A 55,164-nucleotide genomic window follows, 5' to 3' on the forward strand; every position below is an offset into this window, starting at 1 on the left:
GCGCCGCACGGTGCTCGGGCAGGGCCTGCCGGCGGTCCGCCGGCAGCCCGGGCCGCGCCGCCGCGGCCCGGGCGCCACGACCGGCCGGCCGGGCGGAACCCGGCCCGTGCGAAGGACCGGGGGTCAGGCGTACGAGCGCAGCCAGCGCAGCTTGGCCGCCTCCTGGAACGGGCCGCCGCCCTCGTGGTCGTTGAAGTCGTAGACCTCGATCGCCTTGTCGTCGTGCGCCCAGGCGTTGAACGCCGCGAAGACGGTCGACGGCGGGCAGGTCTGGTCCTCCAGGGCCGCCGAGAACAGCGCCGGGGCCCGGCCGCGGGCGGCGAAGTGCACGCCGTCGAAGTAGGAGAGGGTGCGCAGGGCGTCGTCGGTGCGGCCGCGGTGGGTCTTGAGGTAGAGGCCGATCTCCCGGTAGGGGTGACGGTCCGTCAGCGTGGCCGCGCGCGGGAAGTCGCACAGGAACGGCACGTCCGGCGCGATCGCCGCGAGGTCCGGGACCAGGCCGCCCACCGCGATCGTGATCCCGCCGCCCTGGCTGCCGCCGACGGCGACGGTGCGGGCCGGGTCGGCCAGCGGGTGCGAGCGGGCCGCCTCGACGGCCCGCACCGCGTCCGTGAACACGCGGCGGTAGTAGTAGTTCTCGGGCGCGTCGATGCCGCGGGTCATGAATCCGGGGTAGGCGGGCGCGCCGCCCACGGGGTCCGCGGTCCCGCCTCCGGCGCCCCAGGCGCTGCCCTGTCCGCGGGTGTCCATGACGAAGTGCGCCCGGCCCGTGGACGCCCACAGCAGGTGCTCGTGGGGCAGGCCGCGGCCGCCGCCGTAGCCGATGAACTCGACCACCAGCGGCAGCGGCTCCTCGGCCCCGGCGGGCAGCGCCAGCCAGCCCTTGACGGGGTGACCGCCGAACCCGGCGAACGTCACGTCGTACACCCGCACCGTGGCCAGGCCCGTGTCGACCGGTTCGAAACGGGCGTCCAGGTCGTGCTCGCGGGCCTCCTGGAGGGTCTTGGACCAGAAGGCGTCGAAGTCCTCGGGCTCGGTGGAGGAACTGCGGTACGCGCGGAGTTCGTCGAGGGGAAGGTCGAACAGGGCCATGGGGAACCGCCTTCGTGAAGGGACAGTGCCGATGATCACACCGTACGCGGGTGGTCGGAGGACTCGCCAGGTCCGCACGGCGGTCCGGTCGCGCGGAAGGCCCCGTGGCCGGTGGTGAGCCGCTGGTCGGTGAGGTGGCAGCGTCACGAGGGGACGGCGGGCGGGAGGCGCCCGGCGGACGGTTCCCGGGGAGGTGGTCGGGTCACCGTGCGGGCGAGGCGGCCCCGTCCCCGGCGGCGCGTCGCCCACCGCGGCCCGGCACGGGCCCGCCCCCGCTCCGCCCGGCGAGCCGGCGCCGCGTGCGAGGAGCGCCACGACCGTCGCGCCGGAGCCGGGCGACCGGCCGCGCCGCCGCACGGGCGACCGGCCGCCGCGCCGGTCAGCCGAAGCGCTCGATGCGGATGCGGTCCACGGGCTGCCCGGCCGCCACCAGCAGCCGGGCGGCGTGTTCGGCGAAGGAGTTGGAGCCGCACACGTACGCCTCCCACCCGCCGGGCGGCGCCTCGGCCATGAGCGGCGCCACATGGGCGGCCGACAGCCGTCCCACCGGCACGCCCTCCGGCGCGCTCCGCGTGAACACCGGCGTCGTCTCCGCGCCCAGCTCCCGCGCGTAGAGGAGTTCTTCGGGACTGCGGGCGGACACCAGCAGCCGCAGCGGCACCGTGAGCCGCCGCGCCCGGTGGTACCGCACCATCGACATCAGCGGTACGACCCCGGAACCGGCGCCGATCAGCAGCGCGGGCCGGTCGCCCGGCCAGGCGAAGAAGCCGCTGAGCGGGCCCCGCACCTCGACCCGGTCGCCGGGCCGGGCCACCGTGTGGAACCAGCCGGAGACCTCGCCGTCCTCGACGTGGTCGAGGGTCAGCTCGAGGTGGCCGGAGTCGTCGGGCGCGGAGGCGATCGAGTAGTGCCGCTGGGCCACGTACCCGTCCTCGGCGGTCAGCCGCAGCAGCAGGTGCTGGCCGGGCAGGTGCCCCGGCCAGCCGGGCACGGCGAACCGGAAGGTGGCCGCGCGGGGGGTCTCACGGCGGATCCCGGTGAGGGTGGCGGTCCGCCACGTCCCGGCGGTCCCGCCGTTCACGGCGATGCGTCCGGGCACGGCGAACCGCGCCGGGGGAGGGGAGGCGTCAGTCACCGGAGTACCGCTGCTCCTCCCAGGGGTTGCCGCGGGCGTGGTAGCCGTTCCGCTCCCAGAAACCCGGCTCGTCGTGGTCGAGGAGGGTCAGGCCCGCGATCCACTTGGCGCTCTTCCAGAAGTACAGGTGCGGCACCAGCAGCCGCGCCGGGCCGCCGTGCTCGGGGGCGAGCGGCTCGCCGTCGTACTCCCAGGCGATCCAGGCGCGCCCGCCGGTCAGGTCGGCGAGCGGCAGGTTGGTGGTGTAGCCGGTGTGCGCGCGGGCGACGGCGTGGGTGGCGGACGGGTGCGGGCGGACCGCCTCCAGGAAGGCGTCCAGGGACACGCCCCCGAACCGCGTCCCGAACTTCGACCAGCCCGTCACGCAGTGGATGGCGCCCTCGTACGCCGTCGCCGGCAGCGCGTGGGCCTGCTCCCAGGTCCAGGTGCGGGCCTCCTCGACCAGGCCGTCGATGCGGAAGGTCCAGTCGGCGGGCGCCAGGTCGGGCGTGACCTCGGCGGACAGCACGGGCCAGTCGTCGCCCGCGTCGTACTGGCCGGGCGGCAGTCCGGGGTCGGGGGCACGGCGTCCGGTGAAACCTCGGGTGATGTTCATACGGGTGTTCGTTCTCCGGGTCGCGCGGCGAGCGGTGGTCCGCGGGACGGACGTGGACGATGCTTACGCATTCAACCGTACGTGCTCCGGGGCGGCCCCCTCCCGCCGGGTGGGAGCGTGATCGCCGGGGTGGACCGGGATCAGCGCGGTCTGCACCGGCCCCGCCTTCCGCGGCCGGGGCCCGGCCGCCCGGCTGATCGCCGCCGTCGCCCACGGCATCCGGGCCCGGGGCGAGACCCCGTTCCCGCACACCGGCGCCGACAGCACCGCGGCCATCCGCCGGTACGAGGCGCTCGGCTTCCGGCTGCGCCGCACCACGGCGTTCCTCACCGTCCGCGCCCCCGGGCGGCGCGGACGGGCGGGCCGCGCCGGCGCCGCACCGGGCGCGCTGACCGCGGGCGCCGCGGGCGGCCGTCCGCCGTCCGCCCTCAGCCGTCGACCGTCCCCGGCCACGCGTTGTACCGCCGCAGACAGGCGGCGAACCGCATCAGGTCCTCCTCCGGCCAGTCCGCCAGCCGCTCCCGGAAGGCCGCCCGGCGGCTCTCGGTGACCCGGGCCAGGACGCGGCGGCCGGAGTCCGTCAGGTCCAGGACCTGTACGCGGTGGTCGCCCGGGGCGAGGCGCCGTTCCACCAGGCCGGCGCGCTCCAGGGCGGCCACCTGGCGGCTGACGGTGGACTTGTCCAGGGCGTAGTGGGCGGCCAGGTCGGTGGCCCGGCAGCCGCCGCTCTCCTCCAGGTGCCCGAGCAGCGTGTACGACACCAGCGACAGTTCGGGGTGCATACGGCCCGCCGAGGCCCTGGCCCGCCGGGCGAAGACCGTCATCTCGCGCTGGATGGTCTCCACGGCCGAGTCCGCCGCGGAGCCGCCGGGGGCGGCAGGCGTCTCGCCGGACGCGTCGGCTGCTTCCACGGGACCTCCCTCGCACTTTCAGTTGCATACTACAACTGGATTCGGGGCGGGCCCGTCCCGGTCCGCGGCGCCGGGCGGGCGCGCGGGGGCGGGACCCGCCCGCGCGGGGGCGCCCGCCGCTGCCGGGGCGAAGGCGTCCGCGGGGACGGCCCGGGGCCGATCGTTTCGGATAGGGTGGCGGTCCGGCCGCGGACCGTCCCGGCCGTCGTACGGCGAGGAGGTGGGACCCATCACCGCTGTGTCGGCCCGGGTGCTCCCGTCCCAGGACCGCGCGGACCGCCGGTAGGCGACCGCGAGAGCGCCCTTCGTTCCCGAAAGGCCCCCGGCTCCATGCCACCTGCGTCTTCTCCGCCCCCGTCTCCCTCCGCGCCACCGCCGTCCGTGCCACCGCCGTCCCGCGCCCCGGTCGTCGCCGCGCTCCGCGCCGCCGGCTGCGTCTTCGCCGAGGACGAGGCGGAGTTGCTCCTGGCCGCCGCCCGCACCCCGGACGAGCTCACCGCCCTGGTGGACCGCCGCGTCACCGGCGAGCCCCTCGAACTCGTCCTCGGCTGGGCCGAGTTCCGGGGGCTGCGCATCGCCGTGGAACCCGGCGTCTTCGTACCCCGCCGCCGCACCGAGTTCCTCGTGGAACAGGCCCTCGCCCAGGCGCCCGGCGCGACCGTCGTCGTGGACCTGTGCTGCGGCTCGGGAGCCCTCGGCGCGGCCCTGGCCGACGCGCTCGGCCCGGTCGAGCTGCACGCCGCCGACATCGACCCGGCCGCGGTGCGCTGCGCCCGCCGCAACGTCGCCGCCGCCGGCGGCCGGGTGCACACGGGCGACCTGTTCGATGCGCTGCCCGGCGAGCTGCGCGGACGCGTCGGCGTCCTCGCGGCCAACGTGCCGTACGTCCCCACCGGCGAGGTCGGCCTGCTGCCCGCGGAGGCCCGGGAGCATGAGCCGCTGGTCGCCCTCGACGGCGGTGCGGACGGCCTCGACGTGCTGCGCCGGGTCGCCGCCGAGGCGCCCCGGTGGCTCGCGCCCGGCGGCTGCGTCCTGGTCGAGACGAGCGAACGCCAGGCGCCGGCGGCCGTCGACGCCTTCGCCCGCAGCGGCCTGACGACCCGTCTGGCCGTCTCCGAGGAGCTGTACGCCCACGTCGTGACCGGCGTCCGGCCGTAGCCCGGCGGCCCGGCCCGTCGACGCCGGTACGACGGGCCGGGGCGGCCCCCGCGCGCCCGGCCCGCCTACGCCGGTGCCGTCGCCCGCGCGATGAGCAGCGCCACGTCGTCGGCGTTGTCCGGCTCGTGCAGGGCGCGCAGCAGTGTGTCGCAGACCTCCTCCAGCGGGCGGTCCGGGCCGTCGAGCAGGGACAGCAGCCGGTCCAGCCGCTCGTCCAGCGAGTGCCGCCGCGTCTCGACCAGACCGTCGGTGTAGAACACCAGCCGGTCACCGGGCTCCAGGCCGACGGTGGTGGTGGAGAAGGAGACACCGCCCACGCCCAGCGGCACCCCCGTGGGCAGGTCGAGCAGTTCCGGGGGGTGCCCGGTGCGGACCCGCACCGGCGGCAGGTGCCCGGCGACGGCGATCCGGCACTGCCGCAGATGCGGGTCGTGGACGGCGTAGACGCAGGTGGCGATGGCCTGGTCCGGGCCCGTGGTGCCGCGGTCCAGATGCTCCAGCACCCGGGCCGGGTCCAGGTCCAGGGAGGCCAGGGTGTTCGTCGCCGTGCGCAGCCGGCCCATGGTCGCCGCCGCCGTGATGCCGCTGCCCATCACGTCGCCCACCACCAGCGCCGTCTTGCAGCCTTCCAGCGGGATCACGTCGAACCAGTCGCCGCCGATCTCGCTGGTGGCCTCCGCCGGCTGGTAGCGGGAGGCGACCTCCAGGCCGCCCGTCACCGACGGATGGCTGGGCAGCAGGCTGCGCTGCAGGGTGAGGGCGGTGTTGCGGGCGTTCTGGTACCAGCGGGCGTTGTCGATCTGCACGGCCGCGCGGGCGGCCAGCTCCCGGGCCAGCAGCAGGTCGTCCTCGCCGAACGGCAGCGGGTTGTGCGTCCGTTTCAGGTCGAGCGCGCCGAGCACCTCGCCGCGCGCGATCAGCGGTACGGCCAGGTAGGAGTGCAGGCCCGCCCGGCCCAGCAGCTCGGCCGCCAGCGGGGAGCGGGCGATGCGGAGCAGGTCGACGTCCTTCACCCGCGGCACCATCACCGGGCGGCCGGTGCGCACGCACTCGGTGACGAGACGGTCGGGCGCGTACCGGGCGACCTGGCCGGGCGGATCGGCCGCTCCCAGCGCCTCCGGGGAGTCGTACGCCCGGACGGCCAGGGAGCGGATCAGCGCGGGCTCGGCCGGGTCCAGACTGCTGCGGCGGCCCTTCACCACCGCGTCCAGCAGATCCACCGCCGCGACGTCGGCGAGCTCCGGCACCGCCACGTCGGTCAGCTCGCGGGCGGTGCGGTCCAGGTCCAGGGTGGTGCCGATGCGGGTCGAGGCGTCCGCGATGAGGGCCAGACGCCGGCGGGCGGTCTCCGCCTCGACGCCGGCCCGGTGCTGCTCGGTGACGTCCACGACCGACACGGCCACGCCCAGCACGTGGCCGAACGCGTCCTCCAGCCGGTAGAGCGAGACCGACCAGGTGTGGTCCTCCTGCGGATCGGCCGGTGTCCGGCCGGTCGTGGACCGGTCGACGAGCGGCCGGCCGGTCTCCAGGACCTGGCGCGCCGCGGACTCCAGCATGTCCGCGTCCAGCTGGGGCAGCACCTCGCGGACCGTGCGGCCGAGGTGCTCCTCGGCGGGGAGGCCGTCGATCCGCTCCAGCGCCGGGTTGACCGAGACGTACCGCAGCTCCGTGTCCAGGACGGCCAGCCCGATCGGCGACTGCGCGATGATCCGCGTCGACAGCGCCACGTCCCGCTCCACCCGGCGCACGGTCGACTGGTCCGCGCACAGGCCCAGCGCGTACACCTCGCCCCGGTCGTCCAGGAGCCGCATGTTGCGGAACTCCACCAGCCGCGTGGTGCCGTCCTTGCGCCGGACCGGGAAGGCCCCGGCCCAGCTCCGGCCGGTGTCCATGACCTCCGAGAACAGTTCGACGACCACGTCGAGGTGCTGTTCGTGGACCATGATCCGGGCGGCGTACTGCCCGAGCGCCTCCTGCGCGGTGTAGCCGAACAGCTCCTCGGCCTGCGGGCTCCACAGCACGATCCGCCCCCGGGTGTCCAGGACCACCGAGGCCACGCCCAGCACGTCGAGCAGCCCGCTCGGGCGCACCGGACCGCGGGGCGGCTCGTCGGCCCCGACCACGGGTGACCCGGCTGCACTCATCCCACGCCCTGCCTTCGCCGTCTCGCGCGGCACGCCCTTCCCGGTGCCGGCTCCCTGTCCCACCGCACACAGGGTCGATTCCCGGACGTCCCTGCTGATTCCTTCCATCTTCCTCCGTCCGCAGGACGCCCGCCGCCTCGCGGATGTTCACCGGGGCGGGGCGGAACGGACCCGGACCGTCCATGAATCTGATATGTACATGACTTCCTTGGCCCGTCACACTGTGCGCCGAGTGCGTCCCCCCACGAAGGAGCCGAACCATGCCCCTGCGCGCCCGGCGACGTCGTCACGCGGTCCTGGCCGGACTCGTCGCTCTCGCCACCGCCGCCGTCCTGTCGGCCGCCCCGCCGGCCTCGGTCGCCGACACCTGGACCGAGACGGGCTCCGACCGGGCCGACCCGCTGACCGAGGGCCAGGGACTGACCTCGGTCGAGGTCCCGGCCGGCAGCCCCAACCGGTACACCGGCATCGGCACCATCCCCATCGGCGTCAGCAGCCGCGGCTGGAACCACGTCGGTGACCCCGACGCCTCCTACGACGGCCACTACGTCGAGCCGTACCAGCGCGACGACGGCGCCGCCAAGATGTTCCGGGTGCAGGCGCCGGGCGGCGGCTGGTCGGAGTACGTCCACGCCCTCGGCGCAGGGGAGGCCCCGAACAACTCCTGGGTCGCGATCTCGCCGAACGGCCAGTGGATGCTGGCGGGCGAGTGGGGCACCATGAGCCGGCTGCTGGTCTTCCCCACCCCCGGCGTCAATCCGGGCACCTCGCCCGCGGCGAACCTCCCGCAGGTGTCCACGGTCGCCCTCGACCACCCCGTGCGCGACGTGCAGGGCTGCGACTTCACCGGCCCCACCCGGCTGCTGTGCTCCTCCGACGACCCGGCGGGCACCCTGTTCGGCGTCACCAAGCCGCTGCTCCAGATCGACCTGTCGGCCGAACCGGGCACGGCGGACGTGACCGGTCACGTCACCGCGCTGCGCCGGCTCCCGCTGCGCAGCGGCTGCTCGGGCACCTTCGAGACCGAGGGCGTCGACTACGACCGCCGCACCGGCACCCTGCGCGTGATCGTGCTGTCGCCCGGCTTCTGCCTGCTGACCGACAGCAAGACCTACCGCTTCACCCGGGGCTGAGCCACGGACCGCGCCACCCGCGCCGGCCGTGCGCCGGCGCGGGTGGTGCTTTTCCCGCGGCGGGGGTTTTCTTGGGGGTGGGGGTGCGGTTCGCGGACCTCGTCCGCGGCGCCGCAACGCGGCCACGAGAGGAGCGATCACGATGGACGGCGAGCGAACGCACCCGGAATCCGTCTCGGTCGAGATCAGCGGATGCGACAAGGACGACGCCCAGGTCGTGTTCGACACCCTGTGCGCGTGCTTCGCGTCCGACCGGTGCGCCGACGACGTGCCCCGGGAGTACCACGAGGCGCGTCCGACCGTGTGGCTCGGCACCTTCGACGTCGCCGACGCCCACCGGGGCGACTGCGGCCCCGCCCGGCTGAAGGGGTCCGTCACCGCCGACGCGCAGGGCGGCTACTGGGCGATCGAACGGCTCCGCGCCACGCTGGACGACCTGTTCACCGTGCGGGACCTGTCCGCCGCGTCCGGCGACCAGGAGCGGGACCTGCACGTACGGCTGGAGAGCCGGTGAGGTCTCCGGCGCCGGAGAGGACGGCCACGACCCGCCGGTAGGAGGTACGGGGCGGTGCGGGCGGGCCCCGCCCGCACCGCCCCGTACCTCCGGGCCGCGCTCGCGTCCCGCCGTGCCGCGCCCGGGGCCTCCGCGTGCCCCTGTGCCCTCCGCCACCTCTTTATGCAACTAGTTGCATAATTGGTCGGGGGTCCTCTACAACGGAGGACACCACCCCGCGCACGGAGGGCCCGATGAGCCGTTACCCCCACCTGCTGAGCCCGCTCGACCTGGGCTTCACCACCCTGCCCAACCGCGTCCTCATGGGCTCCATGCACGTCGGCCTGGAGGAGGCGGAGCGCGGCTTCGAGCGCATGGCCGCGTTCTACGCCGCCCGGGCCCGCGGGGGAGCGGGCCTGATCGTCACCGGCGGCATCGCGCCCAACGAGGAGGGGCGGCCCCACGAGGGCGGCGCCAAGCTCACCACCGAGGCGGAGGCCGAGCGGCACCGGACCGTCACCGGGGCCGTGCACCGCGAGGGCGGCCGGATCGCGCTGCAGATCCTGCACTTCGGCCGCTACGCCTCCCACCGGGACGTGGTGGCGCCCAGCCCGCTCCAGGCGCCGATCAGCCCCCACCCGCCCCGCGAGCTCACCGACGCCGAGGTCGAGCGGACCGTCGACGACTACGCCCGGACCGCCCGGCTCGCCCGGCGGGCCGGCTACGACGGCGTGGAGATCATGGGCTCCGAGGGCTACCTGATCAACGAGTTCACCGCCGCCCGCACCAACCACCGCACCGACCGCTGGGGCGGCTCGTACGAGAACCGCATGCGCTTCCCCGTCGAGATCGTCCGCCGGGTGCGCGAGGCGGTCGGCGAGGACTTCATCGTCGTCTACCGGCTGTCCATGCTGGACCTCGTGCCCGGCGGCTCCTCGCTGGACGAGGTGATCACGCTCGCCCGGGCGGTCGAGGCCGCCGGCGCGACGATCATCAACACCGGCATCGGCTGGCACGAGGCCCGCATCCCCACCGTCGCCACGTCCGTGCCGCGCGGCGCGTACACCTGGGTGACGAAGCGGCTGATGGGCGAGGTGACGGTGCCGCTCGTCACCACCAACCGCATCAACACCCCCGAACTCGCCGAGCGGTTGCTCGCCGAGGGCCACGCCGACCTGGTGTCCATGGCCCGGCCCCTGCTCGCCGACCCCGACTTCGTCGCCAAGGCCGCCGCCGGGCGCCCCGAGGCCATCAACACCTGCATCGGCTGCAACCAGGCCTGCCTGGACCACACCTTCAGCGGGCGGATCACCTCCTGCCTGGTCAACCCGCGCGCCTGCCACGAGACCGAGCTCGTGCTGTCCCCGGCCCGCACCCGCAAGCGGGTCGCCGTCGTCGGCGCGGGCCCGGCCGGGCTCGCCTGCGCGGTCACCGCGGCCGAACGCGGCCACGCGGTCACGCTGTTCGACGCCGCGCCCGAGATCGGCGGCCAGCTCAACGTCGCCCGCAGGATCCCCGGCAAGCAGGAGTTCGACGAGACGCTGCGCTACTTCCGCACCCGGCTCGACGAGCAGGGCGTGGACGTACGGCTGGGCGCCCCGGTCACCGCCGCGGACCTGGACGGCTACGACGAGGTCGTCGTGGCCACCGGCGTCACCCCGCGCGTCCCCGACATCCCCGGCGTCGACCACCCGAGCGTCCTCGGCTACCTCGACGTCCTGCGCGACGGCGCCCCCGTCGGCGACCGCGTCGCGATCCTCGGCGCGGGCGGCATCGGCTTCGACGTCGCCGCGTACCTCACCGACACCGGCGACAAGGCGCACGAGAACCCCGGGACGTACTTCCGGCGCTGGGGCGTCGACACCCGCTACCGCACCCCCGGCGGCCTCACCGCGCCCGAACGGCCCGCCCCGCCGCGCACCGTCCACCTGCTCCAGCGCAAGACGTCCAAGGTCGGTGCCGGCCTCGGCAGGACCACCGGCTGGATCCACCGCACCGAGCTCAGGCACCGCGGCGTGACCATGGTCCCGGGCGTGCGCTACGACCGGATCGACGACGCGGGGCTGCACCTCACGATCGGTGAGGAGAGCACGGTGCTGGAGGTCGACACGATCGTGCTGTGCACCGGGCAGGAGCCGCGCCGCGGCCTGTACGAGGACCTGGCCGCCGCCGGACGCGCCGCGCACCTGATCGGCGGCGCCGACGTGGCGGCCGAACTGGACGCCGAGCGGGCCGTCAGACAGGGCACGGAGCTGGCGGCGGCACTGTAGACCGGCCCGGGCGCGTCCTTAGGATGACCCCATGTCACTCCCGCACGCGATCCTCACCGCCCTGCTCGAGAAGCCGTCGTCGGGGCTGGAGCTGACCCGCCGGTTCGACCGGTCGATCGGCTACTTCTGGTCGGCGACGCACCAGCAGATCTATCGCGAGCTGGGAAAACTGGAGGCCGAGGGGTACATCCGCGCCCTGCCCGCCGAGCAGCCGGCCCGTGGGCAGAAGAAGAGCTACGAGGTCCTGCCGGCGGGCCGCGCCGAACTGGCCCGCTGGAGCGCCGAGTCCCAGGACCCCAAGCCCCTGCGGGACGCGCTGCTGCTGCGGCTGCGCGCCGCGGCCGTGGTCGGCACCGCGGGGCTGGAAGCCGATCTGCGGCGCCATCTGGAGCTGCACCAGCGGCAGTTGGCGGAGTACGAGGAGATCGAGAGGCGCGACTTCCCGCCCGGCAGGGACAGCCCCCAGGACCGGCTGAGGCACCTCGTCCTGCGGGCCGGCATCGATCTGGAGACCTTCTGGACGCAGTGGCTGCGGCACGCGCTCGCGGAGTTCGCCGAGCTGCCCGGCCGCGAGCCGGCCTGACACCGGCCGCCCGTCCGCGGCGCGGGGGCACCGGGACGGGCGGCGCCTGCCGGAGGCCGCCGCGGCCACGCACGGGCGCCGGAACCGGCGGGCCCGCGGCACGGTTCCGGAACCGGGTACGGCCGCGGAACCGGGGCGACGGCCCTCAGCACCGGTACGGCTTCGACCGGCGGCGCAGGAACCACGCCGCGGCGATGACGCCCGTCCCGACCAGGGCTCCGCCCGCCACGAGCGTGACGGTGCCGTAGTCCTCGACGGACCCGCCCGTTCCGCCCATGACACCGCGCGACGGCGACGCCGTGGCGGAGACCGTCGGCCTGGCCGTGGGGGTCGCCGTGGAGACGATGACGGTCTGGGTGCCCGCGGTGTTGCCGTTCGAGCACATGACGATGACCGTGTAGGTGCCCGGGCTGACGTTCGACCAGGCGGCGGACTGGGCCGCGCTGGTCCCCGACAGGGCCGCCTGGCGCCCCTGGGCGAAGTTCGCCTGGCCGCTGTTGAGCAGCGAGGCGGTGCCCCAGCTCCCGTTGATCTGGGTGCAGGCGCTCGTCGTCACCGAGACCGTGGATCCCGTGGTGCTCACGGAGATCCCCGTGGCGGCGGCGGCCGGCCCGGCGGCCAGGGCGAGCGGCAGCGCGGCGGCGGCTGCCGCGGTCAGGGCGGTGCGGAGGTGTGGCGATGAGTTGCGCATGTGGACTGTCCTCCGGCGGCACGGTTGGCGGTACATCCCTTGCGCCGCCGAGGATCGGGGAACGCCCGTGCTGCCTCGGGGTCAGCCAATGCGGCCCCGGCCCGGTCCGCATGCCGGATGCGGCCGGGCAGGTGACGCGCTGCGCCGTCCGGGGAATGCCCGGGGACGTCCGGTGCGCCTCCGCGGAACCCGGACGCTCACCGCCGTGCCCCGGTCGTCACCGTCCGCTCCGCCGAGAACCCGCCCCAGGTGCCGTCCGGCAGTCTGGCCCGCAGGCGCACCCGGTGCGTGACACCGGCGTCCGCTCCCGCGTAGAAGCTGTACGTCGCCCGGTCGCGCGGCGCGTTCCCGCCGTACACCAGTGACGTGGCGGGACGGCCGTCGAGGTGCACCTGGTACTCCGTGATCACCCCGTCCGTGCGGGGCGGGACCCAGCTGAGGTCGATGTAGTACGCCCCGTCGGCGTGGTGGCTCCCCGCCCGCAGCCCGGTGGGGGCGGTGGCGCGGCCGTCGTCGCCGCCCGGGGTGGTGAGGCGGACGGTGTCCCCGGCGGGGGAGAGGCGGCCGGCCGCGTCCCGGGCCCGGACGGTGAAGGCGTAGCGGGTGCCCGGCCGCAGGCCCGTGACCACGGCGGCCCGCTGGTTCCCGCCCACGCTGTGGACCTTGGCGCCGCCCTGGTAGACGTCGTAGGACACCACGCCCCGGTCGTCCGTCGAGGCGGACCAGGACAGCTGGACCGCCCGGCTGCCGGCCGCTCTGCCGCGCGTGGCCGGCGGGCGGGTCGGGGCCGAGCGGTCGGCCGGGGCCGCCGCGGGCGTCGTCGCCCGGACCCCGCGGCTGCGCGGCCCGAGCCGGCCCTCGGCGTCCCGCGCCCGCACGGTGAAGACGTAGGCGGTGGACGGCCGGAGCCCGGTGACGTCCGCCATGTGCTCCGCACCAGGGACGTCCCGCACCTTCGTGGCGCCGCGGTACACCGCGTAGCCCTCGGCACCGGCGATCGCGTTCCACATCACGTGCACGCTCGTCGCGCTTCCGGCCACGGCCGTGACGCCCGTCGGCACCGCCGGCGACCGGCCGTCCCCGCCGCTGTCCGCCGCCCCCCGGCCGCAGGCCGCGACCAGGGCGAGAGCGCCGCAGAGCACGGCGCAGCGGCGCAGGAGAGCGGGAACGGGAGCGGGAACGCTGGGCACGACGCTGCCTCCCCGGGACGACACGCCGAAAATGGTCCGGACCAATATGACGCCCTGGGTGCGACCGCATCAAGAGGGTGTCGTCGGTGACCGCCCGGAGGGGTTACGTATGCTGAAGTCCCTCACGGCTGAAGTCCCCACCACCGGTGAGGAGTTCATGCCCGCGGCGCGGACCGCTGTCGTCGCTGCTCCCGCGCCGGCGGGGGGCCGGGGCCCGTGCGCCCGTGCCGGCTCCGGCCCCGGTCCGGCCTCCCGGGACGTACCCGTCCGGTCCTCCTGCGGTGGCCGTGTGATCGGTCCGGGGCAAGATGGACCGGGTGCCCGTCCACGTTCCCGACGAGAGGCTCCCGCATCGTGCGTGTCCGGTTGCTGACCCTCGCCGCGGCCGGCGCCGCCCTGCTCGCCGCCACGGCAGTCCCCGCCGCGCCCGCCGTACCCCGCCACGAACCGCCGGTCCGGCGCGACGACCACCCCGTGAGCGCGGCCGAACTGCTCGCCCGGGTGCGGGACTGCGTCCCCGTCTCCCGCGGCCGCTACCGCAGCGACGCCGGGGCGCCCGCGGACATCCCGGTCTGCGGCCTGCCCGAGGCCGTCTTCTGGGAGGCCGACATGGACATCGACTGCGACGGGCGGCCCGGTCCCCGCTGCAACCCGCACACCGACCCCGCCTTCTTCGCGGCGACCGCCTACGCGCAGTCCGACGGCCGCCCGCTCAGCGCCGAGGAACTGCCCTTCGTCGTCGTCCCCGCCCCCAGCGGCATCTGGGACTACCGGGACCACGGCGTGCGCGGCGGGTCGGTCGCGGCCGTCGTCCACGCGGGCCGGGTGCAGTACGCGGTGGTCGGCGACGTGGGCCCGCGCGACATCATCGGCGAGGCCTCCTACGCCGCGGCCGAGGCCCTGGGCGTCGACCCCGACCCGCGCACCGGCGGCACGCCCTCCGGGGTCACCTACATCGTCTTCAGGGGCAGCCGGGTCGAACCCGTCGAGGACCGGGCCGCCGCCGTGCTGACCGGGGAGCGGCTGGCCCGGTGGTTCGCGCGCGGCGGCTGAGCGCGCGCCGGACCGAGGGCCGGCCGCCGCCGACGGACGGGAGCACGCCGCCGGCGCTGCCCGCCGCGCCCGGCACGTGCGCCGCGCCGGGGCACGGACGCACGTGCCCCGGCGACCGGCGCCGTCCGCCCCCGCCGTTCACACCTTCCGGTACGCGTACGCCTCCGCCGCCGCCTCCGCCACGGCCGCCAGGTCGGCGCCGGCGGCCGCCGTGACGACCGCGGCCACCGCCCCCTCGACGAACGGAGCGTCCACCAGACGCGTCCGCTCCGGCAGTTCGTCGCCCTCCGCGAGCAGCGCCTTGACGGTGAGCACCGCGCTGCCGAGGTCGGCGAGGACGGCGACCCCGGCACCCCGGTCCACGGAGGCCGCCGCGGCGGTGATCAGCCCGGCGCTGGTGCCGAGCCCGCCGTCGTCGGTGCCGCCCGCCGGCGCCACCGGCACCGCCGCGCCGCCGCCCGCCAGGGCCTTGGCCAGTTCCGCCACGGACGCGGCGACCTCCGCGCTGTGCGACACCAGCACGATCCCGACGAGCTCGCCGTCACTCACCGTGGGCCTCCGCGAGTCCGGCGACGAGCAGCGCCGCCGAGGTGGCCCCGGGGTCCTGGTGCCCGATGCTGCGCTCCCCGAGATAGCTCGCCCTGCCCTTGCGGGCCCGCATCGGCGTGGTCGCCTCGGCGCCCTGCTCGGCGGCGGCCCGGGCCGCGGTGAACGAGTCGCCGAGGGCGTCCACGGCCGGCACCAGCGCGTCGATCATGGTCTTGTCGCCCGGCGCGGCACCGCCGAGCGTCATGACCGCCTCCACCCCGGTCCGCAGCGCCTCGGCCAGTTGCCCCTCGCTGACCTCGGCGGCCTCCCCGAGCGCCTTGCCGGTGCGCCTGAGCAGGGTCCCGTACAGCGGCCCGGACGCGCCGCCGACGGTCGAGACGAGCTGCCGGCCGACCAGGGCGAGGAGCGCGCCGGGTGTGTCCGGCGCCTCCTTCTCCAACGCGGCCGTCGCGGCCCTGAACCCGCGCTGCAGATTGCTGCCGTGGTCGGCGTCCCCGATGGGCGAGTCGAGGGCGGTGAGCCGCTCCGCGTCACGTTCGACGAGAGCGGCGGTCGCCGTGATCCAACGGCGGAAGAAGTCGGCGTCGAGCACTAGATCTCCTTGCCTGGTAGCCACGTCGGTTCTCTACCCCGCTCGCGTCACACGCCCCACCGCAGTCCCGGCGTCCTCACCGGCGCGTCCCACAGCCGCAGCAGTTCCTCGTCGATCTCGCACAGGGTGACCGAGGCGCCCGCCATGTCCAGGGAGGTGACGTAGTTGCCGACGAGTGTGCGGGCGACGGCGACGCCGCGCTCGGCGAGGACCCGCTGCACCTCGGCGTTGAAGCCGTACAGCTCCAGCAGCGGAGTCGCGCCCATGCCGTTGACCAGGAGCAGGACGGGATTGCGGGGGGCGAGGTCCGCCAGGACCGCGTCGACGGCGACGTCCGCGATCTCGCCCGAGGTCATCATGGGCCGCCGCTCCCGCCCGGGCTCGCCGTGGATGCCGATGCCCAGTTCCAGCTCACCGGCCGGCAGGTCGAAGGTGGGGCTGCCCTTGGCGGGAGTGGTGCAGGGGCCGAGCGCCACGCCGAAACTGCGGGACCTCTCGTTGACCCGCCGCCCGATCGCCTCCACCCGCTCCAGCGGCCGGCCCTCGTCCGCCGCCGCGCCCGCGATCTTCTCCACGAACAACGTCGCGCCCGTGCCGCGCCGCCCGGCCGTGTAGAGGCTGTCCGTCACCGCGACATCGTCGTCGACCAGGACCTTGGCCACCTGGATGCCCTCGTCCTCGGCCAGCTCGACGGCCATGTCGAAGTTCAGCACGTCGCCCGTGTAGTTCTTCACGACGAACAGCACCCCGGCCCCGCTGTCCACCGCCGCCGCCGCCCGCACCATCTGGTCGGGGACCGGTGACGTGAACACCTCGCCCGGACAGGCCGCCGACAGCATCCCGGGACCGACGAACCCGCCGTGCAGCGGCTCGTGCCCGGAACCGCCGCCGGACACCAGGGCCACCTTCCCGGCCACGGGTGCGTCCCGCCGTACGATCACCCGGTTCTCCACGTCCACGATCAGCTCGGGATGGGCGGCCGCCAGCCCGCGCAGCGCGTCCGCGACCACGGTCTCCGGGACGTTGATGAGCATCTTCATGGGTACCTCCTGGTGAGGTCGGCAGGTATGGCTGCGACCTGCGTTTTGCCTGGTCAGACGAGGTAGTGCGAGTTGTCGATCCCGGTGGCCCGGGGCGGTCGGAAGCGGTCCTCGGCGGTACTGGTGCTGACTCGGTGCCGACTTTGATGACGGCTCGTCAGGTCTGCGGGCTGGTCGGACGCGGGTCGGCTGGGCGCTTGCTACCGGCAGTATCGACCTTGCGGCAGCGAAGGTCACGTGCGAGGGCTCACGGGCGTGCTGGGGGCTGGGCTGCTCCGCCGGTCGCACCGGGAGGCGGTACGCGATGAGGGGCGGCGCGTGCGCGGCCGACTCGGCAGGGCAGCGGTGGAGAGGGGACTCCATCGTGAAGTCAGGGGCATCGCGAGACCGCGGGTCGGGTGAGTTCGCCTGGTGACGGTCCGTCGTGCCGGCGCAGGCACACCAGGCCGGCCGGGGCACGCTGGTGCGGCGGAAGCCGGCAGTGGCGGTCACCGGCGCGGGCGACGATGGGCAGGGTGACCCGTTCCCCGGGTACCGGCTGCCGGAACACTGATCATCGCCGCCGGCACCGTGGTACACGGGATCACCACCACACCCGCGCTGAAGACCTACCGCACAGCAGGTCCGTGCGGGCTCGTGCGATGACCGGGACGCCGGTGGGTACGTGTACCGACCTCGGGCCTCGCCCAACGGGCCGAAGGGGGAGGCGCCTGCCGGTTTGGCGCCGGCGTCGGAGGCATCCGATCGACCGCGGGAGTATGTCAGGTGGTACTCGTCTTCGTCTTCGGGGTGGCGCTGCTGGTGGCGGTGCTGCTGTCCGGACTGGCCGCCCGGTCGGTGCTCTCCACCTCGCTGCTGTTCCTGGTGGGCGGCGCGCTCGTCAGCGACGGCTTCCTCGGCCTGATCCACATCACCCCGGACAGCGACATCGTCAGGGTCACCGCAGACCTGGCGCTCTTCGCGGTGCTGTTCACCGACGGCATGCACGTCTCCTTCCCGGCCCTGCGCCGGGCCTGGCGCAACCCGGCCCGCGCGCTCGGACTGGGCATGCCACTGGCCTTCCTCGGGGTCGCGCTGCTGACGCACTTCCTGGTGGGCCTGGACTGGACGACGTCCTTCCTGGTCGGCGCGGTGCTGGCACCCACCGACCCGGTGTTCGCCTCGGCCATCGTGGGCCGCGAGGAGGTCCCCGCCCGGCTACGGCAACTGCTCAACATCGAAAGCGGCGTCAACGACGGTCTCGCACTGCCGATCGTCCTCGTCCTCATCGCGGCCGCCGCGCCCGCCGGCCACGCCGAGAACGTCGGTTTCGCCCCGGTCGCCGGTGAACTCCTGCTCGGGCTGCTCTTCGGCGTGGTCCTGCCGCTGCTGGTGCACCGGCTGGTCCGGTTCCGGCTGCTCGGCGCGGAGCCCCGGCTTCAACCGCTGCTGCCGCTGGCGGTCGGAGTCATTCTGTACGCGGCCTGCCACCTCACCCACGCCAACCCCTATCTGGCCGCCTTCTCCGCAGGAGCGGTGATCGCCGCACTCGCGCCGCAGGCCAGGGACGCCTTCGAACCGCTGGGGGGAGCCCTGGCCGAGCTGGCCAAGTTCGCGGCGCTGCTGGTCTTCGGTGCGCTGCTCACCCCGCGCCTCTTCGGTGACCTGTCGTTCGGCGGCTACGCGGTGGCGGTCTTGTCCATCGTTCTCATCCGCCCGGCCTCGCTGCTGCTGTCCCTGGTGGGCACCGACTTCGACCGCAAGGAGAAACTCACGGCGGCGTGGTTCGGGCCCAAGGGATTCGCCTCGGTGGTCTACGGACTGCTGGTGCTCCAGGCCGGCATCCCGCAGGGCGAGGAGGCGTTCACCCTGATCGCCGTCACCATCGCCTTCTCGATCGTCGCCCACAGCAGCACGGACGTGCCGATCGCGCGGATCTTCGACGTCGAGGAACTGATCGGCCTCCCCGACGACGACAGGAAACCACAGCGCCGGCCGCCGTCCTCCGACAAGGAGGGCGAGATGCACAACGGCACGCGGACCGGCGGCCACCGCGACCGGCCCCGTGCGAACTGAACGGCCCTGCCCGCGGGGACCCAGCCGGGTTCGGGACCCGAGGGCTCCCGAACCCGGCGGACGAACCGGTCCCGACCCATCAGCGGCGCGTGGGGAGGGAGCTCACCTGTCGGGGTCCTGGACCGATGGGTGCCGCCCGGCGGTCACATCCCGGGTGGTACCGCGTCGTTCATCGCCCAGCCGAGCGGGTGGGGGTCGGGAGCGGACGGCTCTCCGCCCGCCTCGTCGAAGGCGGACAGCGCTTCGATGAGCGCCATTCGCCGTGTCGGGCCCAGCCGTTCGACGATCACCGCAGTCTCCACGCGCCGCCGGACGGCCACGTCCCGACGGTGCCGGCGGCCCAGGCGATGGCCGCGGGGTCCGGGCGGTGACCAAGCCGCCGAAGCGGGCGTACAGCCAACGCCTGGCGTCCCCTGCCCGTGCGCATGGCGCGGATGCCGATCACCCGCAGGAACGGCTGAACCGAATGGCGTGGAACCGCCTGGACGCCCGAGCTGATCTCCCGTGCCGCCTTTTCCGCGGCCGGATCACGGCCAGGACGGCTCGTTGCGGGGCACGACGACCACTTCGGGCATGACGCTGGTGGGGCGCAGGGACAGGGCGCATAGCACCGCATCGGCGACGACGTCGGGGGATTGCAGTTTGGAGGTGTCCGCGTCGGGGAAGCGCTCCATGATGAATGGCGTTTCCATGCCGCCGGCGATGACGCCGGTGACGCCGATGCCCAGGCAGTCGCGCTGAGCTTCCTGGAAAAGGGTGTGGGTGAAGGCCCGCAGGCCCGTCTTGCTGGCCGCGTAGGGGCCGGCTTCGGTCCAGGTCCGGTGGGACGCGGTGGAAAGGACGTTGACGATGTGCCCTCCTCCGCGTTCGATCATGCGTCGATAGGTGGCAAGACAGAGATACATCGGGCCCAGGAGGTTCGTGGTCACCACGCGGGTGACCTCCTCAGGGGTCAGGTGCTCGATCGGCTTGGTGACATCGACGGCGGCGTTGTTGACAAGGATGTCCAGTGGCCAACCGTCCTGTTCGAGGTCCTGGACTACCGACGTGACAGCGTCGGGTTCGCGGACGTCGAGTTCCATGAACCGCGCGATGTGGCCTTCCGCGGTCAAGGTTGCGCACACCTTCTCGCCGTCTTCACGGCGTACATCCGTAACGCATACACTCGCCCCGGCCTGCGCGAGCCGGCGGGCGATGGCCGCTCCCAGGCCGCGGGCCGCGCCAGTGACCAGGGCCCGTTTCCCGGACAGGTCTGCGTGCGATCGTGATTCCGACATGTCCAACGTCGACCTCTCGACTGTTTTGGTGACCAAACGGGTTTCTGATCCCGCCGCCGTATCGGTCGACGGATTCCTTTTTCTTGCCCCTGGGCGCCGTCGCGGGACGGGGACGAGCACAGACAGCACCCGGTCGGCGTAGTGACGCGGCGTGCTGTAGGAGGTCCTCGCCATCGTGCTCGGCGAGGCGAGGCGAGGCGAGGCGAGGCGTGGCCCGTCGACGCCGTGAACTTGCCGCGCCGGGTGTCCTTCTCGTCATCGCCGGACCGGTCGGTCCCGTCCACTGGTCGGTGGGCTCGTGGTGCGCGGCCCTCGGTTCCCCTGGACCCTTGTCCTGGGCGCTTTCGACCTCCTGCTCGGCATTCCGGTCCTGGCGGTGACGTGGTTGACGACCAGACTGGCGTCCATGCTGCGCGTGCCTGCGGACTGGGCGTCCCGTGTCGATCGACAGCACCACCCCCGGGCTTCGGAAGTGCGTCCAGGCCGGTGTACGCGATGCCGCCGGCCGCCATGTCGTCTCCGGTGTTCGTCGAGGCCGGCGGCCTGGACGCGGCCGCCGCTTCGACGATGTCAGCCGGCCGTGGTGCACGACATCGGCGGCTGTTGCGCAGACGGCCCCGCCGCCCTCGCGCCGTCACGGCCCGCCGTGGGACGAGGGTCCCTGACGCAGGCGACCGCCCGTCGCGCGAGCCGGGGACGGGGCGCGGCGGGCGGCCGTGCGTACGGGGCGCTGTCCGGAGGGCTCCCGGACCCGGCCGTCAGAAGGTCGGGGACCAGCGGTCCAGGCAACCCGGATCCACCTGGAAGATGCCGGGGTGTTGTCGGTGACCCGCAGTTTCCACGTACCGTTGGCGGGCAGTGCCGAGGCGCCGACGGTGAAGGTGGTGTGCGGCTCGCCGCCGGTGTCCCAGATGAAGTCCTTCACCATCGGCGTGGCCCCGTCCTCGGTGACCAGCTCGATGATCTGTCCGCCGATGAAGGCGTGGACGAGGTCGACGGTCACCTTCAGGTCGTCCGGTGCCGGCCGCCCCAGGATGCCGGCTCCCGCCCCGGCGCCGGCTCCCGGCACCGACGTCGGGACTTGCGGACATGTGCCCCGGAGCGGTTCGTTCGGACAGCACCGTCGCCGTTCCGGCTCCTTCCCCGCCGGACCGGCCCCGCACACCGGGTGAGACGAGCGGTCGCCCCTGTGCCCGAGCTGTCGGACACCTCCGCGTGAGTCGGCTTCGCCTGGCGCCGATGGTTCGGACCGACCCGTTTCCGAATGCGAACCGACCTCGTGCGAAGATCGTTCGCAGGACTCGTCGAAAACGGTGACGGGGAGTCCGACGGCCGGCGGCACAGCGCGGACGATGTACTGCAGTACTGCGCATCCTTACTCGGCCCCCGAGCGGCGTGCCGTCCGCTGCCGTCATGGCACGCGTCTCATAGTGGAGCTTCATGAGCATGGAACCGATCGACCGGCCTCAGCCCGGGGCCACGCCCACCCCCCCTGTCGCCGGCGCGCCCGACCGCGTCCTCGTCGGTGTCGGAATGGCGGTGGTCGCCGCCGTGGTTCTGTGGGCCTGGCTCGGCGAGGAGTCCTTCGGCAGTGCCTCCTCCACGAGCCTGACGTGGGTCCTGGACAACTTCGGCTGGCTGTTCGTGGTCGCCGCGGACGTGTTCCTGGTCCTGTGCCTGGTGATCGCCTTCAGCCGGTTCGGCCGGATCAGGCTGGGCGCGGACGACTCCGAGCCGGAGTTCGGCAACCTCGCCTGGATCGCGATGATGTTCAGCGCCGGCATGGGCATCGGTCTGATGTTCTACGGGGTCGGGGAGCCGCTCACGCACTATCTGACGCCGCCCCCGGCGAGCGGCGTGCGCCCCGAGTCCGGCGCGGCGGCGCGCACGGCCCTGGAGTACTCGTTCTTCCACTGGACGCTCACCCCGTGGGCGATCTACGGGATCGTGGGGCTCGCCCTGGCGTACGCCGGCTTCCGCAAGGGCCGCGGCAATCGGCTCAGCGCCGCCTTCGTACCGCTCCTCGGGGCCCGGCGGGCGGAGTCGTGGCAGGGCAGGGCGATCGACCTGCTCGCCGTCTTCGCGACCGTCTTCGGCACCGCGACGAGCCTGGGTCTGGGCGCACTGCAGGTGGCCGAGGGCCTCGACCTCACGGTGGGGGTGAGCGTCTCCCGGACCACGGAGCTGATCATCATCGTGGCCCTGTCGGCGGCGTTCGTCGCCTCGGCCTTCTCCGGCCTGCACCGGGGCATCAAGTGGCTGTCGACGCTGAACATCGTGCTCGTGGCGGCGGTGATGGTGTTCGTCTTCCTGTTCGGCCCGACCGTCTACATCCTGGACACGATCCCGGCGTCCGTCGGCGGCTACCTGCAGAACCTGCTGCCCATGGCCACGCGGACCGGCGCCTTCTCCGACCACGCCTGGCTGGGCGCCTGGACGATCTTCTACTGGGCCTGGTGGCTGTCGTGGGCGCCGTTCGTGGGGACGTTCATCGCCCGCATCTCGCACGGCCGGAGCATCCGCGAGTTCCTCGTCGGCGTGCTGCTGGTGCCGAGCGGGGCTACCGTCATCTGGTTCTGCGTGACGGGCGGTACGGCGCTCCGCCTCGAGTCGACCGGGCAGGCGGACCTCGCGGGTGCGATGGAGGACGGTGTCGAGGCGTCGCTGTTCGCGATGCTGGACGCGCTGCCGATCGGCACGGTCACGTCGTTCGTCGCGATGGTCCTGGTCATGACCTACTTCATCACCAGCGCCGACTCGGCGTCGCTGGTGATGGGCTCCCTGACCAGCCGCGGGGCGCTGAACCCGCCGTCGTGGCTGGTCGTGGTGTGGGGCGTGCTGATGGCCGCGGTGGCGGCGGTGCTGCTGGTGGCGGGCGGACTGGACTCGCTGCAGACGGCGACGATCCTGGTGGCGCTGCCGTTCGTGGTCGTCATGCTGCTGCTGTGCTGGGCGCTGCTGCGGGAACTGCGGCAGGACCCCGCCGCGGGACCTTCCCGCCACCACGCACTGCACGGGCTGCGGGACGTGGTGCGGACGATGGTCGGCGACGTCGTCGCGGAGCGGGACCGGGCGCGCCACCACCGGCTGCGGCGGGCGGCGAAGGCCCGCACGGAGCCCGACGACGGGGTGTGACGTGCCCTCGCCCCCCCGGGGCGGTCGCACGGCACCGGGTCCGGCCGACTCGCCGTCCCACCAGCTGCGGGTCACCCAAGACGCCGTCGGACGTTAGGACACGCCCGGTTCCGGGGGTGCTCGGCCGGTGGAACAACGGCTTGCTCGCGATCTCCGGGTTCGTCCGCGACGGGCGGAACGTCTGTCCGGGCTCCGCCTCGCCGCCTCACTTCCGGTCCGGACGGGAGCCGTGCACCGGGTCGGGTACTCGATCAGGGAACGGGACACACCGGTCATCGGCCCGCGGAGGTGCCGGCCGTGCGTACCGGACTGCTCAGAACACCCGGAGCGGCGACGTGCGAGTGGTGTCACCGCCGCACACCGGCCGGACCCGCGACCCGGCCCCGGGGCTGGCTGATCCGCACGGCCATGCCGATCCGCACCACGCCCTGGCAGTACGCCCCACGGCATGGCGGAGCACCGCCGCCGGCCCGGCGATGCTCGCCGCTCCCAAGAGCCCGGCTCCGGCCACGGCGACCGCCGCGCGCAACGTCTCCGACGCGGGTGACGCCATCCCGTTCGGCGCCGCCCTCCCCGGTCACGGCTCACCGGACGGAACAATGTCCGGGCCGGGGCGGGCGAGAACGCGGCTGCGCGCGAGGGCGCCGCCGTAGCGAAGGTGATCGGCGCCGCGCCCGCTCCCTCCGGACCCGGCGAGCAATGATGCGGAACGCGGCCGGGGCGCTGCCTTCGGGCGACCGCGGACCGCTGACTGCGGGCGGTGCCGCCGAAGGCGCGGGCCGACGCGTGGAACCCGCCGGCCGCGGACACCTGGCGCCGTCGTGCTCAACCGGCGCCGGCGCGGGCGTGACGTGTTTGAGCGCTCCACCCGGTGTTACGCGTACAGCGCGGCCACCGCCGCACCCGACGACAGCACCACGCCGGAGGCATCCATGACCACCGCCGTCAAGGACATGCTCGACACCTACCCCGCCGACCTGGGCGGCATCGACCGGGACAAGCTCGCCCACTGCATCGAGGAATGCATCGCCTGTGCCCAGGCGTGTACCGCGTGCGCGGACGCCTGCATGTCGGAGGACATGGTCAACGAGCTGACCAAGTGCATCCGCACCAACGCCGACTGCGCGGACATCTGCAACACCACCGCCGCGGTGCTCTCCCGCCACACCGGCTACGACGCCAACGTCACCCGGGCGATCCTCCAGGCGTGCGCCACCGCCTGCAAGGCCTGCGGTGACGAGTGCGCGAGCCACGCCGACCAGCACGAGCACTGCCGCGTCTGCGCCGAGGCGTGCCGCCGCTGCGAGCAGGCCTGCAACGATCTGATCGCCTCCCTGGGCTGACGGCCAGACGCTCGACTCCCGTTCCTGCCGGCCGGCCGAGGCCCCGCGGGCGGTGCGCGGTGTCTGCGCCACCCGCACCTGCCGGTGACGCAGGCCCGGTGCGGGCCTCACCCACTTCTCTCCTCCAGGGCCGTCAGGACCGCTCGCAGGCCCTCCGCGAGCACGGCAGGTCGGGTGGCCCCGGCCCGGGGCACCCGCTTCCGCTCGCCGAACTCGTCGGTCACCGGCTCCCCACCCGCTTCGTCGAGGACGGTGAGCGCCGAGGCGAGCACCGTACGCCGACGCGGTGCGAGCCGTCCGACGATCGCGGCGGTCCCGACGCCGGGCACATGCCGAAGGACGGACCGACCAGACGGTATGCAAAGGGGCGCGTCACCCCTGGGCTTCTGACCGGCGCCCCGCCCGTACCGGAACCGGCGCGCCGCCCACGACGAGAAGGAGGAGCCCATGGCCACCGACCCCCGGGGAGCCGATCTCGCACGGTTGGCGGCGGAGGACCCCGGAGGCCCCGTCGTCATGCTCAACCTGCTGCGCTTCGCTCCCGACGGCCGCGCCTCCTATGAGGAGTGCTCGCGGCGCGCGGCCGCCTTCCTGAAACGGTACGGAGGCGAACTGCTCTACGCCGGTGACGGCGGCACCCCCCTGGTCGCCGAGGACGGGCAGGCCTGGGACGCCGTGCTGCTCGTCCGCTATCCCGATCGCGCGGCGTTCAGCCGCATGGTGGCCGACCCCGAATACCAGGAGATCACCGGCCTGCGCTCCCGGGCCTTGACCGAGGCCGTGCTCCAGCCGACCACCCCTTGGCCCTCCGGTCGCGACCGGTGATCACGAGGTCCTCGCCGGGCCGGCGCCCTGCCTCTCCCGGTCGCACGTGACAGGAGCACATCGGCGAGTTCGCGCCTGGCCGGCGGAGGGACGCCGAGGACTCCGGCCGGGTCCGACCACACCGTCGGTGTACGACAACAGGCGGTCGCCGGGCTCCAACTGCTCGACGCACTCGGTCACCGGCAGGCCCGGGTCCGTGCCCATGGGGCCGGACGGCGGGCATTGCGGCAGGCTGCCACGGCGGTGTCCGCGGTGACCCCGGCCGTGGTGCCGTGGCCCATGGCGTCGAAGCCACCCAGGTGGGGCAGAGGGCCGGCCACGGCACGGTCGAAGGCGTCTCAGCCGGCCCGGTAGGCGCGGGTCCCACGACCGCGCCCACCGTCGCGTCGTGTCCGGCGTAGGCGGGCGGAAGGGTGAGACTCCACTGCGTCTCCGCCGCCACGTTCACCGGCTCGGCGCGCACCAGGCGCGCGGGGGAGTCGCTGAAGGGCCGCTTGCCCAGCGGGAGCAGGGCTGCCATCGACGCCGGGTCGCACACGGTTTGGCGGGTCTCCCCGGTGTCGGTGCCGGTCCCGACGCGCCCAGGCGCTCCACGCCGTCGGTGACGGCCACCCACCACCGTCGACGGCCGCCCGGCATATGACGGGCACCCGGTTGCCGCAGGGCCTGCCCGTTTCCGGACAGCTGCACGCAGCCCGCACCGACGGACGGCAAGCGTCCCTGGGCAGGGGACAGTCGTCCACGATCGGAGCGCGACGAGAACGCGGCCCGCCTGTCACCTGGATGACCTTCCGACCCGGACTTCCCGAACCGCTCCGGCTCTCGCGCCCGGACTCCGGCCGACGGGACGCCGCGACCATTGCGCGATCCCGACCCGGCACCGAGGCCGCAGCACACAGACGAAGCGCGGGTGTCCGGCGGGAATCAGCGGCGGACGCCTGCGGCACGGATCCGCGGGGACGTGGGACGCCGCCTCGGGAACGGCGCAGTGCGGGCCGTGCGGTCGGGGCCGCGGATCGAGCCGTCCCGCGGCAGGTTGTGCCGGATAACCGAGGCGGCCCGCCGGCCCGGAGGAGCGGCAGGCGCGATGCGGGGCCGGAAGATCTCCCGTCCCGGGACGTACGGCGCTCCTGCGGACATCACCGGCTCCGTGGTGGCCGTGGGGCATGCGGGGCGGGGAACGGGGTAGCCGGGCGACGATCTCGCCCGGATCCGTGGCGGCGTGGAAGGAGAACCCCGATGTTGATGGCCCACCCTGCAGTGCTGCGGGATCTGATCGAGCAGTACGAGGCCCTGGCGGCTCTCGAAGCCTCCGAGGCGGACAGCGCGCGGGTGCGGCAGCGGATGGAGGACGTCGCCTACACCCTGTGCGTCTCCACCGGCACCCGCGACATCGACACGGCCCTGATCGCGGCCCGTCACCAGCTGCCCGGCGCCCGGCCCCAGGACGACTCCCTCCTGAGTCGCGGCTGACCCCTCCGGGCCGCACCCGTACCCGTGCCTGTGCCTGCGCGCCGAACAGAACGGACGAAGACATGAACACCGCTGGAAGAGCCGCCGAGCCGATCTACGACCGCTTGATAGCCGAACGCGGCGACGTCATCGCGGTGGCCGCGCTCACTGCGGAAGAGACCCGCCGCGAGATCGCCGAAATTCTGGACTTCGGCTTTTCGAGCACGGGCGTCGGGACGGACGAGGACGACCAGTGACCTGAACCGAAGATCCGTCGGCGACAGGCGGAGACTCCGCCGGGAATCCCGTCGGCGGCGCCCCTCCGGACGGAAGGGCGCGGGGTTCTCGTTCCGGTCGGCGAGCCGGCCGCGGACGTCGCGTGCGAGGGCCTGGGACGTAGCGGCCCTCGGGCCTACGATGAGCGGCATGTCGCCCGATGCCCTCCCGTCCTCCGTCTGGCCGGTCCTGCACTACGACGACACGCAGGCGGCGTTGCGCTTCCTGGTCGGCGTGCTGGGCTTCGAGCAGGCGGTCGCCGCGCCGGACGAACACGGCGGGATCGGGCACGCCGAGCTGCGCTGGCCTGGCGGCGGTGCGCTCGTGTTCGGGTCGACCCGCCACACCGACAGCGTGCACGGGCGGATGCGGGCGGGAACCAGCGCGGTCTACGTGGTGAGCGACGACGTGGACGCGGTACACCAGCGGGTGGTCGACGCCGACGGCGTGGTTGTCGAAGCGCCGCATGAGACCCGCTTCGGTTCGGGCGCCGCGGCGTACGTGTGCACGGTGCAGGACCCGGAGGGAAACCTGTGGACCTTCGGCACCTACCGCGGTCCTTCACCGCGATAGAGCGCCAGGGCGAGAGGGGAGGACCCGGGTCCGTCGGGCCGGGGTCCTCTGCTGTGCGGGTGCGGTGCGGGGGCAGTGGATGCCGGCGAGTTCGCCGGTGAGCTTGCCGTGGAGGCCGGCGCTGGGGTCGTTCGGGGCTGGCCGTACTCCTTCGTCGCCGCTCTGGAGGCCGGCCGGACCTCCCGGGTCGCGTTGCGGGCGGACGCGGCCTGTCCGCACGGGGACGGGCGACCGAACCCACCACCGCACCCCGCTCGGACCCGCTCGGTCACGCGGAGCGGACCAGGGAGGCCGGGATGGCCGCCGCGCGGCGGCCACGGCCGGGTGGCCTCGGCAGGTGCCGTCGGTTGCGTGAAATATTCACAGGAAGCCTGTGAATCCATGGCTACCGGCGCGTGGACCTCCGGTCACATACTCGTTCCGATCACCGCGCCAAGCCGAGGGAATCCTCGTGGGAAGCATGGACGAGCCCGGGACCGTGCACCTGTGGTCCCTGAGAGAGGACGTCGTCATCGAGCGTGACGGCGAGGACGGTGAACTCGTCCTGGTGGGGCCCTGGGGCAGGGAGCGCATCACGGACGCGCATCCCGTGCTGCGGGAGGCCCTGTACCGGATGCAGCTCGGGCCGGTGCTGCTGAGCAACATCGAGCCCACCGCGGACAGTCCGGTGTCCCGGTCGAGTGTGTACCTGGTGCTGCTGCCCGCGCTGCGTCGGCTGTCGCATCTGGTGGTCCGCACGCTGGGCCTCGTCGACCTCCGGGGGCCGCTGCTCTCCGTCTACCCGGTCACCCGCCCCGCGCTGTTCGCGCTGGCCGGGCTGCCGGCCACGGGCCTGGTACGGCTGCCCCAGGGGGTGTCGCTCACGCTGGAGGCGAGGGGGTTCTCCCTGGAACGGGTCGGGTCCCAGCACCGGGTGCTGCTGCACCATCCCGAAGCGGTGTGGGTGGTCGCCATGCTGGCCTGGCCCGTCACGCCGGAGGCGGTGTCGCGGGCCCTGCCGCTGCCGGGGCCGGTGACGCGGCAGATCCTGGAGTACCTCGCGGCGGCGGGCATGGTGGTGCGGGCCGAAGAGGGGGACGCGCGGGGCGTGGACGGCCGGACGACCCGTTTCCCATGATGTGAGCGCTCCCACGGCCCCGGGGGCGGGGGTGTCACAGCAGCCAGTCCGCGTCCCGGGCGATCTTGATGGCGTCTACGCGGTTGCGCGCGTTGAGCTTGGTCACCACCGTCGTGAGGTAGTTGCGGACGGTGCCCAGGGAGAGTCTGAGCCGGCCCGCTATCTCGGCGGGTTCCAGGCCCTCGGCCGCGAGCCGCAGCACCTCCGTCTCCCGGTCGGTCAACGGGCTCTCGGAGCTGTTCCACGCGGACAGCGCGAGCTGGGAGTCGATCACCCGCTGGCCCGCGGCCACGCTCCGTACCGCGGCGGCCAGTTCGTGCGGCGGGGCGTCCTTGAGGAGATAGCCGGAGACCTGGGCCGCCAGCGCCCGGCGGAGCGCTCCGGGGCGGCCGAGGCTGGTGAGGATGAGCGTCCGGCACTCCGGCAGGCGCTCGCGCAGACGGGCGGCGGCGGTCAGTCCGTCGATGCCGGGCAGGTCGATGTCGATGATGGCGACGTCCGGCTGGTACTGGAGAGCGGCCGACACGATCTGGTCGCCGCGCTCCAGCTCGCACACCACCTCCAGGTCGTCCTCCAGGTCGAGCAGGGCCACCAGTGCTCCGCGCACCATGTTCATGTCCTCGGCCAGCAGAATGCGGATCGCCATGACGGAAGTTCCTCTCTCGACCGGGGAGTCGGGTGGCCGGCGCGGTCGCCGGCCGCGGTGCCGGGCCGTGTCAGGCGGCCGGGTCCTGGGCGGAGCGCTGGCCGCGGCGCGGCGCGGCGAGCCCTTGGCGGGGCTGCGCGGGAGCCTCTGCCGTCAGCCGGAAGGTGTCCGCGGGCCCGCGCGAGACGGTGAGCCTGCCGGACGCCGTCCGCAATCGCGCCCTGAGGTTGCCGAGGCCGCTGCCGCTGTCGGGCGACGCGTCCCGGTAGGCCGGGTCCACTCCGTCGTTCACCACGGACAGCCGTACCCATCCGGCCTCCTCGACGGCCTCCATGCGGCACGAGCCGGCCCGGGAGTGACGCAGCAGATTCGTTACTGCCTCCCGCAGGACGGCGGCCAGCATCGAGTCCACCTGCTGGTCGAGCTTGCCGAGCCGGATGTCGACCCGTACGTCGACGTCCGCCGCCTGGAGCAGGGACTGGGCCGAACCCAGTTCCTGCTCCAGGGACATGTGACGCAGTCCGCTGGAGACGGACCTGACGTCGGCGAGGGACTGACGGGAGATCGTGAGGACCTCCCGCACCTCGTCCATCGCCCGCTTCGGATGCGCCGGGATGAGCCGGTGGATGAGCTCGCTCTTCAGCGTGATGGCGGAGAGGCTGTAGCCGAGCAGGTCGTGCAGGTCCCGGGCGAAGCGCAGCCGCTCCTTGGTGACGGCCATGCCCGCCAGCTGGCCCCGCGTCTCGTGCAGCGCCTGGACGAGTTCGGCCATGCGGGACAGGCCGTAGACGACGAGTCCGGTCAGCAGGGTCGACTGGCACAGGTAGACGGTTTCCTGCACGCTGCGCCCTTCCAGCGTCGGCGGGATCAGCATGGTGAGCCCGACGGCGCCGTACGCGGGCCAGGCCCACCGGCTGGGCAGGAGCAGCAGCAGGGAACCGGCCAGGAAGCCCGCCATGGCGCCCCACTGGGACTGGAACACGGTGATGGGCAGGTAGGTCAGCAACGCCTGGGCCGACAGGGTCAGCGCCCGCTGCCGTACCGGGGCCCGGCGGGCCCCGGAGCCGGAGTGCCTCAGTTGCAGAAGGAAGATGAGGCCCAGGCAGCCGAGCGAGGCGAGCAGTTGCGGAGGACGAGGTTCCGTCCCGACGAGGTTGATGATCGTGACGCTCAGGTAGCCGGTCAGCGCGGCCGTGAGGATGATGCGGGCGAGGCGGGGAGCGGGAAAGTTCCGCACATCGGGTGCGGGCGGCGCCGCCTCGTCCCCCTGAGGCGTGTCTTGCTGCGAATCGTGCTCGTCGTGACGTGGCATCGTCGTCCGCCCGTTTGACCCTGTCCGTCTCGTCCCTCGAACCTAGGTGCGTGCGTGCAGAGTTTATGTGGTCGGCGTGAATGTCCGCGCTTGTAAAAGGAGTTAGACGAAGAGAGGGACGGGATTGAGCTCTTCGTAGGGGGTCGGCCGGGGGCGTCTGCCGAGCGCCACGGGCGTGGTGTACAGCCGGCCCGGGGCGAACCGGGGCCAGAAGTGCCGCAGTCCCGGGACGATCACCTTGACCACGGGGAGCTCCAGATCGGGTCTGGTCTGGTCGAGGACCAGCAGATCCATCCCGCGCTGCCGTACCGCCTCGGTGATCGCGGCCACGTCGTCGCGCAGGTCGGTGCTGGGCGTGTACGTCCAGTGGTCCGGGCCGGACCGGGGCAGGGCCGGATCGGCCGTCACGTAGGGCCAGCCGGCGAGGGTGGCGTGACGCCACCAGTCGAGGGCGTCGGGGTCGTCGACCAGGTATCCGGTGCCGGCCGGGGTCACCTCGCTGACGAGGGGCAGGAGCTGGCCCATCTCCGTCAGGGCTCTGCGCAGCGCGATGCGGGGATCGAAGTGCGCGCCGAAGCCGAAGACGATGTCCTCGGCGGGCTTGTCCGTACGGCGTGACAGGGCCGCCACGACCGGGATGCCGAAGTCCGAGGTGAGATCCAGCGCCCACACCTCGCGGTGCAGCGCGCGGCATCCCTCGCGCAGCCGGTCGACATAGGGCTCCGCGAAGGCGTCGAGGTCGACCGCCGGCTGCCGGGTGCGGTTGTACCACCACAGCGCCACCGCGTCCCGCTCGACCAGTTCCAGAAAGCCCTGGACCAGGGCGTCCTCGGGGCTGCTGCCGGCGGCGTTGCCGTTGGAGTCGGCGCACAGCCCGTCCGGTGAGGGCTCCTCGCTGAAGTACAGCATCGAGGTGGGCAGCAGGCGCTGGGTGCCCCCGGTGAGCGACCAGACCGGTGTCCAGTCGGTGGGCCGGGTCTCGTCGAACGCCGGCGGGACGTACTGGAGCCGGGAGCCGCGGGCGTTCCAGCGGTCCCGGTCCCGCAGTTGCCGTACGTCGTAGAGCTGGCTGGCGTTGGGGTGGACGGCCGCCGGGCCCAGCCCCCGGTAGGAGTCGCGGACCACCGGCTCGTCGCCCTGGCGGGTTCCGCTGTAGCGCTCCACCGCCTCGCCCAGGGCGCTGACCCGGGCCTCCGTCTCGGTGAGGCCCTTGCCCCCGCTGAGGGAGCGCAGCCCGGCGCGCACGCCCGCGAGGGTCGGGCTGCGCATGGCGAGGTTCTCGCCGGAGAGGAAGGCCTGGACGAACTCCGGGCTGCGCGGGGCTCGCCGGATCTCCTTGACGATGCCGGTGACCGGGTCGACCAGGGACCCGTAGCGCTCCAGCATCCGGGCGGGGCTGAGCGCCCGGTGCCCGTTGAGGTCCTGCCCGGTCTTGGGGCGGGAGCGGGGAACGAACGGGCGGGTGCTCCGGCGGGCCATCAGTCCGGGATCCCCGCAGGCGGCGCACTGCGGCAGCCGCGTGACGGGGTGGAGGGTGCCGCGCAGGCCGATGGTGTCCAGGACGTGCACGCAGTTCCGCGTCGGCCCGCGGAGACCGGCCAGCCACTTGGCGGCTTCGAGCACCGCCAGCTGCACGGTCAGGGAGCGGCCCGCGGCCAGGGCGGCGCGCGGGCGGACGGGCGGCCCCGCCAGGCCGAGCGCGCGCCGCAGGGGCTCCTCGGAGCGGCGGTGGCCCCGCAGGCGGGAGGCCAGGCAGTGCCAGCAGGGGCCTTCGTGCGGCTGGAACAGGGGGCCGACCCAGCAGGCCGTGGATCCCGTTCCGGCCAGCAGCCAGGGCCGCTTGGACGCGCGGTGCCCGGCATCGACGTCGCGCAGGCGGGGGGAGAGGTAGTCGTCGGTCACGACGAGGGTGAGGTCCGCGTCGTCGGCCGAGCGGGCGAGGGCGAGCCCCGAGGCGCGGCAGGCCGCGCGTAGTTCGTCCGCGTCGCCGTCGTCGGCCGCGACGACGTGCACGGAACTGCGGGCGAGGGCGGCCGGCACCTGGGCGCCGTCGAGGCCGGCCAGGTCCCAGTACGCCTCCGCGGCGGGGTCGGGCGGGAAGGGGGCGGCCGGGGGGTCCGTCCGGGCGGGACGCAGTCGCAGCAGACCGGAGGCGTCGAGCGTCCGCAGTGCCTGGACGGCCTCGTCCGCGGTGAGCGAGGCGGTCGCCTCGCGCAGGACGGCGTCCGGGCTGCGGCTGCCGTCCAGCAGCGGCACCAGGATCTCCGCGGCGTCTCCCCGGAGTGCGGTGACACCGCGGTGCGAGACCAGGTAGGCGGCCTCACCGGGAACGACGGTGGCGCGCAGGTGGCTCTTGAAGCCGAGCCGTGTTCCGTCGTCGGATCCGGACGGCTGTCTGTCGTCGGTCTCTCCCATGACCATGTTCTCCCCCGCCCGTCGGGTCACTCGAACCGTGCGGCCGCCGCGGGTGTGCTGAGGGCCGGAGCGGCGACGATGCAGATGGACAGCAGGGCGACCGCCTGGTCGGGCGTCGCGTCGAGGTCCTCGACCACGAGTCCGCGTCCGGTGGGGCGGGAGGCACCTGTGGTCGCCGGCTCGCCGAACCTGGTGGGGGAAGCGGATGAGTTCGTCATGTCTGACATTCTCCAGTCGGATTAACGAATCGTTTCGGCGGTGATTCTGGCGGATCGCCCCGGGCCCAGACAGTGTCGGAATCATCGTGGGGGTGTGAAGTTCTCATAGCCGAACGGGTCGGTATCCCCGGTTCAATCCGGGACGGGAGATCGGAATCACGCGCTCCGACTGGATGCGGGAGTTCCGGATCGACGGCGCGGGAACGGACGTGCGCGAACGGGAGCCGTGGCACCGCGGTGGTGAAAAGGGGGTAGCCCGGCCCACGGCGCTCGCGGGGGATGTGGACGCGCCGTGGGCCGGGCTACGGCAGCGGACGTCGTGGAGACGAGGGCGTGCCGTCCGGGTCCGGAAGATATCCGGCCGAAAGCCTTTCGCTGCCTGCGGACAACCCTAGGGGCGCGACTTCCCGCTTGGCAATATGAATCAAAAAGGGCCGGCGGTATGAATTCTTCACTTCCGAGCCGTGAGAATCAGAGATCTCCCGGAACGCTGAACCGCATACAGTGACCGAGGGCGGGAGGGTCTCGCCCGGAAGGAAACCGGACGGCGGGGGATGGGTCATGACCGGTGAGGAACTCCTTGCTGTTCTCGCTGCCGTCGGGCACCCCCAGCGCCTGAGGATCGTCGCCGAGCTCGCCGAGGGACGTATGTACGTCAGCGAACTCGCCCGGCGCCTGGTGATCTCACGGCCGCTGCTCTACATGCACCTGGAACGGCTGGAGAGAGCCGGGATCGTGGTCGGGACCCTCGAACTCTCGCAGGACGGCAAGGCGTTGCGGTACTTCGAACTCGTGCCGTTCGACCTGCGGCTGAACGTGCCCGAGATCCTGGCGGCCGTGCACGGCGACGGACCGTGCCAGGACGGCCGGGTCCTCGCGTCAGAGGGCGGTCAGCGGCGCGTCAGCGGATGACCGGAGCATGAACGGACCCGCCCGCGTCCGGGGCGCGGACGGACGGTCGCCCGTGCGCACCGCCTGAGCGGATCCGCCGGCGCCGCGGTCTCGTGCGCCGGTGCCGCCCGCGGGACGGACCGGCGTCCTCATCTTTCCGTCGCGGACAACGGGGGCTGACTGTGCAACGTATCCATTTCTCCACCGCCGATCTCGCCCGCACCCGGCTGCGGACCAGCGCCGGCCCGCTCGTGGAGACGGCCTTCGCGGCGGGGCTGCTCGGCCGCCGCGTCGGCGCGCCGTACGCGCGCTGGCGGGAACAGGTGGCCAGACGGCTGCCCCCTGGGGCGCCGCGCAGCCGGCAGGGGTCCGGCGCGGAGGTGGACGAACTGGTCCGGCGGGCGCTGGAGTACGGCGGAGCGGACAGCGGGCCGGCCCCGGCACCCCGGGCGCCGGGGGCGGACCTGCCGGGCATCTGGCGCGCGGCCGTGGCACCGTACTGGGGCAATGTGCTCGCCTACCTGGAGGCGGAGTGCGAGGCACGCGGCCGGACCGTGATGGCGGGCGGCGTGGAGCAGTTGCTGTCCACGATGCACCCCCGGATCACCTGGACCTCGCCGGTGCTGGAGGTCCCCGGCGGGCCCGAGGAGGACGTGGTGCTGGGCGGCCGGGGCCTGGCGCTCACCCCCTCGGTCTTCCTCAACCACCGGCCGGGGCACCTCATCGGACCGCGGGAGGCGGGCGGTCAGCCGACCCTGGTGGTCGCCGCCCCGCCGCAGGCCCAGGAGGCGGCGGTCCTGTGGGCCGAACCCGACGAGACCCTCGAGGCGCTGGGGGCGCTGGTCGGCCAGACCCGGGCGGCCGCCCTGCGGGTGCTGCGTGCCGCGTGCACCACCACCGAACTGGCCGACCGGCTCGGCATCTCCCGGGCCGGCGCGAGCCAGCACGCCGCCGTGCTGCGGCAGACCGGCCTGATCACCAGCCGCCGTATCCGCAACTCGATGCTGCACACCGTGACCCCCCTCGGCCTGGCCCTCCTGGACGGCAGGCTCACCCGCCGGCCCGTCCCCTCCAGGGGCCGCAGGCGCGAGCCCTTCGCCCGGGACGCCGTACCGCACGCTTCCTAGTGCTGTGACCAGGAAGGTTCACCGGGTTGGTGGTCGCGTTCGGGGGCCGGAGCGGGTTGTATGTGCGGTGTTCGTCCGACGTCGCGTCAGGGGGCGCGTGGTGGCTGAGTCGGGCAGGGTTCCCAGGCCGGCGAATCAGGAGGGACCAAGGCTGCGGCAGGTCGTGGTTCGCGGCGGGCCGTATCCGAACCCGTTCAGCTGGGCGATGCCCTCGAACCGCGCATCAGCCAAGCAGGCCCGCTCCCAGATGGCTGTCCGACAGCTGCGGGCGAGTACCGCAGGCTGTATCGGTAACTCACCCGCAACTACGCAATCGTTCACTGAAACGACCGCGTCGGCCGTGCTGACATCCCGAGCGGGCCTCGTGTCACTTGCGCCAGAACAGGTGGTGTGTCACGCCGCTCGGGCTGGGCACGACCTCCAGGTGGAACCGGTCGAGCAGCTCCTCGGGGGACTCCCACAGTCGTAGTCCGGACCCGAGCTTCACCGGCGAGACCGCCACATGCAGGGTGTCGACGAGGTCGACCTCGAGGAACTGCCGGATGGTGGTGACCCCGCCGCCGAGTCGGACGTCCTTGCCCTGCGCCGCCTCCCGCGCCTGCTCGAGGACCGTGACCGGGTCGCCGTCTATGAAGTGGAACGTGGTGTCGGACAGCGTGAACGACGGGCGCTTGTGGTGGGTCATGACGAACACCGGGGTGCGGAACGGCGGCTCGTCACCCCACCAGCCGCGCCACTCGTAATCCTGCCAGGGCCCGCGCTGGGGACCGAACTTGTTGCGGCCCATGATCTCGGCACCGATGTTGTGGGCGAAGTCCCGGGTGAAGTAGTCGTCAAGACCTCGGCTCCCCCCGGGGGCAGTGCGCCTGGGCCAGCTTGCCGTGGTGCCGGCCCAGGCGAACAGCCTCCCGGGATCGACGTGGCCGAATGGCCTCTCCAGGCTCTGGTCCTCACCGGCACCGATCCCGTCACTCGAGACGGTGAAGTTTTGGACTCTCAGTAGCTGAGCCATCTGTTTCTCCTGTGTTGTCGACAACGGTGGTGAGACTCTCCGGGCCAAAGAAACTCATCGCTGCGTCCGCGACCGGACAGAAATTGGGCTACCTGCTGCCCTGACCCGGGAGGTACGCCTGGTTGGTCAGGCGGCGGATGTGAGGGGGCGTCCGCCCCAGCGGATGCCCTTCTCGCTGCGGATGCGGGCGCGTTCCTTGCGTTGGGCGGCGAGGACGTCGGGGTGGCGGGCATCGGCGTTGCGCCAGCGCAGGCAGTGGTGCAGGGCCCGGGTCCGGGCCACGTGGTCGGGGTGGCGGGAGTTGGCGAGGGTGAACTGCCGCAGCGGGCCGAAGTGGGCCTCGATCGGGTTGGCCCAAGAGGCTTAGGTCGAGGTGAAGCACGGTTCGACCTTGTTCTTCTTCGCCCAGCGCCGGATGTCCGCGCTGGTGTGGGCGGAGAGGTTGTCCAGGATGATGCAGATCGGTGCGCCGTCGGGTCGGGCGGCGCGGATCGATTTCAGTGCGGCCAGGGTGTTGGCGGTGCCCTCGCGGCGGCGGTTGACGCCCCACAGGGCGTCGTCGCCGACGGAGCAGCAGCAGTGGAAGCAAGCGACGCCGTGGGTGCGGCGGTAGGTCGCCGGGAGCCGGCCGGGCTTGCCCTGCTTCGCCCAGCAGGAGCCCGCGGTGGGACGGATGCCGAGCGGTCCGAACTCGTCGAAGGCGAAGACCCGGTCGGGGAAGCGGTCCAGCACCTGCTCGATGCGGTCGAGTTCGGCGTCGCGGTCGGGGTCGGGGGACTCCTTCCAGGTCTTGGTGTGCTGAAAGGTGATGCCGCGGCGCAGGTAGGCGGCGAGTTTGCGGATTGACCAGTGGGTGAAGGGGTGGCCGAGCTTGGTGGGGCGGGTGGTGGCCGTCTGGACGAGGAAGTCCTCGTCGTCAGGGGTGAGCAGGCGGGGACGGCCTCCCGCCCACTGAGGATCCAGACAGGCCAGGCCGATCTCGTTGAACCGGTGGATCACGTCCCGCACGGTGTCCTCGTCGGCCTGGGCCAGCCGCGCGGTCACCGGGACGCGGTTCCCGCCGGCCGACGCCAGCAGCATCATCGCGCGTCGGTAGCGCACCGGTTCGGTACTGCCCCGGCGCACGATCTGCTGCAGCTTCTGCCCTTCGTGATCGGTCGGTCGGCGTACCCGCACAGGCTCGGCCGCTATGCCTCCAGCGATCGGAACGGACGTCACCGCCCATCCCACCGCTCCAATCGCCACCCCGGCGAACCTTCCTGGTCACAGCACTAGCCGCCGCCCGGGGCGCCCGAGCAGCGCGCTCTCCGCCCCGCCCCGCCGGTCGGACGTCAGGAGCTGGTGAGGACCGACGAGTCGCCGGGCCGCCCGGGTCATCGCGACACGGCGGTCGACTCCGCCTTCGACGGCCCTCCGCGGGATCACGGCGAACCCCCGGCACCTGGTGGGTGCCGGGGGTTCGCCGTGATCGGGGTCAGGCGGCGGGCCAGGAGCGGAACTGGCGCAGGCCGTACAGGAGCGGGGGGCGGGGCTGCCGGTGGCGGATGCCGCGGGCCTCGCCGAACACCGTGACGTGGTCGCCCATCTTCTGGGTCAGCACCACCTCGCAGTCGGCGACCGTGTGGGCGTCCCGGACGAGGTGCGGCCCGGCCGCCTCCGGGGACCGCTCCCAGGGCAGCAGGTCGAAGCGGCGCGGGTCTCCGGAGGCGAAGAGCTCGGCGGCCTCCTGGGCGCCCTCGTGCAGCAGGTTCACCGCGAACCCGCCACTGTCGAGAATGCCTTCCAGGGTGGGGCTGCCGTCACGCAGGCACACCAGGAGCGTCGGCGGCGTCAGGGAGACGCTGCACAGCGACGAGCAGGTCATCCCGCGCGGCGCACCGTCGGGGGCCGTGCAGGTGACGATGCACACGCCGGTGGGGAAGCCGCTCATCATCGCCCGGAAGCCGCCGGGGGTCGCCTGGCGGACGGGTGGTGTCCGGACAGCGGGGTCGGTCATCGCGTACCGCTTTCTGTCGGGAGAGGAACCGGCTCTGCACCGGGCAGGGGGTGCGAGCGATCGAGCAGGTTCAGCAGCGGGCCCGTCATGGCGGTGGTCACCAGCGCCATCACCGTCAGCGCCAGGACCAGGGGGGCGGAGAGGATGCCCGCGCTGTAGCCGGCCTGGACCATGATCAGTTCGGTCAGGCCGCGGGTGTTCATGAGGACGGCGATCCGTGCGGCCAGGCCGTGCGGCCGGCCGTCGAGGCGGGCGCCGGCGTAGGAGCCGACGCACTTGCCGAGGCAGCCGAGGACGACGGTCCAGGCGATCAGCGTCCAGGAGGAGGTCAGGGAGACGTCCTCGAGGAGGGTGATCCCCGAGACCACGAAGAACGTGGGGACGAGCACCCGCCCCGTCCGGGACACGGCCGCCACGGCGTGCGTCCAGGGCGTGGACTTCCCGCCCGGAACGCAGAAGCCGACCATCGCGGCGCCGAGGACGGCGGTCATGCCGAGGTGCTCCATGGCGAGCGCCACGCCGAGGGCCGCCGCGCCGAGCAGCACGGCCGCGGCCGCCGGCAGCCGTGCGCCCAGCCGCTCGGCGGCACGGGTGCGCAGCGCGTACCGCAGGGCTGCCGTGCACAACGCGCCCACCCCGAAGGCCCCGAGGCAGCGCAGTACGTCCATGAGGTCGCCGGAACCGAGACCGACCGCGGCGGTGAACAGCAGCCAGCCGACCGCGTCGATGACGATCGCGGAGGTCAGGGCCAGCCGGCCCGCCGCCGATTCGGCCATCCCGCGGTCCGACAGGATCCTGGCCAGCACGGGCACCGCCGTGATGGACATCGCCACGCAGACCATCAGGACGAACGCGGACAGCGGTGCGTCGCCGCGCGCCGCCGTGTCGTCCGTCAGCCGGATCCAGCCGACCAGCAGCAGGCCGGTGAGCAGCGGGGCGGCCAGGGCGCCCGCGGTCAGCGCGGTCGCGCCGCGGTGCGCCGGCCCGGCCGGCCCGGCTCGCAGTTCGTGGGCCAGACCGACCAGGAAGAACACGAGCCCGGCCTCGGCGGCGAGTCCGACCAGGTGGAGCACCGGGCCGGGCATCAGGGTGCCGAACGTCTCCCGGCCCAGCAGGCCGAGCACGACGGGCCCGGCCAGCAGGCCCAGCGTCACCTCGCCGATGACCGCGGGCTGGCGCAGCAGCCGGGCGGCCGCCCGCCCCGCTGCTGCGATCACCAACAACACGGACAGGGCCGCCACGGCGTGCGGGAGGCGCGGCCACAGGCTGAGGACGTCCATGCCGGGAAGGGTCCTTTCCTCGCCGGGACAGGTCAGCCCAGCCGGGTGAAGTAGTCGTAGGCCGGGGGCAGCACCTTGACCAGGTGCTCCGTCTTCTCCCTGATCCGCTCGAACTCCTGGCGGGCGGCGGTGCCGTCGGACAGGGCGAGCGCCGGTGACGGCGCGAGGTCGATGCCGCCCATGCCGAGGAGGATGCACATGTAGGAGTACGGCGGCAGCCCGTGGTAGTAGGGGAAGATCGACTCCGAGTCCGGCAGCTGGACCTTCCACTTCTCGATGCGCTCGGCGAGCGGGTCGGGGACGGTCCGGGTCTTGGTGTCCCGCCAGTACTGCGTGTCCGACCGCTTCGCCGCGACGTAGTGCAGTACCAGGAACTCCCGTACGCCGTCCATGACGTGGGAGACGGCCTTGTTGTAGAGGTCGCGGTGGACCGGGTTCCAGTCCTCGCCCGGGAAGTTCTTGGCGAGCTGTTCGATGGCGTGGTGGATGAAGAAGATCCCCGTCGACTCCAGCGGCTCGACGAACCCGCTGGACAGGCCGATGGCCACGCAGTTCTTCACCCAGGAGTTCCGGCTGCGGCCGATGCGCATGCGGATGTGGTTCGCCTCGACGTCCGCCGCGGCCGGGCCCACGAACTCCCGCAGGGTGCGCTCGGCCTCCTCCGGGGAGAGGTAGTCCCTCGCGTACACGTACCCGGTGCCGACCCGGCCGGTCAGCGGGATCGTCCAGACCCAGCCGGCGTCCTGGGCCGTCGCGGTGGTGCAGGGCAGGATGCCGCGCCGCTCCATGTCCATCGGCACCTGGAGGGCGACCGCGCTGTCGTTGGGCAGCGTGTCCTGGTAGGAGATGAACGGTTCCTCCAGCGCCTGGTTGAGCAGGACGCCGCGGAAGCCGGTGCAGTCGATGAACAGGTCGCCGGTGAGCTCGCCGTGTTCCGCGGTCCGTACGCCGGAGATCCAGCCGCGCTCGTCGAGTTCGACCTTGTTCACGTCGTCGACGATGTGCCGCACGCCGCGCTCCACCGCGTACCGGGTGAGGTACTTGGCGAGCAGCGCCGCCTCGAACTGGTAGGCGTAGGGGAACTGCGTCTTGCCCTGGTGCTCGGACATGGTCAACCCGTGCATCTCGTCCGCGTCCTCGTCGAAGGGCTGGTCGATGAGGGTGCCGTCGCGGTGGCGGGGGCTGAGCCCGGCGTCGATGACCGACGCCATGACGAAGCAGTCCTTGTCGAACCGGTCGGTGGGGCCCTCCTTGAGCCACCAGTCGGTCAGCGGGAAGCCGTTGACCGACCGCATCTGCTCGAACGGGTGGTAGAAGTAGTGCCCCGGCTCACGCCAGTTCTCGAACCGGACCGCCAGCTTGTACGTGGCGTTGCAGGCCGGCATCCAGTCCTTCTCCTTGAGCCCGAGGAACTCGAAGAAGTGACGGATGTCGCTGAACGTGGCCTCGCCGACGCCGACCGTGCTGACGTTCCCGGATTCGACCAGGGTGATGTCGATGCGGTCGCCGAACGCGGCCTTGAAATACGAGGCCGTCATCCAGCCGGCCGTCCCGCCGCCCACGATCACAACTCTGTTGAGCACGGATGACTCCTTCGGTAGAAATTCCGGGGGTGGCGCCACCGAAGAGTGACTCTAGGCGGACCGCGAACGTGTGCACGAGGTCCTTAAGCGTCCGGTGAACATTGCAGATGAGGGTTATGGGAGAGCTCGCCCGGGCAGGTAATCGACGCGATGTCAGCGCGCTGTCAGAGGGACTCGTAATGCTGTCGGGTGGATCTTCGAAAACTTCTCGGCGAAACACGTGTAGGGTTTTTCTTACACATGAACGCCGCAGGTGACAGCGGGTGCGAAGCCATACTGATGCGTTATGCCGGAGCGGCCGAGATGGTATTTCCCCCGACCGGGTGACTTCGCGCATGATGTGCCATGTCCGTTGTTGACATGGGGGTTCCGACTGTGGAAATCAACGTTCTCGGCCCGCTTTTCCTCTCGTACGAGAACAAGCGGTACACGATGGCCTCGAAGCGGGCGAGCGTGGTGCTGACGATGCTCGCGCTGTCCCCGGGCGTGCCGGTCACGGCCGACCAGCTGGTGGACGAGCTGTGGGCCGACCAGCCCATGGCCAACGCGCGCAACGCGCTGCAGGCCAACGTCGGCCGGCTGCGCAAGCTGCTCCAGTCGATGACGGAGGGCAGCGGCAGCGGGCTGCTGCGGACCGTCAGCAGCGGGTACGTGCTCGACGCGCCCGCGGACACCGTGGACGCGCACCGCTTCCTGGAGCTGGCCGACGCCGGTGCCGCACTGGTCCAGCGCGACCCCGTGCGGGCCATCGACACGCTGGAGGCCGCGCTGGGCCTGTGGCGCGGCCCGGCGCTGACGGACACCTGCGACGGGATGCGCTGCCGGATCCAGGCGGCCCACCTGGAAGAACGCCGTATCACCGCCTATGAGGACCTCACCGCGGCCCAGCTGTCCGTCGACGCGGCGCGGGTGTCCGTCTCCGAGCTGCGGCAGCTGGCCGTGGAGCACTCCGGCCGGGAGCGGCTCAGCGAACTGCTGATGCTGGCCCTCTACCGGGACGGCCGTCAGGCCGAGGCCCTGGAGGTCTTCCACGGGGCGCGCCGCCGCCTCGCCGGCGATCTGGGACTCGAGCCGGGCCGCGCGCTGCACCATGCCTATCAGGCGATTCTCCGGCAGGACGAGACACTCGGCGAGCCGCGCCGCACGCTGCTGGGTTCCGCCCCGGCGATGCGCTGAACTCGGCTCGGCTGTCGTCCCGACGGCCTTTCCCCGGCCCCGCGGAATGATATGGACGGAGTCACTCCACCCTGTTAGCGTGTCGACAGTCCCTGGTTTTCGCCAGGTGGACGTCCGCAGGGGCCGGTCGTGAACGGGGGATACGTGAACGTCGAGTTGCGGCATGCCAGAATCGTCACGGCCATCGATCGCGCCGGGAGTATATCGAAAGCCGCCGTCGAGCTGAATCTGCCGCAGTCGAGCCTGACCGCGCAATTACGGCGGATCGAAAAGGCGATCGGCGGCGAACTCTTCGTCAGGACCCGTTCCGGAGTGACCCCCACCGCTTTGGGCGAGCGGCTTCTCCCCATGCTCGCCGACCTGGTACGGCAGGCCGATCTGGTGGTTGCCGAAGCGACCGCCTATGCCTCGGACGTGTTCCGCTTCGGAAATACGGAATGGACTCCTCCGTCGCTGCGGACGGTACTTCAGGACGCATTGCCCGTCATCGAGGTGCAGACCGAGACCCTCGACCCGGGATCCGCCGTGAAGGCGGTGCGCAGCGGTGTGCTCGACGCCGCGCTCGTGCCCAGCATGGCGCCGGTCGCGTCGGCCGGCGTCCTCGACCTGCCCCTCGCCAAGACGGTCGTCGCCCGCGAACCGGTGTGGCTTGCGGTGGCGCCGCAGCACCCGCTGGCCGGCCGGAGCGCCGTGAGCACGCGGGACCTGTCCGGGCTGAGCTGGGTCCGCTACGCGCGTCACCACTGGTTCCACCCCCTGGAGAAGCACCTGTTCACCAGGTTCGCCGGGACGGACCCCGAGGTGCTGCACTACGTCGACGGCCATCACGAGGCCATGAACTGGGTGCGGGACGCCGGCGCGGCCGCGCTGACCACCCCCACGGGCGCGACCCGGGAGGTGTCCCTGGTGCCGGTCCGCGGCACGCAGAGCACGGAACTGCTCCTGGTGTGGCGCGGTGACTCGCTCGCCCGGGGCACGCTGCGCAGCCTGGTGGAGACGGTGCGCCGCTACTACTGCGCGTACGCCCGCACCATCCCGGCGTACTGGTCCTGGATCGTCGCCCACCCCGAGGAGTTCGCCGAGCTGCGGCCCTTCGTGCCGGCCGCCCCGTGAGGCGGCGGCCGGCAGCGGAACCGGCGACGGGACCTCAGGGCGCGGCCGGTGCCCCGGCCGGACCGGACCGCAGGGCGAAACGGACCGGCAGCAGCGTGGCCGCGACGGTCAGTGCGCCGACGAAGCCCACGATCGACAGGTAGATCCACACCGGGCCGCCGGGCAGCCACGAGCCGGCGAGGGCGAGGGCGAAGGGGACCAGCGTCGCGGCGGCCACCGCGGATCCCAGGACGGTGCCCATGACGGCCACCAGCAGCGCCTCGACCGTCATCATCCGCATGACCTGCCCCCTCGTGGCTCCCACGAGGCGTTGCAGCGCGAATTCCCCACGCCGCTCGGACGCGGCCACGACCAGGGTGTTGACCAGGGAGATCACCGCGTAGCCGATGATGGTCGCGGCCAGCATGTAGTTGATCCACGCGCCGGTCGAGGCGTCCTCGGCGGCGACCTCCGCCTCCGCGGGGCCCGACACCAGCAGCCCGGGACGGGTGTCCCGCAGCGTGCGCAGCGACTCCTGCAGCCGCTCGCCGGACACGCCCTGCCCGGCGAAGACGAGCAGCTGGGGGGCCGGGCCGCTGGTGGAGTGCTCCAGCATCAGGTCGGCGGGCAGGAACGCGGTCCCGGCTCCGCCGGCCGGCTCGTGGGAGGCGACGACCTTCACCGTGACCCGGACTCCGTCGCCGAGCACCGCCACGACGGAGTCGCCCACGCCCCGACCCGCCTCGTCGGTGAGCGAGGCGGGCAGCGCGATCGTGTCACCGCGCAACTCGGCGAAGGAGCCCTGCGCCGCGGTGACGTGCAGGGCGGAGCCGATCCCCTGGGGGGAGACGCCCCGCACGGGCAGTTCGGTGCTGTCGGGGTCCCCATCCGGGCGCGTCACCGCGTCCCGGCCTCCCGCCGCGCCCGCACCCGCCGGGGCCACGACGAAGGCGCCGTCCGGGACGTACGCGGACACGCCCGACACGCCCGGCAGGGCGGCGACCTCGTCGAGCAGCTCCGGGGACAGCCCGCCGGTCGACGAACCGATCACGGCCTGAGCCCCGTCGAACGCGGACGCCGCGTCCGGGGCCGCCTCGTGCTGGCTGGTCTGCAGGTAGACCAGCGCCGTGGCCAGGCCCGTGGCGAGCATCACCGGGGTGACCGCGTCGGCCGTCCGGATCCGCCGGGCACGGACGTTGTCCGCGGCCAGGCGGCCCGCCAGGCCGGAGAAGAGACGCAGCGGCGGGCGCAGGGCGGCGGCGAGCACCCGGGTCAGCCCCGGGCAGACCAGCGCGATGCCGGAGGCCCACAGCATGGCGGACGGTCCGGCCGTGCTGGAGGCGACCGAGGCGGGCATCACGGTGGCGGTGACCACGGCCAGGGCGGTGCCGCCCGCGAAGCAGAGCAGCGCGCACACCAACCGGGGCGCGCTCAGCCAGCGCTGTTGCAGACCCGCTTCGGCGAGGGCGGCGGCGGGCCGGACCAGCGCGGCGCGGCGGGAGGCGATGAAGGCCGCGGCCAGGGCCGCCGCGAGCGCGGCTCCGGCGGCGGCGACCAGGGGGATCCACCCGGCGCGATAGGCGACCTGCGGCGCCACCACGCCGCCGTCGGCGATCTGCTCCAGCATCAGCCGGCCGGCCGTGCGGCCGGGCGCCAGGGCGAGCGCGGTCGCCAGGACGCCGACCACCAGGGTCTCGCCCGCGACCATGCGCCGGATCTGGCCGGGCAGCGATCCCACCGCCCGCAGCAGGGCCATCTCCCGCATCCGCTGCTGGACCAGCACGGCGAGGGTGGAGCCGACGACGAACACCACGACCATGACGGCGATCCCGCCGAACACCGCCGACATCGAGATCAGCCGCGTCGCGCCCTCCAGCGCCTGCGGGAACTCGGCGGTGCCGCGCTCGTCACCGGTCACCGCCCGCGCGCCGGTGTCCTTCAGCACGGGGGCGACACGCTCGCGCAACGCACCCGCGCCGACCCCGGGTTCGGGGAAGACGGCGACGGCGTCGACCTGCCCCCGCGCTCCGAGCAGGCGCGCGGCCTCCGCGTCGGTGAAGTACACCGCCGTCGCGGTCCCGGCCGTGGACCGTACGACACCGCTCACCCGGACCGACGCGGTGCCGCCGGCCACCACGAGCCGCAGGTCGTCACCGGCCTTGAGCCCGAGCCGGCCGGCCAGCCGGGCGTCGAGGGCCGCTTCGCCGGCCCGTCGCGGTGCGGCGCCCGCCACGAGCGGGGCGCCGCTGATCCGGGCGGAGGACCAGCCGTGCCCGGTCAGCTTGCCGCCGCCGGACGCGGTCCGGTCGCCGTCGAGCGCGGTGGCCGCGAACGACACGTCGGGCAGGGCCCGTTCGACTCCCGGCAGTGCCGCGATCCGGTCGACGAGGGAGCCGGGGATCCGGGCGCGTTCCGGCAGCACCTCGTCGAACACCTGGTCGCCGGTGACCACGACGGGGGCGGCGGCGAACCGCTGGGGCGAGGCGTTGGCCCGGATGCCGGTCTCCATGAGGCCACCGCAGGCAGCGACGATCGCCGCCCCGAAGAACAGGGCGACGAAGGAGGCGAGGAAGCCTCCCTTGCGGAACCTCAGGGTCCGCAGGGCCAGGCCGAACATCAGACGGTTCCTCCGGCGTACTGGGCGCCGGGCTGCTCGCCCCACGCGCCGAGGTGGGTCATGCGTTCGGCGATCGTGTCGGCGGAGGCGGCGTGCAGCTCGTCGGCGATCCGGCCGTCGGCGAGGAACACCACGCGGTCGGCGTGGGAGGCGGCCACCGGGTCGTGGGTGACGACGACGGCCGTCTGCCCCCCGTCGCGCACCGCGGCGCGCAGCAGCCGCAGCACCTCCAGCGCCGTGCGGGTGTCCAGCGCGCCGGTCGGCTCATCGCCGAAGATGACGGCCGGGTTCGTGATCAGCGCGCGGGCGATGGCGACGCGTTGCCGCTGGCCGCCGGAGAGTTCGTCCGGCCGGTGCCCGCGGCGGTCGCCGAGCCCCACCTGCTCCAGTACCCGCTGCACACCGCCGCGTTCGGGCCTGCGGCCCGCCAGGCGCAGCGGCAGGGTGACGTTGTCCTCCACGGTCAGCGCGGGCAGCAGGTTGTAGGACTGGAAGACGAAGCCGATGCGCTCGCGGCGCAGCCTGGTGAGCTTCCGCTCGCCCATGCCGGACAGTTCCTGCCCGTCCAGGACGACCGAGCCCGACGTCGGCCGGTCCAGGCCCGCGGCGCACTGCAACAGCGTGGTCTTGCCGGAGCCGGACGGCCCCATCACTGCGGTGAAGGTGCCGCGGCGGAAACCGATCGACACGTCGTCGAGCGCGGCCACCCGGGTGCGCTCGGTGCCGTAGTCCCGGCGCACCCTGCTCAGCACGACGACGTCGTCGGCGCCGTGCGGCGGTGTGCTGTTCATCAATCGGTCTCCCTGGTCGCTGGGGTGTGGCCGGCCGTCGGCCGGCGGCTCGGGTGCGCGGGTAAGGGACTCAGCCCTCGTCGACACTGCGCAGCAGGAACTCCACGGCGCACAGGCGGTCGGTCATCTGCCGGAGCTCCGCTTGCAGCGCCTCCTGCCGGGCCACGGCCTCCTCGGCCAGCCGCCGGTACCCGGTCATGGCCACGGCGTCCGTGCGATGCCGTTGGAGGGTGAAGTAGGCGACCGTGCTCATGCTGATGCCGAGGACGACGATCAGGATGATGAAAATGGCGATGAACCCGCCGCTCATGTCGGGAGTTCCCTTCGACTCGGGTGGGTGGCTCGCGCGCTCGCGGCATGGCAGGCGTCCTCGGTCCCCGCGCCGCCCGCCGGACGCCCACTGCCGGATCGCCCGTGCGGTGCCGGGCACAGCCGGACGTCCACGGGGGCGCCGCACGCCCGCGGGCCGAGTGCCGCGACGGCGAGCACGGCGCCCGGCCCGACCAGGGGAGCGGCGACCGCCAATCCCGCGCGGTCCGGCCGGCCGGCCGGACGGGACAGCGGCCTGAGCCGGTGCACCGGCGCGTACGGCGGCGGCCAGTGGCGCGGCAGCGGTCCGGGCCGCTCCAGGCCGCCCCGGGCGAGGCCGGTCCCGCAGGCCTTGCCCATGGCCTCCTTGTGCGTCCACAACCAGAAGAACGCCAGGTCGCGCGCGTGTCCGGGGCGGGAGCGCAGCCAGTCGGCCTCGGCGCCGCCGAACCACCGGTCGGCCAGGCGCTGCGCGGCCACCGGCCGCGGCACCTCCACGTCGACCCCCACGGGCCCCAGGTCCGTCAGCGCCAGCGCGGCGACTCCGCGGCCGTGACTCAGGCTCACCCGCACGTCGTCCCCGAGCCCGGTCAGCAGCGGGCGGCCACCGGGCTCGTGCCCCAGGCGCAGCCCATCCGGCGCCATGCCGAGCACACGGGCCGTCGCCGTCAGCAGCGCGGTGCGCGACGCGGCGTCGTCCAGCCCCGGGGTGGGAGTGACGACGACGGTGATCCGGCGGGATGCGAGGCGGGGGCTCAATGCCTTCTCCAGGCGGGGCGGACGGGCGTGAAGGTGTCGGTCGACCACCTTGACGCGGGCGGCCGCGGCCCACCAGGTGTTTCAGCCAGCGCCGAACAACGCAGGGGACGGACGCTTCCGAACAGGCCGGGCGTGCCGTCGGTTTCCCTGTCCGCGCGAGTCAGCAGCGCGTCAGTTCCGTGTCAGCGCCGCCGAGAAGACTCCTGACCGTCCGCTCCACCACGTCACTTGGAGGCGAAATGCCCAGCACGGTCGCCATCACCGCCGAACAGCGCGCCCAGATCAAGGAGATCGTCTGCGAGATCCTGGAGATCGAGCCCGCCGAGGTGACGGACACCAGCCTCTTCAAGGAGGACCACAACGCCGACTCCCTCGGGGCGATCGAGATCCTCTCGTCCCTGGAGCGCACCTTCCAGATCGAGATCGACCAGACCGAGCTCGTCCGGATGGTCAATCTGGACGGCGTGGTCGCCGTCGTCCAGGAAGGCCTGTCCAAGTAGCCGCCCCGCGCGGACGCCGACAGAGATGCCGACAGAGGGGACACCGATGAGCAGCGAGCGCAGGCGACCGCACCGGGTCGTCGTCACCGGTCTGGGAACGGTGACCAGCATCGGCACCGGAGCCGCGGAGTTCCTGTCCGGGCTTCGCACCGGCCGCAGCGGCGTCAAGCCGATCACGTCCTTCGACACGACCGGATACGCCTACGCCAACGGCTGCGAGATCGACGGCTTCGACCCGGCCGAGTGGATCGAGAACATCGATCCGAAGGAGCTGGGCCGGGCCGGCCAGTTCTCCGTGGCGGCGGCCCGGATGGCCGTGTCCGACGCGGGCATGGGCCTGGACGAGCTCCGCTCCCGCCGGGTGCTCGTCTCCGTCGGCACCACCGACGGCGAGTCGCACGACCTCGACGGCCTCATGGCCGCCCAGCTCGCCTCCGGGCCGGAGCAGCTGGACCCGGTGGTGGCGCGCCGGTCCGCCGCCGGGCTGCTGTCCAGCAGCATCGTGCGGGAACTGGAGCTGCGCGACGTCGAGGCGGTCACCATTCCGACCGCCTGCGCCGCCGGCAACTACGCCATCGGCTCCGGCTTCGACGCGATCCGCTCCGGCGAGGCCGACGTCGCCCTGTCCGGCGGAGCCGACGCGGTGTGCCGCAAGACCTTCACCGGCTTCTACCGGCTCGGCACCATCGCCCCCGAGGTGTGCCAGCCCTTCGACGCCGACCGCCGGGGCATCCTCACCGGGGAGGGGGCCGGCATCCTGCTCATGGAGAGTCTGGAGTCCGCCCTGGCGCGCGGTGCCCGCATCTACGCCGAGGTCCTGGGCTACGGGCTCAACTGCGACGCCCACCACCCGGTCGCCCCGGACCAGGACAGCCTCGCCGCCTGCATCGAACTGGCCCACCGCAACGCGGGGGTGAAACCGGAGGACATCGACTTCATCTCGGCGCACGGCACCGGGACCAAGGCCAACGACGTCACGGAGGCCGGGGCCATCCGCCAGGTGTTCGCCGAGCCGCCGCCGACCGTCTCCATCAAGTCCATGCTCGGCCACACCATGGGCGCCGCCAGCGCCCTCGCCTCGGCCGCCTGCGCGCTGGCCATCACCGAGGGGTTCATCCCGCCGACCATCAACCACCGGCGGACGGACCCGGAGTGCGGCGTCGACCCCGTGCCCAACGAGGCACGCGCCGCCGACGTACGGATCGTGCAGAACAACGCACTGGCCTTCGCCGGCAACAACGCCGTGGTGATCCTCGGCAGATACGAACAGGGCACGGCCGCATGACAGCCGTGACCCCGCGGCTGCGCAGGCCCGCCGCCCACGACGACCCGCTGCGGGTGCTCCTGCTGCACGGGCTGGGCGGCAGGCCCTCGGTGTGGGACCCGTTCGCGGCCCGCGCCGACGGGCGGCTGGAACTGTGGGACGTGGAGCTGCCCTGGCGGGCCATGACCGGCAGCGAGGGCTGGGGCGCCCTGCCCCAGCCCGCCCAGTACCTCGTCGACCTGCTGGAAGAGCCGCCGGGTCAGCCGTACGACGCGGTCGTCGCGCACTCCTACGCCGCCAACCTGCTCACCGAGGCCAGTGCCGCCGGGCTGGTCGCGCCCCGGCCCACGGTGCTGATCAGCCCCTTCTACCGGTCCAGCCCGCGGGACTTCGACTGGTCGGTGATCTCGTACTACCTCAACGACTTCCACCGGGTCTTCGAGGAGGCGCTGGAGGTCGGCGGGACCGCGCGGTTCGCCAAGGCGCACCGGGACTGGATGGCCCTCCGGCTGCGCGACCAGATCGGCCCCTACGGCTGGATGCGGTTCTTCGAGTCGTACCTGCGCACGCCCTTCCTCGACCTGGGGGCGGTCCGCTCCCCCCTGCTGGTGCTGTCCGGCGAGAAGGACATCGCGGCACGGGCCGAAGACGGCCGGGCGCTCGCCGGGAGCGTCCCGGGAGCCCGCTTCGAACTCCTCGACGGATGCCGGCACTTCCCCATGGTGGAGAACCCCGGCCTCGTCACCCGCCTGGTGGGCGACTTCCTCGCCGCAGGCCCCTCTCCCGCGCGGCACGCCGCCGCGGCCTCCCATTCCCGACTGGAGATGACATGAGCGTCAGCACCGCCGCCACGGACGGCTCGACCCGGCTGGAGATCCGGCCCCGCTACGAGGGGTCCAACATCTGCACCTGGATCGGCTTCAAGCACGTCAACTACATGGTGGAGGAGGCCGTCTACGACCACCTGCGGCAGCGCGGCTTCCCGGCCGGCCGGCTGTACGAGCGCCACGGCCTCGGCGTCGACATCACCGACATCGACACCAAGATCCGCACGGCCTTCCACATCGACGACGTCGCCACCGCCGTCGTCCGTCCCGCGCCCGGCAAGGGCGACGGGCAGCGGTTCGTCGTCGAGATGACGGTGCGGCGCGACGGCGAGCCCGTGAAGGCCGTGGTGTCCAAGGTCGCCGTCCAGCTGCGCCTGGACCCCCGCGGCCACGAGGTGGAGGAACCGCCCGCCGAACTCGCGGAGTTCGTCGTCGACCGGCTCGGCGCCGGTGCCGGTTCCGGTGCCGAGCCCGTCCCGGTGCAGCCCGGCACGGACCCGCTGGAGCAGCTGACCGCCGGCCGCAACGCCTTCGGCTGGGCCTGGCGGATGCCGTACTTCTACTGCCACTTCACCGAGCGCGTGCAGATGTCGGGCTACCTGCGGCAGATGGAGGAGGTCGTCGACCTCTTCCTGGAGGACCGCGGGGTCTCCATCAAGACCCTGCTCGACGAGCAGGACTGGATCCCCGTCGTCCCGCACTCCCGGATCACCGTCCTCGACGAGGCCCGGATGGAGGAGACGCTCTACACCGTCTTCACCGTCGAGAACATCTTCAAGCGCTTCACCTACACCGCCCGCATGGACACCTACGTGCTGCGCGACGGCATGCTCGTGCCGACCACCACCGGCCGCATCACGCACGGCTGGGCCGTCATCGAGAACCGCCGCGACTGGAGCCTGGTCGACTTCGACGACCGTCTGATCAACGCGCTCAGCGGCAAGGCGGGCAAGGCGGTCGGCCGGGGGACGGCATGACCGCCGCCGGCACCCTGGCCGAGGCGGCCGGGCCGGCGAGCGGACCCCCGGCCACCGGCGACCTCGTCCTCTCCGCCTGGTCCGCGGTGTCGCCGTACGGGGCCGGCGCCGCCGCGTACGGCGCCGGGATCCGGGAAGCCGCGAGCGCGCTCGCCGCGCTCGACCACGACACCTGCCCCGGACCCTACGCACAGGCCGGCCTCGTCCCGGACTTCACCGCCGCCGGTGCCCTCGGCAGGAAGGGCACCCGCACCATGGACCGGGTGACCGCGCTGGCCGTGTCCGCCTTCGGGCAGCTGCTGGAGGGCTGCGGTCCCGCCCTCGTCGAGCGTCCGGAACGCGTCGCCCTGGTCCTGGGCACCGGCTCCGGCAGCGTCCAGAGCATCATGGACTTCACCCGGGACTCCCTCACCGGGGAGCGCCCGTACCTCGTCGACCCGGCCCGCTTCCCCAACACCGTGATGAACCGCGCGGCGGGCCAGAGCGCCATCTGGCACGGCATCAAGGGACCCAACACCACCATCGCGGGCGGCTGGCTGACCGGCCTGCTCGTCCTCGGCTACGCGGCACGGCTGTACCGCGGCGGGCACTGCGAACGGGTGCTGTGCGGGGCCGCCGAGGAGTACTCGACGCAACGGGCCTGGCTGGAGTGGCACGCCGCCGAAGGCGGCCCGCGTCCGCCGCTCGGCGAGGGCGGCACGGCCTGGCTGCTCGAACCGGCCGCCGCCGCGCACGAGGCGGGCCGCACCCCGCTCGCCCGGCTGCTGGGCACCCGCTTCCGCGCCTACCACCGGCCGGAGCAGGCGGGCGAGGCCCTGACGGAGTGCGTACGCGCCCTGCTGGACGAGACCGGGGCCGACGCCGCACGCGTCCGCTTCGCCGTGCCGCTCGGCGCCGACGGGGAGGAGGACGCCGTCCGGCACGCCCTGCCCGCCGGCGCCGAGCCCGAGTGGATCCGGTGCCGGCCGCTCCTCGGCGACACCTCGGCCGCCGCCACCGGCTTCCAGACCGCGGCAGTCCTCGCCCTGGCCGGCGAGGGCCGGCTGCCGGACGGGGCGCTCGCCCTGGTCACCGGCATCGACCGGGACGGCACGGTCGGCTGCGCGCTGCTCGGCGGATGAGGAGGACGACCATGACGCTCGAAGAGGCGCTCGGCCTGACCGGAGCCCACCCGGGCCCGGCGGACGGCCCGGCCGCGCCGCGGCCCGCCGAGGAGACCGTCCGCGGACGGGTCACCGTGCCCGCCGACGACCCGTTCCTCGCCGGGCACTACCCCGGCTTCCCGCTGGTGCCGGGTTTCAGCCTCGTGCAGTACGTCTACGACCTGGCCGCCGGCGCCGGCGTGCCCCGCGACCACCCCGTCGTGGTGAAGAAGGCGCGCTTCCTCAGCCCCGTACGGCCGGGCGAGGAACTGCTCGTCGAGGCGCGGATCGAACGGTCCGGGGACGGCATCCGGGCGATCGCGGCGGTCAGCGCGGACGCCCGGCCCGCCGCCGAGATCTCCCTCCACTACCCGCAGGAGAAGCCGTGAACACGACAGCCCCGGTCACGTCGGTCATCCCGCACCGCCCCCCGGCGCTGCTGGTGGACCGCGTGGCGGAGGTGGAACCGGGGCGGCGGCTCATCGCCCACCGGTCGGTCGGCGCCGCCGCACCCGGCTTCCACGCCCTCGACGGCGGGGCGGCACGGGACGAGCGGACGTACCCGCTGGGGATGCTGCTGGAGTCCTGGGCCCAGGCCGCGGTGCTGCTGGCGTGCTGGGAGCGGCCCAACCCGGACGTGCTCGCGGGGAGCGTCGCCCTGCTGGCCGGGGTGCGCGACGCGCGCGCGATCGCCCCCGTCGCCCCGGGCTCGCTCCTCGTCCACGAGGTCCGGATGGTCCGGGACCTCGGCGACACCGTCATCACCGCCGGCGGCAGCACCGTGGCCGGCCGGCCCGTCCTGGAGGTCGGGCAGCTCACGCTCGCCCTGCGCCCGGCCCCGGCCCGGGCGGCCGGGGCCGAAACGACAACCGACGAGAGGTCATGATGTCCGCAGACACCCGGCGCGTCGCGCTGGTCACGGGAGGCTCCCGCGGGATCGGCCGCAGCGTGGTCCAGCGGCTCGCCGCCGACGGTTTCGACGTGGCCTTCTGCTACCGGTCGCAGGAGGAGGAGGCGCAGGCCGTCGCCAAGGAGGCCGAGGCGGCCGGCGCGGCCGTGCTGACGCGCCGCGTCGACGTGGCCGAACAGTACGAGGCGGAGGACTTCGTACGGGAGACCGAGCGGGAACTCGGGCCCGTCCACGCCGTGGTGTCCTCGGCCGGCATCGTCCGGGACAACCCGCTCGTCATGCTCAACGGGCAGTCCTGGCAGGAGGTGCTGCGCGTCAACCTCGACGGCACCTACCACATCTGCCGCGCCGCGGTGTTCGCCATGCTGAAGCGCAGGGCCGGCACCGTGGTCACCATGTCCTCGGTCGCCGGCGTGTACGGCAACGCCACGCAGACGAACTACTCGGCGTCCAAGGCCGGCATCATCGGCTTCTCCAAGGCGCTGGCCAAGGAGGTGGCCCCCAGGGGCATCCGCGTCAACACGGTCGCCCCGGGCTTCATCGAGACCGACATGACGTCGGCGCTCGGCGAGGGCGCGAGCGGAAAGCTGGCCGAGCGGATCCCGCTGGGCCGGTTCGGCCGCCCCGAGGAGGTCGCCGACCTGGTGTCCTTCCTGGTGTCGGAGCGCGCCTCGTACATCACCGGCCAGGTGCTGGGCGTCGACGGCGGTCTGGTGATCTGACGTGGCGGCCGGCCGGAAGACCCCGAGGTTCTACTTCTCGCTGCGCAGCCCCTACTCCTGGCTCGCCTACCGCGAACTGCTGGAATACCACCCGGACATCGCCGCCGCGGTCGAGTGGCGGCCCTTCTTCGAGCCCGACGCGACCAGCGAGCGAATGCTCGCCGAAGCCGGCGGCACCTTCCCGTACACGCCCATGTCCCGCGCCAAGCACCTGTACATCCTCCAGGACGTCGGGCGCATCGCCAAGGCCCGGGGCATCTCCCTGACCTGGCCGGTGGACCGGGCGCCGGTGTGGGAGGTCCCGCATCTGGCGTATCTCGTCGCCCTGCGCAAGGGGCGCGGCCCGGAGTACGTCGCGGCGGCCTACCGCGCGCGCTGGGAGCAGGGCCGGGACATCTGCGACCGGGCCGTCGTCGCCGGCATCGCCACGGAACTCGGGCTGGACCCGGCGCAGTTGTCGGGTGCCGCCGACGACCCGGAGCTGCGTCGGGAGGGGGTCAGGCTGCTGCTGGACATCGACGCGGACGGCGTGTTCGGCGTCCCCTTCTTCGTGCACGGCCACAGCCGCTTCTGGGGACTCGACCGGCTCCCGGACTTCGCGGTCCACCTGCGGGAACGCCTGGTCCCCGCCCGGAGCATGCCGGAACCGGCCGGCGCGGCGGCCGGACTCGGCACGCGAACGGCCGACGACGGACACGCGGGGGGCTGCGGATGAGCGGGCCGCGCCCGGCCCCCGGGAGGAACCGCTCGTGACGGGAGGGGGGCCGCCGTGAGGAGTGTCCTGGACGACATCGTCGAGGGCGTGCGCGAGGACCTGGAGGAGCGCCGGCGCCGGGTTTCCGTACGGGAGCTGCGCGAGCGGGCGGCGTGCGCCGGGCCGGTGCGGGACTGCGCCGCGCTGCTGCGGGGCGGCGGC

The 55,164-nt window shown here is 73.4% G+C and carries 55 protein-coding genes and 2 pseudogenes (1 of these 57 only partly in view); 29 read left to right on the forward strand and 28 right to left on the reverse strand.

From position 1 onward, the window contains the following. Positions 1-123: 123 nt before the first annotated feature. The 3 genes from ACIBAI_RS07750 to ACIBAI_RS07760 form a co-directional block, all read right to left on the reverse strand. The gene (locus tag ACIBAI_RS07750) at positions 124-1,092 is read right to left on the reverse strand and encodes an acetylxylan esterase (protein ID WP_399031897.1); all 969 of its coding nucleotides are present in this window, start codon (positions 1,090-1,092) and stop codon (positions 124-126) included. 379 nt (positions 1,093-1,471) lie between these two features. Then, positions 1,472-2,191, reverse strand: a complete 720-nt coding sequence (locus ACIBAI_RS07755) for a ferredoxin reductase (protein ID WP_399032214.1) — start codon at positions 2,189-2,191, stop codon at positions 1,472-1,474. 28 nt (positions 2,192-2,219) lie between these two features. Beyond that, the gene (locus ACIBAI_RS07760) at positions 2,220-2,822 is read right to left on the reverse strand and encodes a sulfite oxidase-like oxidoreductase (RefSeq protein ID WP_399031899.1); all 603 of its coding nucleotides are present in this window, start codon (positions 2,820-2,822) and stop codon (positions 2,220-2,222) included. Between the two features lie 124 nt (positions 2,823-2,946). On the opposite strand from ACIBAI_RS07760, the pseudogene ACIBAI_RS07765 reads away from it, so the two are divergent. Then, a pseudogene (locus ACIBAI_RS07765) lies at positions 2,947-3,177 on the forward strand (GNAT family N-acetyltransferase); the annotation flags it as partial. Between the two features lie 73 nt (positions 3,178-3,250). Here the strand turns inward: ACIBAI_RS07765 and ACIBAI_RS07770 are convergent. Continuing rightward, positions 3,251-3,646: a MarR family winged helix-turn-helix transcriptional regulator gene (locus tag ACIBAI_RS07770; protein WP_399032216.1), complete on the reverse strand. Its 396-nt coding sequence runs from the start codon at positions 3,644-3,646 to the stop codon at positions 3,251-3,253. Positions 3,647-4,063: 417 nt separating this feature from the next. Between ACIBAI_RS07770 and ACIBAI_RS07775 the strand changes: the two genes are divergently transcribed. Then, a complete protein-coding gene (locus tag ACIBAI_RS07775) occupies positions 4,064-4,891 on the forward strand; it encodes a putative protein N(5)-glutamine methyltransferase (protein WP_399031901.1) in 828 nt (275 codons plus the stop codon). Between the two features lie 65 nt (positions 4,892-4,956). On the opposite strand, the gene ACIBAI_RS07780 is transcribed toward ACIBAI_RS07775, so the two are convergent. Further along, the gene (locus tag ACIBAI_RS07780; protein ID WP_399031903.1) at positions 4,957-7,035 is read right to left on the reverse strand and encodes a SpoIIE family protein phosphatase; all 2,079 of its coding nucleotides are present in this window, start codon (positions 7,033-7,035) and stop codon (positions 4,957-4,959) included. 260 nt (positions 7,036-7,295) lie between these two features. Between ACIBAI_RS07780 and ACIBAI_RS07785 the strand changes: the two genes are divergently transcribed. The 4 genes from ACIBAI_RS07785 (at position 7,296) to ACIBAI_RS07800 (ending at position 11,514) form a co-directional block, all read left to right on the forward strand. Next, positions 7,296-8,168: a hypothetical protein gene (locus tag ACIBAI_RS07785; protein WP_399031905.1), complete on the forward strand. Its 873-nt coding sequence runs from the start codon at positions 7,296-7,298 to the stop codon at positions 8,166-8,168. Positions 8,169-8,310: 142 nt separating this feature from the next. Beyond that, the gene (locus ACIBAI_RS07790; protein WP_399031906.1) at positions 8,311-8,682 is read left to right on the forward strand and encodes a hypothetical protein; all 372 of its coding nucleotides are present in this window, start codon (positions 8,311-8,313) and stop codon (positions 8,680-8,682) included. A 233-nt stretch (positions 8,683-8,915) separates the two neighbouring features. Then, positions 8,916-10,931 carry an FAD-dependent oxidoreductase gene (locus ACIBAI_RS07795; protein ID WP_399031908.1) on the forward strand — a complete coding sequence of 672 codons (2,016 nt, stop codon included), beginning with the start codon at positions 8,916-8,918 and terminating at the stop codon, positions 10,929-10,931. A 31-nt stretch (positions 10,932-10,962) separates the two neighbouring features. Beyond that, the gene (locus ACIBAI_RS07800) at positions 10,963-11,514 is read left to right on the forward strand and encodes a PadR family transcriptional regulator (protein ID WP_399031909.1); all 552 of its coding nucleotides are present in this window, start codon (positions 10,963-10,965) and stop codon (positions 11,512-11,514) included. A 145-nt stretch (positions 11,515-11,659) separates the two neighbouring features. Here ACIBAI_RS07800 and ACIBAI_RS07805 read toward each other — a convergent pair whose 3' ends face one another. Together ACIBAI_RS07805 and ACIBAI_RS07810 are read right to left on the reverse strand one after the other, a co-directional pair. Continuing rightward, positions 11,660-12,205: a hypothetical protein gene (locus tag ACIBAI_RS07805; protein ID WP_399031911.1), complete on the reverse strand. Its 546-nt coding sequence runs from the start codon at positions 12,203-12,205 to the stop codon at positions 11,660-11,662. 197 nt (positions 12,206-12,402) lie between these two features. Further along, a complete protein-coding gene (locus tag ACIBAI_RS07810; RefSeq protein WP_399031913.1) occupies positions 12,403-13,395 on the reverse strand; it encodes a fibronectin type III domain-containing protein in 993 nt (330 codons plus the stop codon). A 354-nt stretch (positions 13,396-13,749) separates the two neighbouring features. On the opposite strand from ACIBAI_RS07810, the gene ACIBAI_RS07815 reads away from it, so the two are divergent. Then, complete coding sequence (locus ACIBAI_RS07815; RefSeq protein ID WP_399031914.1) at positions 13,750-14,448, forward strand: glycoside hydrolase family 75 protein; 699 nt, start codon at positions 13,750-13,752, stop codon at positions 14,446-14,448. Positions 14,449-14,586: 138 nt separating this feature from the next. On the opposite strand, the gene dhaM is transcribed toward ACIBAI_RS07815, so the two are convergent. From dhaM to dhaK, 3 genes are read right to left on the reverse strand one after another with little or no spacing between them, the layout of a single operon-like run. Next, positions 14,587-14,997 carry a dihydroxyacetone kinase phosphoryl donor subunit DhaM gene (gene dhaM / locus ACIBAI_RS07820; RefSeq protein WP_399031916.1) on the reverse strand — a complete coding sequence of 137 codons (411 nt, stop codon included), beginning with the start codon at positions 14,995-14,997 and terminating at the stop codon, positions 14,587-14,589. Beyond that, entirely contained in the window at positions 14,990-15,589 is a 600-nt protein-coding gene (dhaL, locus tag ACIBAI_RS07825; RefSeq protein ID WP_399032218.1) for a dihydroxyacetone kinase subunit DhaL, read from the reverse strand. The genes dhaM and dhaL overlap by 8 nt, the downstream gene beginning before the upstream one ends. Positions 15,590-15,636: 47 nt before the next feature. Next, a complete protein-coding gene (gene dhaK / locus ACIBAI_RS07830) occupies positions 15,637-16,629 on the reverse strand; it encodes a dihydroxyacetone kinase subunit DhaK (RefSeq protein ID WP_399031918.1) in 993 nt (330 codons plus the stop codon). Positions 16,630-17,394: 765 nt separating this feature from the next. On the opposite strand from dhaK, the gene ACIBAI_RS07835 reads away from it, so the two are divergent. Then, positions 17,395-18,684, forward strand: coding sequence for a cation:proton antiporter (locus tag ACIBAI_RS07835; protein WP_399031920.1), 1,290 nt, complete (start codon positions 17,395-17,397; stop codon positions 18,682-18,684). 143 nt (positions 18,685-18,827) lie between these two features. Here the strand turns inward: ACIBAI_RS07835 and ACIBAI_RS07840 are convergent, their stop codons facing one another. The 3 genes from ACIBAI_RS07840 to ACIBAI_RS07850 form a co-directional block, all read right to left on the reverse strand. Continuing rightward, entirely contained in the window at positions 18,828-19,004 is a 177-nt protein-coding gene (locus ACIBAI_RS07840; protein ID WP_399031922.1) for a hypothetical protein, read from the reverse strand. 207 nt (positions 19,005-19,211) lie between these two features. After that, positions 19,212-19,961 (reverse strand): SDR family oxidoreductase, encoded by a 750-nt coding sequence (locus ACIBAI_RS07845; protein WP_399031923.1) that lies wholly within the window; start codon positions 19,959-19,961, stop codon positions 19,212-19,214. A 634-nt stretch (positions 19,962-20,595) separates the two neighbouring features. Further along, positions 20,596-20,964, reverse strand: a complete 369-nt coding sequence (locus ACIBAI_RS07850) for a hypothetical protein (RefSeq protein ID WP_399031924.1) — start codon at positions 20,962-20,964, stop codon at positions 20,596-20,598. A gap of 437 nt (positions 20,965-21,401) precedes the next feature. On the opposite strand from ACIBAI_RS07850, the gene ACIBAI_RS07855 reads away from it, so the two are divergent. Then, complete coding sequence (locus ACIBAI_RS07855) at positions 21,402-23,096, forward strand: BCCT family transporter (protein WP_399031926.1); 1,695 nt, start codon at positions 21,402-21,404, stop codon at positions 23,094-23,096. A gap of 932 nt (positions 23,097-24,028) precedes the next feature. After that, a complete protein-coding gene (locus ACIBAI_RS07860; RefSeq protein ID WP_399031928.1) occupies positions 24,029-24,439 on the forward strand; it encodes a four-helix bundle copper-binding protein in 411 nt (136 codons plus the stop codon). Positions 24,440-24,546: 107 nt separating this feature from the next. On the opposite strand, the gene ACIBAI_RS07865 is transcribed toward ACIBAI_RS07860, so the two are convergent. Beyond that, positions 24,547-24,768, reverse strand: coding sequence for a hypothetical protein (locus ACIBAI_RS07865; RefSeq protein WP_399031929.1), 222 nt, complete (start codon positions 24,766-24,768; stop codon positions 24,547-24,549). A 118-nt stretch (positions 24,769-24,886) separates the two neighbouring features. On the opposite strand from ACIBAI_RS07865, the gene ACIBAI_RS07870 reads away from it, so the two are divergent. Beyond that, positions 24,887-25,264: a DUF1330 domain-containing protein gene (locus tag ACIBAI_RS07870; RefSeq protein WP_399031931.1), complete on the forward strand. Its 378-nt coding sequence runs from the start codon at positions 24,887-24,889 to the stop codon at positions 25,262-25,264. Here ACIBAI_RS07870 and ACIBAI_RS07875 read toward each other — a convergent pair whose 3' ends face one another. Continuing rightward, the gene (locus tag ACIBAI_RS07875; RefSeq protein WP_399032220.1) at positions 25,265-25,606 is read right to left on the reverse strand and encodes a SpoIIE family protein phosphatase; all 342 of its coding nucleotides are present in this window, start codon (positions 25,604-25,606) and stop codon (positions 25,265-25,267) included. It abuts the gene before it with no gap. Positions 25,607-26,503: 897 nt separating this feature from the next. Between ACIBAI_RS07875 and ACIBAI_RS07880 the strand changes: the two genes are divergently transcribed. The 4 genes from ACIBAI_RS07880 (at position 26,504) to ACIBAI_RS07895 (ending at position 28,682) form a co-directional block, all read left to right on the forward strand. Further along, positions 26,504-26,737 (forward strand): DUF5133 domain-containing protein, encoded by a 234-nt coding sequence (locus ACIBAI_RS07880; protein WP_399031933.1) that lies wholly within the window; start codon positions 26,504-26,506, stop codon positions 26,735-26,737. Between the two features lie 62 nt (positions 26,738-26,799). Then, positions 26,800-26,973, forward strand: a complete 174-nt coding sequence (locus tag ACIBAI_RS07885) for a hypothetical protein (RefSeq protein ID WP_399031935.1) — start codon at positions 26,800-26,802, stop codon at positions 26,971-26,973. A 169-nt stretch (positions 26,974-27,142) separates the two neighbouring features. After that, positions 27,143-27,565, forward strand: coding sequence for a VOC family protein (locus tag ACIBAI_RS07890; RefSeq protein ID WP_399031936.1), 423 nt, complete (start codon positions 27,143-27,145; stop codon positions 27,563-27,565). Between the two features lie 460 nt (positions 27,566-28,025). Next, on the forward strand, positions 28,026-28,682 hold the full coding sequence (locus ACIBAI_RS07895) for an NADH oxidase (RefSeq protein ID WP_399031938.1): 657 nt from the start codon (positions 28,026-28,028) through the stop codon (positions 28,680-28,682). Between the two features lie 34 nt (positions 28,683-28,716). Here the strand turns inward: ACIBAI_RS07895 and ACIBAI_RS07900 are convergent, their stop codons facing one another. The 4 genes from ACIBAI_RS07900 to ACIBAI_RS07915 all read right to left on the reverse strand — a co-directional run bounded on the left by ACIBAI_RS07900 (position 28,717) and on the right by ACIBAI_RS07915 (position 33,273). Next, positions 28,717-29,328 carry a response regulator transcription factor gene (locus ACIBAI_RS07900; protein WP_399031940.1) on the reverse strand — a complete coding sequence of 204 codons (612 nt, stop codon included), beginning with the start codon at positions 29,326-29,328 and terminating at the stop codon, positions 28,717-28,719. Positions 29,329-29,398: 70 nt separating this feature from the next. Next, the gene (locus tag ACIBAI_RS07905) at positions 29,399-30,565 is read right to left on the reverse strand and encodes a sensor histidine kinase (RefSeq protein ID WP_399031942.1); all 1,167 of its coding nucleotides are present in this window, start codon (positions 30,563-30,565) and stop codon (positions 29,399-29,401) included. Between the two features lie 177 nt (positions 30,566-30,742). After that, positions 30,743-33,055, reverse strand: a complete 2,313-nt coding sequence (locus tag ACIBAI_RS07910) for a TOMM precursor leader peptide-binding protein (RefSeq protein ID WP_399031944.1) — start codon at positions 33,053-33,055, stop codon at positions 30,743-30,745. A gap of 26 nt (positions 33,056-33,081) precedes the next feature. Continuing rightward, positions 33,082-33,273: a hypothetical protein gene (locus tag ACIBAI_RS07915; protein ID WP_399031945.1), complete on the reverse strand. Its 192-nt coding sequence runs from the start codon at positions 33,271-33,273 to the stop codon at positions 33,082-33,084. A gap of 561 nt (positions 33,274-33,834) precedes the next feature. Between ACIBAI_RS07915 and ACIBAI_RS07920 the strand changes: the two genes are divergently transcribed. After that, entirely contained in the window at positions 33,835-34,185 is a 351-nt protein-coding gene (locus ACIBAI_RS07920) for an ArsR/SmtB family transcription factor (RefSeq protein WP_399031947.1), read from the forward strand. A 161-nt stretch (positions 34,186-34,346) separates the two neighbouring features. Next, complete coding sequence (locus ACIBAI_RS07925; protein ID WP_399031949.1) at positions 34,347-35,291, forward strand: ArsR/SmtB family transcription factor; 945 nt, start codon at positions 34,347-34,349, stop codon at positions 35,289-35,291. Between the two features lie 367 nt (positions 35,292-35,658). Here ACIBAI_RS07925 and ACIBAI_RS07930 read toward each other — a convergent pair whose 3' ends face one another. The 5 genes and pseudogenes from ACIBAI_RS07930 to ACIBAI_RS07950 form a co-directional block, all read right to left on the reverse strand. Further along, a complete protein-coding gene (locus ACIBAI_RS07930) occupies positions 35,659-36,303 on the reverse strand; it encodes a dihydrofolate reductase family protein (RefSeq protein ID WP_399031951.1) in 645 nt (214 codons plus the stop codon). A gap of 126 nt (positions 36,304-36,429) precedes the next feature. Continuing rightward, positions 36,430-37,386 (reverse strand): annotated as a pseudogene (locus tag ACIBAI_RS07935) (IS630 family transposase). Between the two features lie 391 nt (positions 37,387-37,777). Further along, the gene (locus tag ACIBAI_RS07940; protein WP_399031953.1) at positions 37,778-38,299 is read right to left on the reverse strand and encodes a flavin reductase family protein; all 522 of its coding nucleotides are present in this window, start codon (positions 38,297-38,299) and stop codon (positions 37,778-37,780) included. Further along, the gene (locus tag ACIBAI_RS07945; RefSeq protein ID WP_399031955.1) at positions 38,296-39,579 is read right to left on the reverse strand and encodes a cation:proton antiporter; all 1,284 of its coding nucleotides are present in this window, start codon (positions 39,577-39,579) and stop codon (positions 38,296-38,298) included. Before ACIBAI_RS07945 ends, ACIBAI_RS07940 begins: the two co-directional genes overlap by 4 nt. A 32-nt stretch (positions 39,580-39,611) precedes the next feature. Beyond that, positions 39,612-41,162 (reverse strand): tryptophan halogenase family protein, encoded by a 1,551-nt coding sequence (locus tag ACIBAI_RS07950; protein ID WP_399031956.1) that lies wholly within the window; start codon positions 41,160-41,162, stop codon positions 39,612-39,614. Between the two features lie 360 nt (positions 41,163-41,522). Between ACIBAI_RS07950 and ACIBAI_RS07955 the strand changes: the two genes are divergently transcribed. Next, positions 41,523-42,338, forward strand: coding sequence for a BTAD domain-containing putative transcriptional regulator (locus tag ACIBAI_RS07955; protein WP_399031958.1), 816 nt, complete (start codon positions 41,523-41,525; stop codon positions 42,336-42,338). A 129-nt stretch (positions 42,339-42,467) separates the two neighbouring features. After that, positions 42,468-43,451 (forward strand): LysR family transcriptional regulator, encoded by a 984-nt coding sequence (locus tag ACIBAI_RS07960; protein WP_399031960.1) that lies wholly within the window; start codon positions 42,468-42,470, stop codon positions 43,449-43,451. A 34-nt stretch (positions 43,452-43,485) separates the two neighbouring features. Here ACIBAI_RS07960 and ACIBAI_RS07965 read toward each other — a convergent pair whose 3' ends face one another. From ACIBAI_RS07965 to ACIBAI_RS07980, 4 genes are all read right to left on the reverse strand, one after another. Beyond that, positions 43,486-46,047, reverse strand: a complete 2,562-nt coding sequence (locus ACIBAI_RS07965) for an FtsX-like permease family protein (protein ID WP_399031962.1) — start codon at positions 46,045-46,047, stop codon at positions 43,486-43,488. Next, entirely contained in the window at positions 46,047-46,838 is a 792-nt protein-coding gene (locus ACIBAI_RS07970; RefSeq protein WP_399031964.1) for an ABC transporter ATP-binding protein, read from the reverse strand. Before ACIBAI_RS07970 ends, ACIBAI_RS07965 begins: the two co-directional genes overlap by 1 nt. 70 nt (positions 46,839-46,908) lie before the next feature. Next, positions 46,909-47,148, reverse strand: coding sequence for a hypothetical protein (locus tag ACIBAI_RS07975; protein ID WP_399031966.1), 240 nt, complete (start codon positions 47,146-47,148; stop codon positions 46,909-46,911). Then, a complete protein-coding gene (locus ACIBAI_RS07980; protein ID WP_399031968.1) occupies positions 47,145-47,906 on the reverse strand; it encodes a 4'-phosphopantetheinyl transferase family protein in 762 nt (253 codons plus the stop codon). Before ACIBAI_RS07980 ends, ACIBAI_RS07975 begins: the two co-directional genes overlap by 4 nt. Before the next feature lie 239 nt (positions 47,907-48,145). Here ACIBAI_RS07980 and ACIBAI_RS07985 point away from each other — a divergent pair, with 239 nt between their 5' ends. The 10 genes in view from ACIBAI_RS07985 to trpC are tightly spaced (at most 54 nt apart) and all read left to right on the forward strand, a layout consistent with a single transcriptional unit that may run on beyond the window. Next, positions 48,146-48,406, forward strand: coding sequence for an acyl carrier protein (locus tag ACIBAI_RS07985; RefSeq protein WP_399031970.1), 261 nt, complete (start codon positions 48,146-48,148; stop codon positions 48,404-48,406). Positions 48,407-48,452: 46 nt separating this feature from the next. Beyond that, on the forward strand, positions 48,453-49,691 hold the full coding sequence (locus tag ACIBAI_RS07990) for a beta-ketoacyl-[acyl-carrier-protein] synthase family protein (RefSeq protein WP_399031972.1): 1,239 nt from the start codon (positions 48,453-48,455) through the stop codon (positions 49,689-49,691). Next, positions 49,688-50,503, forward strand: coding sequence for an alpha/beta fold hydrolase (locus ACIBAI_RS07995; protein ID WP_399031974.1), 816 nt, complete (start codon positions 49,688-49,690; stop codon positions 50,501-50,503). Before ACIBAI_RS07990 ends, ACIBAI_RS07995 begins: the two co-directional genes overlap by 4 nt. Continuing rightward, positions 50,500-51,474: a hypothetical protein gene (locus ACIBAI_RS08000; protein ID WP_399031976.1), complete on the forward strand. Its 975-nt coding sequence runs from the start codon at positions 50,500-50,502 to the stop codon at positions 51,472-51,474. The genes ACIBAI_RS07995 and ACIBAI_RS08000 overlap by 4 nt, the downstream gene beginning before the upstream one ends. After that, positions 51,471-52,595, forward strand: coding sequence for a beta-ketoacyl synthase N-terminal-like domain-containing protein (locus tag ACIBAI_RS08005; RefSeq protein WP_399031978.1), 1,125 nt, complete (start codon positions 51,471-51,473; stop codon positions 52,593-52,595). The genes ACIBAI_RS08000 and ACIBAI_RS08005 overlap by 4 nt, the downstream gene beginning before the upstream one ends. A gap of 11 nt (positions 52,596-52,606) precedes the next feature. Beyond that, positions 52,607-53,005: a hotdog domain-containing protein gene (locus ACIBAI_RS08010; protein ID WP_399031980.1), complete on the forward strand. Its 399-nt coding sequence runs from the start codon at positions 52,607-52,609 to the stop codon at positions 53,003-53,005. After that, positions 53,002-53,502: a 3-hydroxyacyl-ACP dehydratase FabZ family protein gene (locus ACIBAI_RS08015; RefSeq protein WP_399031981.1), complete on the forward strand. Its 501-nt coding sequence runs from the start codon at positions 53,002-53,004 to the stop codon at positions 53,500-53,502. The genes ACIBAI_RS08010 and ACIBAI_RS08015 overlap by 4 nt, the downstream gene beginning before the upstream one ends. Beyond that, a complete protein-coding gene (gene fabG / locus ACIBAI_RS08020) occupies positions 53,502-54,248 on the forward strand; it encodes a 3-oxoacyl-[acyl-carrier-protein] reductase (protein ID WP_399032222.1) in 747 nt (248 codons plus the stop codon). The genes ACIBAI_RS08015 and fabG overlap by 1 nt, the downstream gene beginning before the upstream one ends. A gap of 1 nt (position 54,249) precedes the next feature. Beyond that, positions 54,250-54,963, forward strand: a complete 714-nt coding sequence (locus tag ACIBAI_RS08025) for a 2-hydroxychromene-2-carboxylate isomerase (protein ID WP_399031983.1) — start codon at positions 54,250-54,252, stop codon at positions 54,961-54,963. A gap of 54 nt (positions 54,964-55,017) precedes the next feature. Beyond that, positions 55,018-55,164, forward strand: the 5' end (the start) of a protein-coding gene (trpC, locus tag ACIBAI_RS08030; RefSeq protein ID WP_399031985.1) for an indole-3-glycerol phosphate synthase TrpC. 702 nt of this gene lie beyond the right edge of the window; only the first 147 of its 849 coding nucleotides appear in the window; it begins with the start codon at positions 55,018-55,020; the stop codon falls past the right edge of the window.

This window comes from Streptomyces sp. NPDC051041 (genome assembly GCF_044456065.1).
Lineage (GTDB): Bacteria > Actinomycetota > Actinomycetes > Streptomycetales > Streptomycetaceae > Streptomyces > Streptomyces glaucus.

Bases quoted from the DNA above. Each gene is read 5' to 3' on its own strand.
- ACIBAI_RS07955 (WP_399031958.1), top strand. From the start codon at position 41,523: ATGGGGGTTCCGACTGTGGAAATCAACGTTCTCGGCCCGCTTTTCCTC.
- ACIBAI_RS07805 (WP_399031911.1), bottom strand. From the start codon at position 12,205: ATGCGCAACTCATCGCCACACCTCCGCACCGCCCTGACCGCGGCAGCC.
- ACIBAI_RS07760 (WP_399031899.1), bottom strand. From the start codon at position 2,822: ATGAACATCACCCGAGGTTTCACCGGACGCCGTGCCCCCGACCCCGGA.
- ACIBAI_RS07985 (WP_399031970.1), top strand. From the start codon at position 48,146: ATGCCCAGCACGGTCGCCATCACCGCCGAACAGCGCGCCCAGATCAAG.
- ACIBAI_RS07910 (WP_399031944.1), bottom strand. From the start codon at position 33,055: ATGGGAGAGACCGACGACAGACAGCCGTCCGGATCCGACGACGGAACA.
- ACIBAI_RS07870 (WP_399031931.1), top strand. From the start codon at position 24,887: ATGGCCACCGACCCCCGGGGAGCCGATCTCGCACGGTTGGCGGCGGAG.
- ACIBAI_RS07895 (WP_399031938.1), top strand. From the start codon at position 28,026: ATGGACGAGCCCGGGACCGTGCACCTGTGGTCCCTGAGAGAGGACGTC.
- ACIBAI_RS07880 (WP_399031933.1), top strand. From the start codon at position 26,504: ATGTTGATGGCCCACCCTGCAGTGCTGCGGGATCTGATCGAGCAGTAC.
- ACIBAI_RS07995 (WP_399031974.1), top strand. From the start codon at position 49,688: ATGACAGCCGTGACCCCGCGGCTGCGCAGGCCCGCCGCCCACGACGAC.
- ACIBAI_RS07930 (WP_399031951.1), bottom strand. From the start codon at position 36,303: ATGGCTCAGCTACTGAGAGTCCAAAACTTCACCGTCTCGAGTGACGGG.
- ACIBAI_RS07890 (WP_399031936.1), top strand. From the start codon at position 27,143: ATGTCGCCCGATGCCCTCCCGTCCTCCGTCTGGCCGGTCCTGCACTAC.
- ACIBAI_RS07855 (WP_399031926.1), top strand. From the start codon at position 21,402: ATGAGCATGGAACCGATCGACCGGCCTCAGCCCGGGGCCACGCCCACC.
- ACIBAI_RS07915 (WP_399031945.1), bottom strand. From the start codon at position 33,273: ATGACGAACTCATCCGCTTCCCCCACCAGGTTCGGCGAGCCGGCGACC.
- ACIBAI_RS07775 (WP_399031901.1), top strand. From the start codon at position 4,064: ATGCCACCTGCGTCTTCTCCGCCCCCGTCTCCCTCCGCGCCACCGCCG.
- ACIBAI_RS07800 (WP_399031909.1), top strand. From the start codon at position 10,963: ATGTCACTCCCGCACGCGATCCTCACCGCCCTGCTCGAGAAGCCGTCG.
- ACIBAI_RS07750 (WP_399031897.1), bottom strand. From the start codon at position 1,092: ATGGCCCTGTTCGACCTTCCCCTCGACGAACTCCGCGCGTACCGCAGT.
- ACIBAI_RS07945 (WP_399031955.1), bottom strand. From the start codon at position 39,579: ATGGACGTCCTCAGCCTGTGGCCGCGCCTCCCGCACGCCGTGGCGGCC.
- ACIBAI_RS07845 (WP_399031923.1), bottom strand. From the start codon at position 19,961: ATGTCGGAATCACGATCGCACGCAGACCTGTCCGGGAAACGGGCCCTG.
- ACIBAI_RS07965 (WP_399031962.1), bottom strand. From the start codon at position 46,047: ATGTTCGGCCTGGCCCTGCGGACCCTGAGGTTCCGCAAGGGAGGCTTC.
- ACIBAI_RS07920 (WP_399031947.1), top strand. From the start codon at position 33,835: ATGACCGGTGAGGAACTCCTTGCTGTTCTCGCTGCCGTCGGGCACCCC.
- ACIBAI_RS07940 (WP_399031953.1), bottom strand. From the start codon at position 38,299: ATGACCGACCCCGCTGTCCGGACACCACCCGTCCGCCAGGCGACCCCC.
- ACIBAI_RS07785 (WP_399031905.1), top strand. From the start codon at position 7,296: ATGCCCCTGCGCGCCCGGCGACGTCGTCACGCGGTCCTGGCCGGACTC.
- ACIBAI_RS07770 (WP_399032216.1), bottom strand. From the start codon at position 3,646: ATGACGGTCTTCGCCCGGCGGGCCAGGGCCTCGGCGGGCCGTATGCAC.
- ACIBAI_RS08005 (WP_399031978.1), top strand. From the start codon at position 51,471: ATGACCGCCGCCGGCACCCTGGCCGAGGCGGCCGGGCCGGCGAGCGGA.
- ACIBAI_RS08010 (WP_399031980.1), top strand. From the start codon at position 52,607: ATGACGCTCGAAGAGGCGCTCGGCCTGACCGGAGCCCACCCGGGCCCG.
- ACIBAI_RS07975 (WP_399031966.1), bottom strand. From the start codon at position 47,148: ATGAGCGGCGGGTTCATCGCCATTTTCATCATCCTGATCGTCGTCCTC.
- ACIBAI_RS07790 (WP_399031906.1), top strand. From the start codon at position 8,311: ATGGACGGCGAGCGAACGCACCCGGAATCCGTCTCGGTCGAGATCAGC.
- ACIBAI_RS08000 (WP_399031976.1), top strand. From the start codon at position 50,500: ATGAGCGTCAGCACCGCCGCCACGGACGGCTCGACCCGGCTGGAGATC.
- ACIBAI_RS07795 (WP_399031908.1), top strand. From the start codon at position 8,916: ATGAGCCGTTACCCCCACCTGCTGAGCCCGCTCGACCTGGGCTTCACC.
- ACIBAI_RS07860 (WP_399031928.1), top strand. From the start codon at position 24,029: ATGACCACCGCCGTCAAGGACATGCTCGACACCTACCCCGCCGACCTG.
- fabG (WP_399032222.1), top strand. From the start codon at position 53,502: ATGTCCGCAGACACCCGGCGCGTCGCGCTGGTCACGGGAGGCTCCCGC.
- ACIBAI_RS07990 (WP_399031972.1), top strand. From the start codon at position 48,453: ATGAGCAGCGAGCGCAGGCGACCGCACCGGGTCGTCGTCACCGGTCTG.
- dhaK (WP_399031918.1), bottom strand. From the start codon at position 16,629: ATGAAGATGCTCATCAACGTCCCGGAGACCGTGGTCGCGGACGCGCTG.
- ACIBAI_RS07885 (WP_399031935.1), top strand. From the start codon at position 26,800: ATGAACACCGCTGGAAGAGCCGCCGAGCCGATCTACGACCGCTTGATA.
- ACIBAI_RS07970 (WP_399031964.1), bottom strand. From the start codon at position 46,838: ATGAACAGCACACCGCCGCACGGCGCCGACGACGTCGTCGTGCTGAGC.
- ACIBAI_RS07780 (WP_399031903.1), bottom strand. From the start codon at position 7,035: ATGAGTGCAGCCGGGTCACCCGTGGTCGGGGCCGACGAGCCGCCCCGC.
- ACIBAI_RS07900 (WP_399031940.1), bottom strand. From the start codon at position 29,328: ATGGCGATCCGCATTCTGCTGGCCGAGGACATGAACATGGTGCGCGGA.